The organism is Kribbella steppae, from assembly GCF_004342025.1.
GTDB classification, from domain to species: domain Bacteria; phylum Actinomycetota; class Actinomycetes; order Propionibacteriales; family Kribbellaceae; genus Kribbella; species Kribbella steppae.
In genome coordinates this window covers 503,455-555,880 of the sequence record NZ_SLWN01000007.1, presented here as the reverse complement: position 1 = coordinate 555,880, position 52,426 = coordinate 503,455, and the positions used below count along the sequence as shown (strand labels likewise).

Annotated in this window: 53 protein-coding genes and 1 pseudogene (1 of these 54 cut by a window edge); 32 read left to right on the top strand and 22 right to left on the bottom strand. The window is 68.4% G+C overall.

The window, feature by feature from the left end; all coding sequences use genetic code 11:
- The 5 genes and pseudogenes from EV652_RS23185 to EV652_RS23165 all read left to right on the top strand — a co-directional run.
- Nucleotides 1-363: pseudogene (locus EV652_RS23185) on the top strand (sugar ABC transporter substrate-binding protein); the annotation flags it as partial.
- Nucleotides 360-1,283: a carbohydrate ABC transporter permease gene (locus EV652_RS23180; RefSeq protein ID WP_132211271.1), complete on the top strand. Its 924-nt coding sequence runs from the start codon at nucleotides 360-362 to the stop codon at nucleotides 1,281-1,283. The pseudogene EV652_RS23185 and the gene EV652_RS23180, both read left to right, overlap by 4 nt.
- Complete coding sequence (locus EV652_RS23175) at nucleotides 1,283-2,101, top strand: carbohydrate ABC transporter permease (protein WP_132211270.1); 819 nt, start codon at nucleotides 1,283-1,285, stop codon at nucleotides 2,099-2,101. Before EV652_RS23180 ends, EV652_RS23175 begins: the two co-directional genes overlap by 1 nt.
- 26 nt (nucleotides 2,102-2,127) lie before the next feature.
- Entirely contained in the window at nucleotides 2,128-3,186 is a 1,059-nt protein-coding gene (locus EV652_RS23170) for a glycoside hydrolase family 130 protein (RefSeq protein WP_242001936.1), read from the top strand.
- Nucleotides 3,183-5,108 carry a hypothetical protein gene (locus EV652_RS23165; RefSeq protein WP_132211269.1) on the top strand — a complete coding sequence of 642 codons (1,926 nt, stop codon included), beginning with the start codon at nucleotides 3,183-3,185 and terminating at the stop codon, nucleotides 5,106-5,108. Before EV652_RS23170 ends, EV652_RS23165 begins: the two co-directional genes overlap by 4 nt.
- Nucleotides 5,109-5,116: 8 nt before the next feature.
- Here EV652_RS23165 and EV652_RS23160 read toward each other — a convergent pair whose 3' ends face one another.
- The 6 genes from EV652_RS23160 to EV652_RS23135 all read right to left on the bottom strand — a co-directional run bounded on the left by EV652_RS23160 (nucleotide 5,117) and on the right by EV652_RS23135 (nucleotide 10,959).
- The gene (locus EV652_RS23160) at nucleotides 5,117-6,004 is read right to left on the bottom strand and encodes an aminoglycoside phosphotransferase family protein (protein ID WP_199238338.1); all 888 of its coding nucleotides are present in this window, start codon (nucleotides 6,002-6,004) and stop codon (nucleotides 5,117-5,119) included.
- A gap of 276 nt (nucleotides 6,005-6,280) precedes the next feature.
- Entirely contained in the window at nucleotides 6,281-6,985 is a 705-nt protein-coding gene (locus EV652_RS23155) for a helix-turn-helix domain-containing protein (RefSeq protein ID WP_242001935.1), read from the bottom strand.
- An 870-nt stretch (nucleotides 6,986-7,855) separates the two neighbouring features.
- A complete protein-coding gene (locus EV652_RS46205; protein ID WP_158441226.1) occupies nucleotides 7,856-8,095 on the bottom strand; it encodes a dsRBD fold-containing protein in 240 nt (79 codons plus the stop codon).
- A complete protein-coding gene (locus EV652_RS23145; RefSeq protein ID WP_132211268.1) occupies nucleotides 8,073-8,429 on the bottom strand; it encodes a YciI family protein in 357 nt (118 codons plus the stop codon). Before EV652_RS23145 ends, EV652_RS46205 begins: the two co-directional genes overlap by 23 nt.
- Before the next feature lie 325 nt (nucleotides 8,430-8,754).
- Complete coding sequence (locus EV652_RS46200) at nucleotides 8,755-9,150, bottom strand: Rv3235 family protein (protein WP_158441225.1); 396 nt, start codon at nucleotides 9,148-9,150, stop codon at nucleotides 8,755-8,757.
- Between the two features lie 726 nt (nucleotides 9,151-9,876).
- The gene (locus EV652_RS23135) at nucleotides 9,877-10,959 is read right to left on the bottom strand and encodes a LysM peptidoglycan-binding domain-containing protein (protein WP_158441224.1); all 1,083 of its coding nucleotides are present in this window, start codon (nucleotides 10,957-10,959) and stop codon (nucleotides 9,877-9,879) included.
- Between the two features lie 147 nt (nucleotides 10,960-11,106).
- Here EV652_RS23135 and EV652_RS23130 point away from each other — a divergent pair, with 147 nt between their 5' ends.
- Nucleotides 11,107-11,652 carry a hypothetical protein gene (locus EV652_RS23130; protein ID WP_132211265.1) on the top strand — a complete coding sequence of 182 codons (546 nt, stop codon included), beginning with the start codon at nucleotides 11,107-11,109 and terminating at the stop codon, nucleotides 11,650-11,652.
- Here EV652_RS23130 and EV652_RS23125 read toward each other — a convergent pair.
- Nucleotides 11,649-11,897 (bottom strand): helix-turn-helix domain-containing protein, encoded by a 249-nt coding sequence (locus tag EV652_RS23125; protein WP_132211264.1) that lies wholly within the window; start codon nucleotides 11,895-11,897, stop codon nucleotides 11,649-11,651. The two genes, EV652_RS23130 and EV652_RS23125, sit on opposite strands and share 4 nt — an antisense overlap.
- A 170-nt stretch (nucleotides 11,898-12,067) precedes the next feature.
- Between EV652_RS23125 and EV652_RS23120 the strand changes: the two genes are divergently transcribed.
- The 5 genes from EV652_RS23120 to EV652_RS23100 all read left to right on the top strand — a co-directional run bounded on the left by EV652_RS23120 (nucleotide 12,068) and on the right by EV652_RS23100 (nucleotide 16,999).
- Nucleotides 12,068-12,733: an SAF domain-containing protein gene (locus EV652_RS23120; protein ID WP_132211263.1), complete on the top strand. Its 666-nt coding sequence runs from the start codon at nucleotides 12,068-12,070 to the stop codon at nucleotides 12,731-12,733.
- Entirely contained in the window at nucleotides 12,733-13,998 is a 1,266-nt protein-coding gene (locus tag EV652_RS23115) for a CpaE/TadZ family protein (RefSeq protein ID WP_132211262.1), read from the top strand. Before EV652_RS23120 ends, EV652_RS23115 begins: the two co-directional genes overlap by 1 nt.
- Nucleotides 13,999-14,174: 176 nt before the next feature.
- A complete protein-coding gene (locus tag EV652_RS23110) occupies nucleotides 14,175-14,963 on the top strand; it encodes a DUF4097 family beta strand repeat-containing protein (protein WP_132211261.1) in 789 nt (262 codons plus the stop codon).
- A gap of 138 nt (nucleotides 14,964-15,101) precedes the next feature.
- Complete coding sequence (locus tag EV652_RS23105; protein WP_132211260.1) at nucleotides 15,102-15,773, top strand: HAD family hydrolase; 672 nt, start codon at nucleotides 15,102-15,104, stop codon at nucleotides 15,771-15,773.
- A gap of 5 nt (nucleotides 15,774-15,778) precedes the next feature.
- Nucleotides 15,779-16,999 (top strand): glycosyltransferase 87 family protein, encoded by a 1,221-nt coding sequence (locus EV652_RS23100; protein WP_132211259.1) that lies wholly within the window; start codon nucleotides 15,779-15,781, stop codon nucleotides 16,997-16,999.
- On the opposite strand, the gene EV652_RS23095 is transcribed toward EV652_RS23100, so the two are convergent.
- The 3 genes from EV652_RS23095 to EV652_RS23085 are packed head-to-tail and all read right to left on the bottom strand — an operon-like array spanning nucleotide 16,965 to nucleotide 19,524.
- Nucleotides 16,965-17,702, bottom strand: a complete 738-nt coding sequence (locus EV652_RS23095; RefSeq protein WP_132211258.1) for a nucleotidyltransferase domain-containing protein — start codon at nucleotides 17,700-17,702, stop codon at nucleotides 16,965-16,967. The genes EV652_RS23100 and EV652_RS23095 overlap by 35 nt on opposite strands.
- A complete protein-coding gene (locus EV652_RS23090) occupies nucleotides 17,702-19,030 on the bottom strand; it encodes a hypothetical protein (RefSeq protein WP_132211257.1) in 1,329 nt (442 codons plus the stop codon). Before EV652_RS23090 ends, EV652_RS23095 begins: the two co-directional genes overlap by 1 nt.
- Nucleotides 19,027-19,524, bottom strand: a complete 498-nt coding sequence (locus EV652_RS23085) for a cupredoxin domain-containing protein (RefSeq protein ID WP_132211256.1) — start codon at nucleotides 19,522-19,524, stop codon at nucleotides 19,027-19,029. The genes EV652_RS23090 and EV652_RS23085 overlap by 4 nt, the downstream gene beginning before the upstream one ends.
- Nucleotides 19,525-19,696: 172 nt before the next feature.
- Here EV652_RS23085 and EV652_RS23080 point away from each other — a divergent pair, with 172 nt between their 5' ends.
- From EV652_RS23080 to EV652_RS23065, 4 genes are read left to right on the top strand one after another with little or no spacing between them, the layout of a single operon-like run.
- Nucleotides 19,697-21,163, top strand: coding sequence for a WS/DGAT/MGAT family O-acyltransferase (locus EV652_RS23080; protein ID WP_132211255.1), 1,467 nt, complete (start codon nucleotides 19,697-19,699; stop codon nucleotides 21,161-21,163).
- Nucleotides 21,160-21,690, top strand: coding sequence for a DUF6912 family protein (locus tag EV652_RS23075; protein WP_132211254.1), 531 nt, complete (start codon nucleotides 21,160-21,162; stop codon nucleotides 21,688-21,690). The genes EV652_RS23080 and EV652_RS23075 overlap by 4 nt, the downstream gene beginning before the upstream one ends.
- A gap of 16 nt (nucleotides 21,691-21,706) precedes the next feature.
- The gene (gene ku / locus EV652_RS23070; protein WP_132211253.1) at nucleotides 21,707-22,636 is read left to right on the top strand and encodes a non-homologous end joining protein Ku; all 930 of its coding nucleotides are present in this window, start codon (nucleotides 21,707-21,709) and stop codon (nucleotides 22,634-22,636) included.
- A gap of 22 nt (nucleotides 22,637-22,658) precedes the next feature.
- Complete coding sequence (locus EV652_RS23065) at nucleotides 22,659-23,123, top strand: VOC family protein (RefSeq protein WP_242001934.1); 465 nt, start codon at nucleotides 22,659-22,661, stop codon at nucleotides 23,121-23,123.
- On the opposite strand, the gene EV652_RS23060 is transcribed toward EV652_RS23065, so the two are convergent.
- Nucleotides 23,120-23,989 carry an alpha/beta fold hydrolase gene (locus tag EV652_RS23060; protein WP_132211252.1) on the bottom strand — a complete coding sequence of 290 codons (870 nt, stop codon included), beginning with the start codon at nucleotides 23,987-23,989 and terminating at the stop codon, nucleotides 23,120-23,122. The genes EV652_RS23065 and EV652_RS23060 overlap by 4 nt on opposite strands.
- Nucleotides 23,990-24,014: 25 nt before the next feature.
- Nucleotides 24,015-24,404: a nuclear transport factor 2 family protein gene (locus tag EV652_RS23055; protein ID WP_132211251.1), complete on the bottom strand. Its 390-nt coding sequence runs from the start codon at nucleotides 24,402-24,404 to the stop codon at nucleotides 24,015-24,017.
- Between the two features lie 57 nt (nucleotides 24,405-24,461).
- On the opposite strand from EV652_RS23055, the gene EV652_RS23050 reads away from it, so the two are divergent.
- The 3 genes from EV652_RS23050 (at nucleotide 24,462) to EV652_RS23040 (ending at nucleotide 27,989) form a co-directional block, all read left to right on the top strand.
- Nucleotides 24,462-25,052, top strand: a complete 591-nt coding sequence (locus EV652_RS23050) for a TetR/AcrR family transcriptional regulator (RefSeq protein WP_132211250.1) — start codon at nucleotides 24,462-24,464, stop codon at nucleotides 25,050-25,052.
- A gap of 148 nt (nucleotides 25,053-25,200) precedes the next feature.
- Nucleotides 25,201-26,829 carry an L-glutamate gamma-semialdehyde dehydrogenase gene (gene pruA / locus EV652_RS23045; protein ID WP_132211249.1) on the top strand — a complete coding sequence of 543 codons (1,629 nt, stop codon included), beginning with the start codon at nucleotides 25,201-25,203 and terminating at the stop codon, nucleotides 26,827-26,829.
- Between the two features lie 92 nt (nucleotides 26,830-26,921).
- Nucleotides 26,922-27,989 carry a hypothetical protein gene (locus EV652_RS23040; protein ID WP_132211248.1) on the top strand — a complete coding sequence of 356 codons (1,068 nt, stop codon included), beginning with the start codon at nucleotides 26,922-26,924 and terminating at the stop codon, nucleotides 27,987-27,989.
- A 37-nt stretch (nucleotides 27,990-28,026) separates the two neighbouring features.
- On the opposite strand, the gene EV652_RS23035 is transcribed toward EV652_RS23040, so the two are convergent.
- The gene (locus tag EV652_RS23035; protein ID WP_132211247.1) at nucleotides 28,027-28,671 is read right to left on the bottom strand and encodes a TetR/AcrR family transcriptional regulator; all 645 of its coding nucleotides are present in this window, start codon (nucleotides 28,669-28,671) and stop codon (nucleotides 28,027-28,029) included.
- 174 nt (nucleotides 28,672-28,845) lie between these two features.
- Here EV652_RS23035 and EV652_RS23030 point away from each other — a divergent pair, with 174 nt between their 5' ends.
- Nucleotides 28,846-29,748 carry an alpha/beta fold hydrolase gene (locus EV652_RS23030; protein ID WP_132211246.1) on the top strand — a complete coding sequence of 301 codons (903 nt, stop codon included), beginning with the start codon at nucleotides 28,846-28,848 and terminating at the stop codon, nucleotides 29,746-29,748.
- Between the two features lie 3 nt (nucleotides 29,749-29,751).
- Here the strand turns inward: EV652_RS23030 and EV652_RS23025 are convergent, their stop codons facing one another.
- Complete coding sequence (locus EV652_RS23025; RefSeq protein ID WP_242001933.1) at nucleotides 29,752-29,949, bottom strand: hypothetical protein; 198 nt, start codon at nucleotides 29,947-29,949, stop codon at nucleotides 29,752-29,754.
- 82 nt (nucleotides 29,950-30,031) lie between these two features.
- Nucleotides 30,032-30,520: a DUF2505 domain-containing protein gene (locus tag EV652_RS23020; protein ID WP_132211244.1), complete on the bottom strand. Its 489-nt coding sequence runs from the start codon at nucleotides 30,518-30,520 to the stop codon at nucleotides 30,032-30,034.
- A gap of 206 nt (nucleotides 30,521-30,726) precedes the next feature.
- Between EV652_RS23020 and EV652_RS23015 the strand changes: the two genes are divergently transcribed.
- Nucleotides 30,727-32,526, top strand: coding sequence for a heparinase II/III domain-containing protein (locus tag EV652_RS23015; protein WP_132211243.1), 1,800 nt, complete (start codon nucleotides 30,727-30,729; stop codon nucleotides 32,524-32,526).
- Entirely contained in the window at nucleotides 32,523-34,394 is a 1,872-nt protein-coding gene (locus tag EV652_RS23010) for a DUF2264 domain-containing protein (protein WP_132211242.1), read from the top strand. The genes EV652_RS23015 and EV652_RS23010 overlap by 4 nt, the downstream gene beginning before the upstream one ends.
- A 30-nt stretch (nucleotides 34,395-34,424) precedes the next feature.
- Here EV652_RS23010 and EV652_RS23005 read toward each other — a convergent pair whose 3' ends face one another.
- Entirely contained in the window at nucleotides 34,425-35,537 is a 1,113-nt protein-coding gene (locus EV652_RS23005) for a substrate-binding domain-containing protein (RefSeq protein ID WP_199238337.1), read from the bottom strand.
- 96 nt (nucleotides 35,538-35,633) lie between these two features.
- Here EV652_RS23005 and EV652_RS23000 point away from each other — a divergent pair, with 96 nt between their 5' ends.
- Genes EV652_RS23000 through EV652_RS22980 form a run of 5 tightly spaced genes read left to right on the top strand, consistent with a single transcriptional unit; the run spans nucleotide 35,634 to nucleotide 40,402 of the window.
- The gene (locus tag EV652_RS23000) at nucleotides 35,634-36,650 is read left to right on the top strand and encodes a hydroxyacid dehydrogenase (RefSeq protein WP_132211241.1); all 1,017 of its coding nucleotides are present in this window, start codon (nucleotides 35,634-35,636) and stop codon (nucleotides 36,648-36,650) included.
- Between the two features lie 29 nt (nucleotides 36,651-36,679).
- The gene (locus EV652_RS22995) at nucleotides 36,680-37,948 is read left to right on the top strand and encodes an ABC transporter substrate-binding protein (RefSeq protein WP_132211240.1); all 1,269 of its coding nucleotides are present in this window, start codon (nucleotides 36,680-36,682) and stop codon (nucleotides 37,946-37,948) included.
- Nucleotides 37,949-37,953: 5 nt separating this feature from the next.
- A complete protein-coding gene (locus tag EV652_RS22990; RefSeq protein ID WP_132211239.1) occupies nucleotides 37,954-38,880 on the top strand; it encodes a carbohydrate ABC transporter permease in 927 nt (308 codons plus the stop codon).
- Nucleotides 38,877-39,767: a carbohydrate ABC transporter permease gene (locus tag EV652_RS22985; RefSeq protein WP_132211238.1), complete on the top strand. Its 891-nt coding sequence runs from the start codon at nucleotides 38,877-38,879 to the stop codon at nucleotides 39,765-39,767. Before EV652_RS22990 ends, EV652_RS22985 begins: the two co-directional genes overlap by 4 nt.
- The gene (locus tag EV652_RS22980; protein WP_132211237.1) at nucleotides 39,767-40,402 is read left to right on the top strand and encodes a hypothetical protein; all 636 of its coding nucleotides are present in this window, start codon (nucleotides 39,767-39,769) and stop codon (nucleotides 40,400-40,402) included. The genes EV652_RS22985 and EV652_RS22980 overlap by 1 nt, the downstream gene beginning before the upstream one ends.
- Here the strand turns inward: EV652_RS22980 and EV652_RS22975 are convergent.
- The 4 genes from EV652_RS22975 to EV652_RS22960 form a co-directional block, all read right to left on the bottom strand.
- A complete protein-coding gene (locus EV652_RS22975) occupies nucleotides 40,365-41,072 on the bottom strand; it encodes a DedA family protein (RefSeq protein WP_132211236.1) in 708 nt (235 codons plus the stop codon). The genes EV652_RS22980 and EV652_RS22975 overlap by 38 nt on opposite strands.
- 4 nt (nucleotides 41,073-41,076) lie before the next feature.
- A complete protein-coding gene (locus tag EV652_RS45390) occupies nucleotides 41,077-42,111 on the bottom strand; it encodes an ArsR/SmtB family transcription factor (RefSeq protein ID WP_132211235.1) in 1,035 nt (344 codons plus the stop codon).
- 69 nt (nucleotides 42,112-42,180) lie between these two features.
- Entirely contained in the window at nucleotides 42,181-43,572 is a 1,392-nt protein-coding gene (locus tag EV652_RS22965; protein ID WP_242001932.1) for a glycoside hydrolase family 76 protein, read from the bottom strand.
- A gap of 154 nt (nucleotides 43,573-43,726) precedes the next feature.
- On the bottom strand, nucleotides 43,727-44,176 hold the full coding sequence (locus EV652_RS22960) for a hypothetical protein (RefSeq protein ID WP_132211233.1): 450 nt from the start codon (nucleotides 44,174-44,176) through the stop codon (nucleotides 43,727-43,729).
- A gap of 82 nt (nucleotides 44,177-44,258) precedes the next feature.
- Here EV652_RS22960 and EV652_RS22955 point away from each other — a divergent pair, with 82 nt between their 5' ends.
- From EV652_RS22955 to EV652_RS22940, 4 genes are all read left to right on the top strand, one after another.
- Entirely contained in the window at nucleotides 44,259-45,080 is an 822-nt protein-coding gene (locus EV652_RS22955; protein WP_132211232.1) for a tryptophan 2,3-dioxygenase, read from the top strand.
- Nucleotides 45,081-45,305: 225 nt separating this feature from the next.
- Nucleotides 45,306-45,911 (top strand): hypothetical protein, encoded by a 606-nt coding sequence (locus EV652_RS22950; RefSeq protein WP_132211231.1) that lies wholly within the window; start codon nucleotides 45,306-45,308, stop codon nucleotides 45,909-45,911.
- 24 nt (nucleotides 45,912-45,935) lie between these two features.
- On the top strand, nucleotides 45,936-46,616 hold the full coding sequence (locus tag EV652_RS22945; RefSeq protein WP_132211230.1) for a response regulator transcription factor: 681 nt from the start codon (nucleotides 45,936-45,938) through the stop codon (nucleotides 46,614-46,616).
- Between the two features lie 2 nt (nucleotides 46,617-46,618).
- A complete protein-coding gene (locus EV652_RS22940; RefSeq protein ID WP_132211229.1) occupies nucleotides 46,619-47,923 on the top strand; it encodes a sensor histidine kinase in 1,305 nt (434 codons plus the stop codon).
- A 40-nt stretch (nucleotides 47,924-47,963) separates the two neighbouring features.
- Here EV652_RS22940 and EV652_RS22935 read toward each other — a convergent pair whose 3' ends face one another.
- On the bottom strand, nucleotides 47,964-48,542 hold the full coding sequence (locus EV652_RS22935; RefSeq protein ID WP_132211228.1) for a hypothetical protein: 579 nt from the start codon (nucleotides 48,540-48,542) through the stop codon (nucleotides 47,964-47,966).
- Between the two features lie 371 nt (nucleotides 48,543-48,913).
- On the opposite strand from EV652_RS22935, the gene EV652_RS22930 reads away from it, so the two are divergent.
- Together EV652_RS22930 and EV652_RS22925 are read left to right on the top strand one after the other, a co-directional pair.
- On the top strand, nucleotides 48,914-49,510 hold the full coding sequence (locus EV652_RS22930; protein ID WP_132211227.1) for an RNA polymerase sigma factor: 597 nt from the start codon (nucleotides 48,914-48,916) through the stop codon (nucleotides 49,508-49,510).
- A complete protein-coding gene (locus EV652_RS22925) occupies nucleotides 49,507-49,989 on the top strand; it encodes a hypothetical protein (RefSeq protein WP_132211226.1) in 483 nt (160 codons plus the stop codon). The genes EV652_RS22930 and EV652_RS22925 overlap by 4 nt, the downstream gene beginning before the upstream one ends.
- Before the next feature lie 5 nt (nucleotides 49,990-49,994).
- On the opposite strand, the gene EV652_RS22920 is transcribed toward EV652_RS22925, so the two are convergent.
- Nucleotides 49,995-52,426: the 3' portion of a CHAT domain-containing protein gene (locus EV652_RS22920; protein ID WP_132211225.1), read on the bottom strand. It continues 190 nt past the right edge of the window; the window shows 2,432 of its 2,622 coding nt (coding positions 191-2,622); its start codon lies beyond the right edge, outside the window — the gene reads right to left on this strand; the stop codon is at nucleotides 49,995-49,997.

The following is a 52,426-nucleotide window of genomic DNA, read 5'->3' as shown; positions in this document are numbered from 1 at the left end:
TCGGATGCGAAGAACGTCGCGATGTACTCGGCCTGCAAGAACCGCGGTACCGCGTGGGAGGTGCTGAAGTTCGCCACCAGCAAGGAGCAGGACGGGAAGTTGCTGGACACGACCGGACAGATGCCGCTGCGTAAGGACGTGGCGACGACGTACGCCGACTACTTCGCCAAGAACCCGGCGTACAAGACGTTCGCGGACCAGGCGGCGCGGACGGTCGAGGTGCCGAACGTGGCGAACTCGATCACCATCTGGCAGACCTTCCGGGATGCGTACTCCAAGTCCGTCATCTTCGGCCAAGAGGATCCCGGTGCGGCCCTCGACGGCGCCGCGCAGAAGGTCGATCAGCTCGCCGCACAGTCATGAGCCGATTGGCCTCGTCCGGCACCGCGGGACGGCGTGGCATTCTGGCGAAGGTGCTGGGTGACCAGCCGATCGGTTCCGCCTTCGTCACGCCGTACCTGGTCTTCCTGGCGGCGGTGTTCGCCTACCCGCTCGGGTTCGCCGTCTACATGTCGTTCCACGACTACTTCTTCACCGCGCCCGGCGCGATCGTGGATCGGCCGTTCGTGGGATTCGAGAACTACGCCACCGTGTTGTCGGATCCCGCGGTACGGCGGGCCTTCGGGAACGTGCTCGTGTTCCTGGTGATCAACGTGCCGCTGACGGTGGTGCTGTCGCTCGGTCTAGCGAACGCGCTGAACGCGGCGATCCGCTGGCGGACGTTCTTCCGGGTCAGCTACTACGTGCCATACGTGACCGCGAGCGTCGCGGTGGTCGGGGTCTGGCTGTTCCTGTTCAACTCGAACGGGCTGGTCAACTCCATCCTCGGCCCGCTCGCCCCCGACCCGTCCTGGCTGGTGAACTCGAAGCTGGCGATGCCGACGATCGCGATCTACGTGACCTGGAAACAGCTCGGGTTCTTCATCCTGCTGTATCTGGCCGCGCTGCAGAACGTCTCGAAGGATCTGTACGAAGCGGCCTCGATGGACGGTGCCGGCCGCTGGAAGTCGTTCCTGAACGTGACCGTGCCCGGCGTCCGGCCGGTGACGGCGCTCGTCGTCCTGCTCGCGACGGTGACCGGGGCGAACCTGTTCACCGAGCCTTATCTGCTGACCGGTGGTGGCGGTCCGGACGGAGCGTCGGCGTCGCCGGTGCTGGTGATGTACCAGAAAGCCATCGAGCAGGGGAACCCGGACATCGGATCCGCGATCGGAGTGCTGCTGGTGATCGGCGTACTGCTTCTCACGCTGATCGAACGACGCTTCGTGGGGAGGGATGAGTGATGTGGCGTCGATTCGTCGTCTTGCTGCTGGGCGCTTTCGTGTTCCTGTTCCCCTTCTACTACATGCTGATCGGGAGCTTGCAGACCGAGCCGGATCCGTCGGTGCGTGGTGCGTTCCCGGAGCCCGGGAACCTGACGCTGCACAACTACGGCGAGATCAACGCGGCGATCAGCCTCGGCCGGTCGCTGGTCAACTCGGGGATCTTCACCGGCGGTGTCATCCTCGGGACGCTGGTGTTCGGCGTCCTCGCGGGCTATGCCTTGGCCCGGCTGCAGTTCCGCGGTCGCGGGGCCGTGTTCAACCTGATGCTGCTGGTCCAGGTGATCCCGTTCCAGCTGCTGACCATTCCGTTGTACGTGATGATCGTGCGCAGTTACGGACTGGCCGACTCGTATCTCGGGATGATCCTGCCGTTCGCGATCAACTCGACCGCGGTCTTCGTGTTCCGGCAGTACTTCCTGCAGCTACCGCAGGAGCTGTTCGACGCGGCCCGGATCGACGGTGCGTCGGAGCTGAGCATCCTGTGGCGGGTCGCGGTCCCGTTGGTGCGGCCTGCGTTGCTGACCGGCGTACTGCTGACGTTCATCGGGCCGTGGAACGAGTTCCTCTGGCCGTTCCTGATCACCAAGCAGCAGGATCTGCAGCCGCTCGCGGTGTCGCTGTCGAACTACCTGACCACCGTGTCGGCCCGGGCGGCGAACCCGTTCGGCGCCGTCCTCGCCGGGGCGTGTGTGCTGGCCGCGCCCGCCGTGACGTTGTTCCTGATCTTCCAGCGCCGCTTCATCGCCTCGAACCTCGAATCCGGGGTCAAGGGCTAATTCGTCTTTCTGGAAAGGCTTTCGTTGTGACTGTTCCTTATGCGCTCACCCGTGTCGGCGTGATGATGACGCCCGAGCCGGGCAACGAACTCGAGGCCGAGGGGGTCCTGAACCCGGCCACCGGGCACACGCCGGACGGTCAGCTCTACCTGCTCCCGCGACTGGTTGCTACGGGCAACGTATCGCGCGTCGGTCTGGCCGCGGTGGAGTTGAAGGACGGTGTGCCGGTCGGCGTACGACGGGAGGGCGTCGTACTGGCGCCGGACGAGGGCTGGGAGCGCGGGCTGAACAACGCCGGCGTCGAGGACCCGCGGGTGACCTGGATTCCGTCGCTGAACACGCACGTGATGACGTACGTCGCCTACGGCCCGCTCGGCCCGAAGCCCGCGCTCGCCGTGTCGCACGATCTGCGGAACTGGGAGCGGCTGGGACCGCTGCACTTCGAGTACCAGGCGGCGTTGGACACCGATCTGAACCTGTTCCCGAACAAGGACACGGTGTTCTTCCCCGAGCCGGTGACCGATCCGGACGGCGAGCCGTCGTACGCGATGCTGCACCGGCCGATGTGGGATCTCGGCTGGTTCCGCGAGGGGGAGGGCGTGCACCTGCCGGCGGGCGTGACCGACGATCGGCCGGGGATCTGGGTGTCGTTCGTGCCGGTCGCCGACGTCGAACGTGATGTGCGGAATCTGGTGCACCTGCGCAACCACCGGCTGGTGGCGATGTCGGAGTACCCCTTCGAAGAACTGAAGATCGGGGCCGGTCCGGCGCCACTGCGGGTGCCAGAGGGCTGGCTGGTGATCCACCACGGGGTGACGGGTGAGCAGCCGCAGGGCTTCGACCCGACGACACAGAAGGTCAGCTATGCGGCGGGGGCGCTGCTGCTGGACGCGTCCGATGTGACCCGGGTTCTCGCCCGGTCGACGGAACCGCTTCTCGTGCCGGAGACGGAGGAGGAGCGGGTCGGAACGGTCGGGAACGTGGTGTTCCCGACTGCCATCGAGGTGGTCGAAGGGGTGCGGTACGTCTTCTACGGAATGGCCGACGCCGCCATCGGTGTCGCCAGATTGGACCGGCTGACATGACTGTCACCCGCCGAACCGTCCTCGGTGGAGCTGTAGCTCTGGGCGCCGCTTCTGCTGTCACTTTGCCGGCTTCTGCTTCTGGTCGTCTGAGCAACCTCGCCCATCTCGACTACCTGCGTACGTCGGTCACACCACCCACGGCCGCCGGCCACAGCACCTACGGCTCCGGACCTCTGGGTGTGCTCTGGACGTACGCCGACCGGCAGGCCGACGGCTCCTACAAGCGCATCGGCGGCGGGACGTACGACCCGGTCACCGACACCTACGGCCAGGGCGCCTACAACGCGGACGACATCTCCCGCGCTGCCGTGGTCTACCTACGGCATTGGGGCCAGTTTCGTGACCGCTCCTCGCTGACAGCAGCCTTTGAACTCCTGCGTGGGTTGACGTTCCTCCAGTCGCCCAACGGCAACGTGGTCCTGTGGATGCAGCCAGACGGCACGCTCAACCCCAGCGCCGATCCAGTGGAGCTTCCCGACCCGTCCGACTCCGGGCCGTCGTACTGGCTGGCCCGGACGGTGTGGGCGCTGGGGGAGGGCTACGACGCCTTCCGCCTGGTGGACAGTCGCTTTGCCGACTTCTTGAAGGCTCGGCTCGAGTTGGCTCTCGCTGCGCTGGAGCGCCAGGTGCTGGTCCGCTACGGCCAGTGGAACATCGTCGACGGCCGCCGCGTACCCGCTTGGCTCATCGTGAACGGCGCCGACGCGACATCCGAGGCAGTACTCGGCCTGGCGGCGTACGCCCGTGCCGGCGGGTCCACGCGGGCTCGACGCGCACTGACCCAGTTCGCCGACGGCATCTCTCACATGAGTGCCGGGTCGACTCGGCAATGGCCGTTCCGCGCCCTGCTGCCGTGGGGCGAGTCGATCTCGGTCTGGCACGCGTGGGGCGCGCAGATGCCGTCCGCACTCGCTGCTGCTGCGTCGGTAGTGCGTACTCCACTCGGACCTGCCATTGGAGACACGGCCGGCTTCACACCACTGCTCATGACCGCCGGCGGACCCGACAATGGCTGGCTGCCGGCACCGATCGACCGTACTCAGATCGCGTACGGCGTCGACGCCCGGCTGCAGGGTCTACTGGCAGTCGGACTGCCCGGGCTGAAGCAGGTCGCCGCCTTCGTCGCCGCCTGGTACTTCGGCGCGAACCGGGCCGGCTCACCCATGTACGACCCGTCCACCGGCCGCACGTACGACGGCATCTCCGGCGACGGCGTCATCAACCGCAACTCCGGCGCCGAATCCACCATCCACGGCCAACTCTCCATGCTCGCGCTGGACGCCGACCCGGGCCTTGCCAGGCTGAGTGGGGGTCCATTGACGCACTCCGGCTTGCAGGTGGTTGAAGGTGAGGCTGCGGTAGGCGGCCAAGTCGTGACCCCGCCGTCCGCCTGGACCGGCGAATCCCAATGGAGCAACGGTTCCTACGTCTCGTTGGCTAATGGCGGCAGCGCGGCGTGGACTCTGCCCTCCGCATCTTTGCCGCGCCTGGTCCTGCCGGTCGTCAATCTCGTGAGCCCCGGCCGTTCCAGGTGGACCACGGGCTCTCTGTCACTCGGATCCATTGACCACGATGCGCTTGGCCCTCAAGGCATCTCTGCGGCCCCGGGCGCCCTCCAGCCAATCACGCTGCCCACACCGCTACCGCCGTACGCCACAACCCTCAAAGCGACAGCCGTATCCGGCCAGGACCTCCAAGTCGACGCACTCCTCCTGCTCCCCACCATCAGCACCCTCCGCCTGGGCCCAGCCGTTCTGTTGGCCAGCGTCGACCCACATCCCCGAACCCACAGCCTCAAGACCACCCCAGGCACCACCGCCTACACGTACACCGCCTCGGGCGTTCTCCACTCCCGCCGTCGTCTGACCGGGACAACCTCCCAGGCCCTGATTCAGCCAGGCGGCTTCACCGTGGTCCTGTAGCGAAGGCCTTATCGCCGGGGCGATTCGAGCGCCTGCTTGCACCAGTTGGCGACGAAGGTGAGGGCTTGGCCGCGTTGGTGGAAGAGGTGGTGGCTGTCGGCTTGCTGGTGATAGGCGTTGTGGGAGGTGTCGGACGCGCGGCCGAGTAGGCCGGGGAGGAGCCAGGCGTACTTGACGCCGGACGCCATCACGGCGAGTCGTACGTCGTCGGGACTGCCTCGCCAGCCGGCTTCGCGCAGGCCGTCGAGGTAGTTGTCGATGCACGTCTCGGCGAGCCCGGGCAACCGCTCGGCCGGCCAGAAGAGATCGAACACGGCGTCGGGGATGTGGTTGCCGAGGTCCTCACCGAGCGCACCGTCGCCGGTGAACGCCCAGTCGAGCAGCGCGAGTTCGCCGGTCGGCCGCTGGATCACGTTCGACACCCACAGATCGAGATGGCACCGAGCCCGCGGCAGCCGCGCCACCAGGTCGAGCAGCTCGTTGCGATGGGCAACCAATTGACGCCACGCTTGTCGCAACCCGGCCGGCCAGTTCTCAGCCACCAGCGGCTGCCGCCAGGCTGCATCGTCGTCAACCAGCTGCCACGGCACGTCCCGAGACGTCGAGTAGTCGCGCAGGAACCCGATCGACGTCCACGGACGATCGCCCGCCGGCCGCGCCTGCCACCGACCGCACGCCCGAGCAAACGCCGCATGCTCAGCCAGCGAGAACTCGGTCCCGTGCGTGCCCTCGATATCCTCCATCATCAGTACGGCGCCGTCCGTGTGCTCCGCGACGTCGGCCTCCGGCAGCACCAGCCCCGCAACGGCCAGCTGCTTGCGAAGCTCGTCGTCGTGATAGACCTCGACCTCGCGGCGCCAGTAGTTCCAATGCCGCGGATCCTCGGAGCGGCCCACGGCCCGGTCGAGGTCGCCGGCTTCCGCAGCGCTTTCCGGATCAGCGTGCGACCGTCGGCGTACGTCACTCGCTCGACGGTCGCAGTCACCGCGTTGAGCGGGTTGTGCCGCAATATCGCCGTACCGATCTCAGCACTCACAAACAGCAATGGTGGCACGCGCACCGGTCGGTCTCAGCCGGTTTCCAGATTGCTGATCAGCCGTGCGGTCACCTCGACTCGCGCTCAACCCCGCCGAGTGCGCGACCATCACCGCGATGCACGAGTGCACGTGGCGCTAGCTCAGGAGGATTCGGGGTGGGAGGCCGGTGAGGGCTTTGACGTCTCGGGTTAGGTGCGCTTGGTCGGCGTACCCGGTCAGGACAGCGACGTCGGCCAGCGCGACGCCGGTGCGGGCGTGGTCGAGGGCGACGTTCATCCGCAGGACGCGGTCGAGCATCTTCGGCCCGTAGCCGAACGCGTTCAGGCACCTTCTGTGCAACTGCCGCTCACTCAACCCGACGCTCCCCGCCAGCGACAGCACACCTGCACCACCCCGAAGCATTCCACTCCGAACAGCACGCAGCACGTGGGTGATCAGCCGGTCAGGCGGCTCCTCAGCCAACCCCGCTACCACCTGCTCCAATGCCAACGCCGGCACGGGCGCCGACCGCACCTGATCGGCCAGTCGCCGGCTCCGCGCGGGCGACCAGAGATCGCTCAGCGAGACGCGTTCGTTCAGCAGTTCCCGCGCCGGTACGCCGAGGAACCGTGGCGCCGTCCCCGGTGCGAATCGGATTCCGGCGTACTTCGTCCCCGCCTCAGCCGACCCGACCCACGCACGGCTGTCCGGCCCGGCGATGATCAATTCGTCGTCCATCAGCAGCAGGTCCATGCAGCCGTCCGGGAGGATCCGGTACTCCCCGCCCTCTGCGGTTCGCGTCCAGAGCGCGGCACCGGGCACCCGGGCGGGGCGCTCGCGATACGGCTCGAACTCACTCACCCCACCAGTCTGCAACGCCCCACCGACAATTCCAGTCGAGCGCTCCCGCAGCACCAGGCTCCGCAACCCCACCCGCCAAGGCACTCCACCCACCCGCCCGGCACGGCGCTCCACGGCGCGCCCACAACCGCACGCACGCCGCTCGCCCCGGCAATCTCCTGCGCGGAGCCAGCCTCAAGGCGTCCGCCTACCTGCCCGGCGGCGTTCTCCACGGAGTCCACTTCCGCAACCGCATCCACAGCGCTCGCCCCGGGCGCCGGACTGTTCCAGCCATCTCCCGTACGGCGCCAGCCTGAAGGCCTCCGCCTACCTGCCCGGCGGCGCGCTCCACGGAGCTCGCATCTGTGGCCGGTCGTCCGGCACTCGACCCTGCGGCCACGTGCCGAGGATGCTGATCCACAGCCTGATGCACAGTGCTCCACTCAGCGAAGGCTGGCTCATCCGCGTCCGCCCATAGGTCGCGCGCTCCCACCGTTGGTTGGGTATCGCTTGCCTTGGGCATCGTTTCTGTGCTGTGTCTTGCCGGTGGCTGTGCAGGTGGCGGAGTCAGCGGGTGCGTGGTGGTGTGTGCTGCGGCTCGTTGGCCGGCGGCGGCTAGCTCTGCTGCTGCCTGCTGGGCGATCGTCTGGCCGACTGAACGGCGTACATCCATCACCCGAAGTCGTGCCGGCGAGACAGGATTCAGGCGGTGCAGAGCCGGCTGATCCGGCGCCACCCCAGTGGACGCCGGCCAGCCGGTTGTCATGGGCGTGGTGATTGAGCGGGCCGAGTTCACCGCATTGCTGAGCGTGCTGTCAGGCATTCGTTCCCCCGAACGACGAAGACCGATCCATCGACCGATCCGGCTACCGTACGCCGACCCTGCCGCAGCTACATGACAACAACCACACGATCCGATTGCGCTCCCCAACACGGCCCCACCACTGTCAGGAGCGTTAGACCGAAAGCCCAGCCAGCTGGCAAGAGGCCGCGGCTCTGCGTGGCCGGGGCCTCGCCTGATCCCGGGCCGGACGGTCGACCACCTCGGAACAGGCGATGGGCCAGCTCTGACAGTGCCCGCGCGGCGGCGAGTTCGTCGCCGCTCGACTCAGTCGGCTGTCGCTTCGGCAATCGACCTGGGCGGCTGCACCTTGGTGAACTGGAGGTTGCCCGCAGGCATCATCCACGTCATGACGTTGACCGCCAATCGGCCGGCCCGCACCGCCGGATCGGCTTCGGCATGCTGACGGGCGGTCTCCGCGTCGACCGACCAGATGGAGAACCCGCGGAAGCGCTCGTCGTCCTGCTCCGTCAACGGTCCGCGAGCCAGGACCAGCCCGCGATCCTGCATATCGGCACCGTGCGCTAGATGCCGGTCCTGAAGCTCTGCGGCCTCATCGTCCGTCATCGCGGGCGCATCCGATCGCAACGTCAACAAAATCACGGTGTACCGGTCGAACTGCATACCCCGAAACTACTCCCGCTGCCACGGCTCCTCCGATACCTCGAGGCGCCACACACAACCGAGTCCCACCACACCACGGCCCTTGTCGCCACAGCACACAGACCACATCCGCGATGGCTGGCACGTCGCCGCCGCAGAGCGGGCTGCCTCGGTTGTCCACGGCACCTCGGCTGACCAGCTCGTCACGGCAGGGCATGGCGCGATGACGGATACGCCGCCGCGGCAGATCAGCGTGCTCGGCTGATCGGCTTGTGCGCCGTCGCGGGTGGTCGAAGGTGGGGCGCGGGGATGCGTGGGGTCGGGTGGAGTGGGGGACGTATGGGGGTCAGCCGAGTTCGAGGGCGGTGCAGATCCAGCGGTTGCGGCGGATCTCCAGGCGGAGGGCGATGGCGCGGGAACGGTCGCCGTGGCGGACGTGGGCGGCGATTTCTGCGATCTCCTCTGCCGGGGTGCAGATGCGGACCGAACACACGGAGCTGCGTTCCTTGGCGCCGCGAGCGGTGGCGGTTGTGGTCAGGCCAAGGAGCCGGACCCGGCGGTTGAGGTCGGCGAATACCGCCTCGTCCGTGAAGCGCACCAACTGCGAGATCGGCCGGTCGCCTGCCAGGACCTCGGACACTGCCTGCGCCAATCGCCCACCCCAAGCGCGAGCATCCGGCAAGCCAGGCCCCGCAGCAGTAACTCGCTTCGGGGCATCCGTCGACTCGGTGGCGGTCGCCACGCCGTCAGCATGCCCTGGGACCACGGCAAGCGCTCGACGCGAACCTGCAGTCCGCTCGCGAACCGCGCTCTGATCGGACCCGAGCCCCGGAGCCGACGCAGGTATACCTGGGGACGCGGCCGGTGCTGATGCAGAAGTAGCTGAAGGCTCGGTCCCGGCAGTTGTAGAAACAACAGCGTGCTCGGCCGAGGCTGCTGCAGGAGCAGCCGAGTCGGCCGGAGCAGACCCAGGAGCAACTGAGCGTTCGGTCGGGGCAGCGCCAGCCGGGCGTTCGCTTGGCATAGGCGTGGCCAGGGACGCGGCTGGGACAGCTGCAAGAGCGGCGGAGGGCTCGCTCACGGCTACTGCGGGAGTGGTCGAGGGCTCGGGTTGGCAGGGGGTGATGCCTAGGTGGGGTAGGGCTTGGTGGCGGAGGGCTAGGGCCGCGGTGGGCATGGTGCCGGCGTGGCGGACGGTGGCGGGGATCGTGTGGTGGGTCGGGTGGGGGTTGGCTGCGCGGAGGCGGGGTGCGGCTACTGCGGTCAGGTCGGGCTGGGTGTGTGCCAGGTCGCGCATGGCGGTTGGGGTGTTGGGGAGTGGTGGGACCGGGGCCAGGGTGCGGCTCGGGGTGGGGTGCTGGGACGGGACCGCGGGCAGGTTCTGGCTCATGTCACTTCTCCTGTTGGGTGGGCGGCACGGGGTTGCCGGTCGCGGATGCCGGGATTCGCAGCACCTGGCCGGGAAGAATCAGGTCGGGCCGGGCCCGATCAGTTGGCGGTTGGCGGCGTACCAGGCCGGCCAGCGGGCGGCGATGTCCTCGGCGGTCGCGTTCGGGCCGAGGTCTTTCGCGGCGATGCTCCAGAGGGTGTCGCCGGGCTTGACGACGACACGTGCAGGAACCCGCACCGGCTGACCCGACCGCACGTCTGTGTACCGGGTGGCCGCACCCGCGGTCGGCCGGTCCGGCACACCAACCCGCACCCGAGCCCCACCAGGCACCTCACCCCGCGTCGCGGAGTCTGTTGGCACGCCAGGCTGCGTACGAGCCTCGGAGGGCACACCACGCCGTGTACGGGCGTCAGCCGGCACGTCAGTCCGAGCACTGTCGGCGGATCGCTCAGCTGGTTGGCCGGATCGCGTGCCGGCGGTGCCGCGCTGCGAGGTCGTCCGCTGCTGCGCTGTCGGTACGGCGTCCTGCGGGCGAGTGCCCTCACGCAGAACATCCTGCGGGCGGCTGGCGCTGGTGTCCGTGGCTGGCGTGGGACCGGTGAGGCGGACGGTTGACGGGGGCTCGGTGGTGGGCCGGTTCGTGGAGGCCGGCGTACCGGAGGAAACGGTGCCACCAAAGGGGCGCGCGTACGGCGCGGGGCCGGACAGCTGGACGGTTGACGGCGGCTCCGTCGTACGCCACGGGGTGCTGGTGGGTTGGACGGTGGAGCGGGGCTCTAGCTGGGTCCATGGGCGGGCGATCGTGCCGTCGCCTGGGGTGGCTTGGGCTACGCCGACGGTCAGGGGAGTGACGGCGGCCAACCCGAGGGCAGAGCGGAGCAGGGTGCGGGAGGTCTGTGAGGTGATCCGCCCAGTCACCGCGGAGGCGGCCGCGCCGATCACGCCCGGGATCTGCTCCAGGACGGTCGCCAGCACGGCCAGGACGAGCCAGCCGTAGGCCATCCACGCCACAGTCCCGACCGCGAGCACGGCCATCGAGTCGAGGTCGTGGCTGTTCGCCGCGCCGATCGAACCTGCCGTCATCCAGCGCAGACCGACGCCCAGGCCGGCCAGCGCCACCAGCGCGAGGATGCCCTTCAGCCCTCGGATCATCGCGTTCACCCCGCTTCCTGTCTGATCTATGAATTTGCTTTAGTTTGCTTTGGCTTGATCACTATAGACCCGTACTGAGGGCGGTTTGCAAGCGGAATGTCACGCAGCGTCGGCTTGCCGCACGGAAGGTGAGCGCGATCGGGTAGGTTCGCGGCCATGCGGTGGGATGCGTTGTTCGCGGATCTGGAGTCGCAGTTCGACGCGCTCCAGGAGGGGGATCTGTACGGCGAGGTGGCGGACCGGATCCGCACCGAGGTCGGCAAGATCACCGTGCTCGACCGGCTTCGCGGTGCGGTCGACACCGTCGTACGGGTGGAACTGAGGAACGCGGAGCCGGTCCAGGGGCTGCTCACCCGGGTCGGGAAGGACTGCCTGCTGATCGAGGCCGAGCGCTACGAGGAGTGGCTGATCCCGGTCGCCGCGCTGGTCGCCGTCCATCGACTCGGGCCGTGGGCCGAACCGGCCGTCGGGGCGGTGGCGGGGAAGCTGGGTCTTGCTCACCTGCTGCGCGGGATCGCGCGGGATCGTTCACCGGTAACGCTGTTCTGCGGCGGAGTGCCGGTCACTGGGACGATCGATCGGGTCGGGGCGGACTTCCTGGAGATCGCGGAGCATCCGCTGGATGCGCCGCGGCGGCGGACCGAGGTCTACAACGTGCGCCTGGTGCCGACCCAGGCACTGTGCGCCCTACGCCGCCGTTAGTTGTGCACGTCCTCCGACTGCTCGGCCTCCTCGCCGAACGGGTGGGCGTCGATGAAGTCCCGGGTCTCGGTGTAGAGACGCTCGATGTACTTCTCCAGCTCGGTGGCCTCGACCCGCCACTGGCCGCGGCCGCCGATCTTGACCGCGGGGATGTCACCGCGGCGGACCAGGGCATACACCTGGTTCGCGGAGATGTTGAGCACCTCGGCGACGTCGGCGAGCTGGAGGAATCGCGGAGCCGGCATCCGTTCTGCTCCTTCACGTAGTGGCTGGTTCCTTCAGTTTGCCACGGTTGGCGATCGGACGATCCCGTTTGTCCCCAGGCTGACAGCCTGTGGATAGCCGTTCACGCGGAGGTGCCTCGACACGGCAGAATGTCGGCTTCGAGAGCGATCGATTGACTGGGGAGTTCGACGTGGTCGACACAGCAGTACGCGGTACCGCGTTCGGGGCACCGTCCGTCCCGGCGCAGCGCAACCGGCGAGCCCGGTGGAAAGACGGCCGCTTGGTGCTCGGCGTACTACTCGTCGCCGTCACCGCGCTGGCCGGCGCCAAGTTGCTCTCGACTGCCGACGACACCACCACGATCTGGGCGGCCAAACACGACCTGCGCGCCGGGACCAAGCTGACCGGCGACGACCTCACCACCGCGCGGGTGCGCTTCACCAACAGCGAGGACGCGGGGCGGTACGTCGCTGCCGACTCGGACCTCAACGGGCTCGTCGTCACCCGGGCTGTCGACGCGGGTGAGTTCGTACCGCAGGACGCTGCCGTCCCCGAGTCGGACAACGACCGCACCGAGTTGCCGCTGTCGATCGCCACCGGACGCCTGCCGTCGGACACCGCGGCGGGGGACCAGGTCGACATCTGGGTGGTGCCGAAGGACGCGGACCAGCCGGCGATGAAGTTCTGGATGGGGGTTCGGGTGCTCCAGATCGACGCGGTGAAAGGGGTTGCGGGTGGGTCGGCCCGTCGACAGGTCCTGGTCGGGTTGGAGCGGCAGTCAGACCTGCAACGACTCCAGTCCGCGTTGTCCGCGTTGAGTACGGGCGAGCCGGTTCTCGTCAGGCGAGGCAGCTGATGTCGATACCAGTCCTCCTGGCGGTGACCGGGGCTCCGTGGGAGGCGGACGTCGTACGGCGGGCCGAGCGCGCGCCCGGAATCCGGGTGGTACGGCGTTGCGTCGACATCGCCGATGTGATGGCTGCGGCCGCGAGCGGGCAGGCACGGGCGGTGCTACTCGCCGACGATCTGCCCAGGCTCACCTCCGACGCGGTGGCCGCGCTGCACGCCCGCGGGATCGCAGTGGTCGCGCTGGTCGACCCCTCCGAGAGCGGCGAACCGTTCGGCACCGAGGACCGGCTCAGCCGGATGGGGATCGAGCGGATCCTGCCGGCCGACGTCAGTCCGGAGGATCTCGGCCGGGCCGTCACCGACGCGGTCGAGGCCGGTCCGCCGATGTCGGTCTCCCACTTCGCCGGCGGATTCGTACCGATGACGCCCGATACGACCGGTCAGCCGCCGCCGGTCTACAACCAGGGCAGCGGGCGGATGGTCGCGGTCTGGGGTCCGACAGGTGCGCCGGGGCGTACGACGGTCGCGGTCGGGCTGGCGTGCGAGCTCGCGGTGAAAGGCGTGCCGACCCTGTTGGCCGATGCTGATGTGTACGGCGGGACGGTCGCGCAGCAACTCGGCATGCTCGACGAGACGTCGGGGTTGGCGGCCGCGGCGCGGTCGGCGGGGAGCGGCTCGCTCGACATGGCGATGCTCGCCAAGCACGCGCGGCAGGTCGAGCCGCATCTACTCGTGCTGACTGGGCTCAGCCGGGCAGACCGGTGGACTGAGCTGCGGCCCGCGGCGATCGAGTCGATCTGGTCGACGGCGCGGATGCTCGCGCCGTTGACGGTGGTCGATGTCGGGTTCTGCATCGAGACCGACGAGGAGATCTCGTTCGACTCGCTGGCGCCGCGGCGCAACGGTGCGACCCTGGCGACGCTCGAGGAGGCCGACGAGGTGATCGTCGTCGGGACGGCGGACCCGGTTGGCCTAACCCGGCTGATCCGTGCGATCCACGAGCTCCGGGCGGTGGTGCCGTCGGTCAGCACCAGGGTGGTGGTGAACCGGATCCGCTCGGGGTCGCTAGGGAGCTCTCCCGCTGACGCGATCGCGGAGGCGCTCGGGCGGTACGCCGGGGTCGAGGCCGCTGCGCTGCTCCCGTTCGACCAGAGCGCGGTCGACGCCGCCATGTCGCACGGGCGGAGCCTCGCCGAGTCCGCCAAGTCCAGCAAGCTCCGCAAATCCCTCCAGCAGTTCGCCACCACAATCACCAAAGACCTCGCCACCTGAGTCTCTTGACCCCCTGGAGGTCGGTGGACGGCGGGGGTTGGGGTGCGGTGGGTGGTTCAGGGGTTCGCCTCGTGAGGTCAGGGTTGGGTCGGTGGGGATACGGGGGAAAACCCCACCGACAGGGGGCCGGGGATGTGCCAGGGTTGACAGGTAGTCACCGCACCCCAGGGGGAAGCATGTCCGAGGTTCAGAGCCGGCCGGCGAGCACGATGAGCACGGAGCGGCGGTACGGCATCGCCATCTCCGTCGCGCTCATCCTCGGCGGGGTGTACTGGGCGCTGACCGGGCTGACCGAGGACACCAAGGTCAGTCAGGACACCTACCCGGTGGAGGGGCAGGCGCTGACGATCGAGGCTCGCTCGGCGGATGTCGAAGTACGGTCCGGGGACGGGTCGGAGGTCAAGATCGAGCGGCAGTTCGAGCGCAACGTGTTCGGCTCCGACCCGAAGGAGAAGTACGAGGACGGGACGCTGAAGCTGCGCGACACCGGCTGCGGCTTCCTGTCGTTCGGGTGCGACACGAACTACATCCTGACCGTGCCCGAGGGCGTGAAGGTGACGCTCGAGAGCAGCAGCGGGGATCTGAAGGTGTCGGGGCTGCAGGCCGGCGCGGATCTGAAGTCGAGCTCGGGCAGCATCGAGGCCCACAACATCGCCGGGGCGCTGCAGATGGAGTCCAGCTCGGGTGATCTCGAGGCCCAGGATCTGAGAGCGACGACGGTGAGCACGCAGAGCAGTTCGGGCAGCGTCGACCTCGACTTCTCCGTCGAACCGCAGCTGGTTGACTCCGAGTCGAGTTCGGGGGACGTGACGATCCGGATCCCGACCGGGACCAAGCCGTACAAGGTCGACACCGAGACGTCGTCGGGTGACGACACCACCAGCATCCTGCACGATCCGACGGCCGGCCGCAGCATCACCGCCAAGACCTCGTCCGGCGACGTCACCATCGAATACGACCGCTGATCAGTCCTCCCCTGGGGAGGAGATGTACACGCGGTCGGGGTATGGGAGCAGCCCCAGGAGGTTGCCGGGGCGCTTACGGGGAGTTAGGGGGAGGACCGCCACGGTTAGGGTGGTTTTGTTCTGAGTAGGCTTGCGCGCATGTCTCTGGAGTCGGGTGTTCCGCGTGGGTTGCTGGTCGACTGGGGCGGTGTGCTGACTTCCGGGCTCGAGGACGCGCTGCGGCGGTGGGCCGAGCTGGACGGGTTCGACTTCGATTCGTACGTGAAGGCCGTGATGGCCTGGCTGCCGGCCGAGACGCCCGCCGATGCGGCTGCGGAGGCCGAGCTGAACCCGATCCACGCCCTCGAACGCGGCCAGATCGCCGTACCCGACTTCGAGCGCAAGCTCGCCTCGATCCTGCTCCGCCGCGACGGTACGCCGGTGCCCGCGGAAGGGCTGATCGAGCGGATGTTCGCGCATTTCGAGCACCAGCCGGCGATGGGCGCGCTGGTCCGCCGGGCCCGCTCGCACGGGATCAGGACCGCACTGCTGTCGAACTCGTGGGGCAACACCTACCCGCGGGACACCTGGGAGGGGATGTTCGACGACATCGTGATCTCCGGTGAGGTCGGGCTGCGCAAACCCGAGCCGGAGATCTTCCTGCTGGCCGCCCGCCGGCTGGAGCTGAAGGCCGAGGAGTGTGTCTTCATCGACGATCTCGCGTTGAACGTCGAGGGCGCGAACGCGCTCGGCATGACCGGCATCCTGCACACCTCGTACGACGAGACCCGGCGCGCGCTGGAAACCCTGTTCGGAGTCGACCTGACGTGACCGTGATGACCACCACCTCCCCTGCCTCCCGCCCCGTCGTCAACCGCCGGCTCCTCATCGGGATCGTCGCCTGCGCGGCGCTGGTCGCTCTCGGCGCATGGGCCTACGGACTGTTCGCCGGGATGATCGATCTGCGCGTCTACCGGATGGGCGGCTCCGTGCTGCTCGACGGCGGTTCGCTGTACGACGCCAAGCTGCCGGGATCCGATCTGCCGTTCACCTATCCGCCGTTCGCCGCGATCGCGATGGTGCCGCTGGCCGCCGTACCGTGGGGTGTCGCGCTGGTCGTCTGGACGACGATCTCGGTGCTCAGCGTCGCGGCGATCTGGCGGACGAGCCTGCCGGAGACCGCCTGGTCGTACTTCAGCCAGCGCAAGCGCACCGTCCTGCTGGTCGCCCTCACCGTGCTGTCGCTGCTGCTCGAGCCGGTCTGGCAGACGATCCAGTTCGGCCAGATCAACCTGTTGCTGACGGCAATGATTCTGCTGGATCTGGTCCGGCCGCAGAACGCGCGGCTGCGCGGCTTCTGGCTCGGTGTGACGATCGGCGTCAAGCTGACTCCGCTGCCGTTCCTGGCGCTGCTCGTGGTCACCAAGCAGTGGCGGGCGCTGCGCAACGCCGTACTGGGTCTGCTGACGACGATGGCGGTCGGGTTCGCGATCGTGCCGAACCAGTCCTGGCGGTACTGGACCGAGGTCATCCTCGACGCCAACCGCGTCGGCGGGCTCGCCTACACCGGCAACCAGTCGTTCAACGGTTTCCTGCACCGGCTCGGCAACGAAGCGGGCTGGGTGCAGCCGACCTGGTTCGTGCTCTCGGCCGTCTTCGGCCTCCTGGTGCTGTGGATTGCTCGGCGGTACTGGCTGGCGGACGAGCGGGTTACCGCGATCTCGGTGATGGCATTGGCCGTCCTGTACGCGTCGCCGGTGACGTGGAGCCACCACTGGGTGTGGATCATCCCGCTCGGTGTGAGCCTGATCCGCGCGGTCAACCGCGTGTGGGGCCTCAATCCGGCGGTGGCGACAGGTGTGCTCTTCTACGGCCTCTTCGTACTGCGCTCGATCTGGTGGGTGCCCTTCCGCGACGACCGTGAGCTGGACTGGACCTTCTGGCAGTCCATTCCCGGCAACTCGCACCTGATCCTCGGCATGATCGCCTTCATCATCCTGGCGGTCACCAGCCGCAGCCTGCCTAAACCAGCTCCCGCAACGGCCGATCAAGCCTGACAGCCAGCTCAGCGTCGACGTGCGCGATCTCCGTCAGCAGTACGTCGACACTGGCGCGGAACGCCCGTTGTAGCTCAGCGGGCTCCAGTGACCGCACCAGCGTCGCCTCCACGGGGGCTGTGGTGGCCTCAGGCAACAGGTGGAGGCCGCGACCCTGCGAGTGCGGGACACCATGCCGCAAGCAGGCCAGCATCAGTACGTGATCACGCACTCCGCTGATCATGTACTCGGCCTGCCACACCTTGCCCCGCGCGATGCTGGACCGCGCATGCAACGCATACAGCCACCCCATGCCGACCAAGCTCAACGGATCCGCGGCAGCCCAGGCAGGTTGCTCAACAGCCTCGCCGAACAGCAGCCGGAAGGTAGGACCCAGTGCACCGAACTCAGCCGCCGGTGCAAAGGCAATGTCCACCTGCAACGTCGAAGCCAGCAGGAACACCCGGTACACCGTCCCGCGCGACCACACGTCGGTGTGGTGCACAGCGCCGTACCGCCCATACATGGATGCGGTCCAGTCGGCCAGTACGGCGTTCTCATCGGCACCCGGCGCCAGACCGAGGGCCAGATCGACGTCGGACCACTCGTCCTCGGCATCCACTGCGGCCGAGCCAGTCAGTGCAGCACCAGCAACACGTTCGTCCGCCCGGGCCGCGTGCACCAGCGCGTCCCGCAGGCTCTCCCGCTCCGCGACCGTGTACATCACGAAGAGAACAGCAGGAGCAGGCCGCCCATGGTGTAGCCGACCATGACGACCAGCAGCGGCACCTGACCAACCAGAGCCCTCTGCCGCGGGAAGAGCGCGACAGCACGGTCGTGAGCCGAGATGACACCGAGCAAGTGGCCACCGACGACGGCCAGCACCTGGATGACCGCGATCGTCCCGCTGTGGTTGGTGATGCCGGTGTTCACTGCGAGCAGCCCTGTGCCGAAGACGTTGGCACCGTTGCTGAGCGGGTCACTCAGGTAGATGAGTGTCCGCTGCCCCTCGAGAATGAACAGAGTCATGTAGTGCGCAACGACGTACCCAAGGACAATGGGTACGACGGAGTGCGCGAACAACCCGGGCAGCGCCCGACGCGACGTGTGTGAGAGGCGGCCGGCCAGCAGCGTGGCACCCGAGTACGTCACTAGCACGAAAAGGATGAACGCGATCAGTGCACACGTGCCGAGCAGCGTCATCGAGTAGTCGGTGTTCTGCGCCCAGCCGATCCACGCCGACGAGTTCGAGAAGCCGTCGTACGCCGTGGAGCCGAGCAGCGCGGCCACCATGCCGACGAGACCCGGCTGCGCCTTGAGGCCGTCGAGGTTCTCCAGCGGCCGGCGGACCACCAGCGCTCCGTCGGTACGACGGCCCCACGGCGACAGCCGCGCCATCAGTGAGGCGTAGACCTCGAACGGGTCGCCGGTCGAGAACCACCGGTCGCCGAACAGGATCGCTCCGAAGAGCGTGATGACGACGTACAGAGCCATCCAGGCCTGGAGGACCGGGATGGTCGCCCGGTCCGGCGCGACGAGCTCGAGCCAGGTGAAGGCGAAGATGCCCAGCGTCGCGGGCCACAGGCCGAGCCAGGAAGGTAGTTCCAGCAGGCCCTTCGACGGGGGCTGCCGGAGCGCCTTGCAGAGCAGCAGGTGGATGGTCCGCAGCGGGTTCAGCGTCCGCCAGACCGGGCCGAGCGCGATCGAGATCGGCACCAGGCCGACCCAGACCAGGATGTAGATGAAGCCGAAGATCGGGTTGGTCAGCCGGTCCACGCCGAACAGCAGCGAGACCATCGCGTAGAGGAAGGTCGCCAGACCGACCAGCCGGACGATCCAGCGGAACCAGCCGGCGTCGACCGTCCGGGTGATTGCGGCCGGCAACGGCTTTCCGGACGCGTTGCCGCGGTACTTCGGACTCCGCCAGGCCAGGGCGAGGATGACGAACGACAGCGCGATCGCAACCGCGGCACCGCCGACGGCCAGGCTGAACGGGATCGGCAGATCCTGCCGGCCACCGATCCCATGTAACGGAAGCAGGAGCGGCCTCACGAGACGACGAGCTTGGCGACCAGTTTGCCGCTCTCGTGGGTCTCGATCTCGAAGGTGCCCTTCATGTTCGCGGTGAACTTGACCGACGCGGTCTTGCCCGGGGTCAGCGGCAGTTCCTTGTCGTAGCCGTGGATGTGCACCTCGTCCGCCGCATCGCTGACCGCGGTCACCAGGACGGTCTGGCCGGCCTGCACCTTGATGCTCGCGCCGCTCGGGTTGACCTTGCCATTGGCAACGGTGATGTTGATGGTCACGTCGGCCTGCTCACCGGACGGGTCGGCGGTGTTCGACGGGCTGCTGGAGTTCGGCTTGCCCGGCGTCGGCGTCATCGTCGGCACGGCGGTCGGGCTCCCGGTCGGCTGAACGGGGGTCGACGACGGGGTCGTGCTCGGACTCGCGCCGCCGTCGGATTCGCTCCCGCAACCGGCCAGGACCAGCATGGCGAGTGCGGGGAGGAGAGCGGTGGCGGTGCCGCGAGTGAGCGTCGAACGCATGGGTCGAGGGGCCTTTCAAGGGTCTGATGCGGTTCTCGGGGCGTGGAACACACCCTCTTGCCTGACGAACACCAATAGCTCAGTGTTCCCGTACAGCCAGTGTCGCAGCCCACTGTCCGCGCGGGCCGCTAGGGTGACGAGACAAGCTGATCGACTGAGAGGAAGGTGCCCGATGCCGGACCGGTTGACGTCGCTGGACCTCACCTTCCTCAAGGCCGAGTCGCCGGCCACTCCGATGCATGTCGGGACGGTCGACATCTTCGAGCCGCCGGTGCACGGTGACGACGGGTTCGACTACGAGAGCCTGGTGGCTCTGATCCGGGATCGGATCGCCTTCGTGCCGCGGTACCGGCAGCGGGTCCAGCAGGTGCCCGGCCGGTTCGCCGGCCCGGTCTGGGTGGACGACGAAGAGTTCGACATCACCTTCCACGTACGGCGCTCGGCCCTGCCCCGGCCGGGGACGCACGCCCAGTTGCTGGAGCTGGTCGCCCGGATCATGTCCCGGCGGCTGGACCGGGCCCGGCCGCTGTGGGAGATGTATCTGGTCGAGGGCCTGCAGGGCGACCGGTTCGCGATCATCGCCAAGTCCCACCAGGCCCTTGTCGACGGCAACAGTACGGTCGACATCGGCCAGGTCGTGCTGGACGCGACCGCGCACCCGCGGGACACCCCGACCGACACCTGGCAGCCGGACCACCCGCCGTCCGCGCTGGAGCTGCTCGCCGGGGTGTTCGCGGACGCCACCCGCCACCCGACCGCCGTGCTGGAGCTGGCCCGGGCCGAGATGGCCAGCCTGACCGGCTCCACCTCGGTCCGCGAGGTGCTCGGCGGCGTAGTCGGCTCACTGGCCGCGCAGCGGCACGTACAAGAGAGCTCACTGCACGTGAAGACGTCCGGTCAGCGCCGGTTCACCACGGTGCAGACCGAGCTGGAGGACTACCGGACCGTCCGGGCGATGCACGGCGGCACCGTGAACGACGTGATCCTGGCCGTGGTCGCGGGTGCGTTCCGGGCCTGGATGATGACGCGCGGTGAGGGCGTCGGGCCGACCCGTAGCGTGCGGGCGGTGGTCCCGGTCAGCATCCGTGACGACGAGGAGGAGGAGCCGACCTCGCTCGGTTCCAGTGTGATCGCGTCGACCGTGACGCTCCCGGTGGGGGAGAACTCGCCGGTCATGCGCCTGCACCAGATCTCGTACCAGACCAAGGTGCACAAGGACACCGGTCGCGCGGTCAGTGCCCGCTCGCTGGTCGGCATCGCCGGGTTCGCGCCGACCACGCTGCACGCGCTGGCCGCCCGGGTCGCGACCACGACGGTCCGGCCGATCGACGACGTGGTGATCACGAACGTGCCCGGTCCGCAGTTCCCGCTGTACGCCCAGGGTGCGCCGATGCTGGCGTCGTACCCGGTGGTGCCGCTGATGCCGGGACAAGGGTTGTCCGTCGGCGTCACGTCGTACGACGGGAAGGTGTCCTTCGGGCTGAACGCGGACCGCACCGCGATGCCCGACCTGGCTGTTTTCGCCCAATGTGTGACGGATGCGCTGGACGAGTTGCTCGACACCACCAGGGGCAGCCGGAACCGGGCCTCCCGGGGCCGGAAGAATCCCCGCGGTACGACGAAGAAGGCGGACTCATGAGGGTCTACATCCCATCCACGCTGCGGCGGCTCGACGACGCCTGCCGCGTCGGCGAGTTCGGTCCGCCCCCGCTGACGGCGTACGCGGTGACGCCGGCGCTGCGGGAGTGGTACGCCCAGGGCGACGACGAGGAGCTCGAGTACGCCGCGATGGCGCAGGCGGCCCGGGCCTCGGTCGGACTGCTCGCGGCCGATCCGGGGACAGCACGGAGACGCCTGGTCGTCGCCTGCGAGGTGGGCGCGGTGCCGCCCGCGGACGGCACCGTCGAGCTGGGCGACGCGCGGCTCGAGCTGAACGTGGTGGTGCCGTGGTCCACGGTGGCCGCGGTGCACATGGACGCGGCCGAGGCGGTGGCGGTGGTCGGGAAGGCCGCCGACCTCTGGGACGCGGCTCAGAATGGGGATGACGACGCCCTTTTCGCCCTGGATTCGTGCGAGGGTGAAGACCTGATGTGGTACGCGACGCAAGAGATTCCCGATCTGCTGGCGGCGGAGGGGCCGCGCGGCGGGATGAACGGCTTGAGCTGACAGGGAGCTGGTGGCGATGCAGGCGATCTGGAAGGGGGCCATCTCGTTCGGGATGGTCACGATCCCCATCAAGGTGTTCTCGGCGACCGAGGAGAAGGACATCTCGTTCCGCCAGGTGCACGTCGCCGACGGGGGCAGGATCCGGTACAAGCGGATCTGCGCCGAATGCGGCGAGGAAGTCCCGTACTCCGACATCGGTAAGGGCTACGAGATGGCCGACGGCCGGATGATCGTGCTCGAGCCGGACGACTTCGCCGACCTGCCGCTGTCCAGCAAGAAGGTGATCGACGTCCTGGAGTTCGTGCCCGCGGACCAGGTGGACCCCCTGTACCTGGGCAAGTCCTACTACCTGGCGGCCGACGGTGGTCCTGGCGCCAAGCCGTACGTGCTGCTGCGTGACGCCCTCGACGGCTCCGAGCTGTACGCGCTGGTGAAGGTCGCGCTGCGGTCCCGGGAGAGCCTCGGCCTGCTCCGGACGTACGGCGACATCCTGGTGATGCAGGTGATGCTGTGGCCGGACGAAGTACGGGACGCGTCGTTCGCGGCGCCGGCCGAGGACGTGGAGATCCGCTCGCAGGAGAAGGCGATGGCGGCGTCGTACATCGACACCCTGCGTGGTGAGTTCGACCCGGATCAGTACCACGACGAGTACCGGCACGCGCTCGAGCAGGTGGTCGAGGCGAAGGCGGCCGGCGTGCCGATGCCGGAGGCCGAGGAGGAAGAGCAGGAGGGCGCCGAGGTCGTCGACCTGGTCGCCGCGCTGCGGGCCTCGGTCGAAGCCGCCAAGGCTCGCAGGTCCGGCGGCGGTGAGACCGCTCCGGCGAAGAAGGCGGAGGCGAAGACACCTGCCAAGAAGGCCGCGCCGGCCAAGAAGGCAGCCGCGAAGAAGACCGCGAAGACCGCGGCGAAGAAGACGGCTAAGAAGAGCACGAGGAAGTCGGCATGAGCGAGCGTAGCGAGGTAGAGGCGTGACCGAGCGGCCCCCGACCACGACCGAGGTCCCGAAGGATGCTTCGGAGATCCCGGCGGATCCGACCGCACCGCTCGTAAAGCCGGGCGACTTCCTGCTCGAGCTCATCCCGGTGCCGGTGACAGACATCGACCGGGCGAAGCGGTTCTACTCCGTGCAGTGTGGGTTCCATGTCGACGTGGACGTCTCGCCGGCGGACGGCGTCCGCGTGGTGCAGCTGACGCCGCCTGGTTCGTTCTGCTCGATCAGTCTGCTCCAGGGCCTGCCCATGGCGGACATGGAGCCGGGTTCGCTGCGTGCTCTGCACCTGGTCGTGAAGGACATCGAGGCCGCTCGGCAGGAGCTGATCGGCCGCGGTATCGACGTCGGTGAGACTGAGGACCTCGGCGGTGTCTTCTACGCGTGGTTCAAGGACCCGGACGGCAACACCTGGGCGCTGCAGCACATGCCCTGGCGGCCCTAAGGCTGTCCGCCGAGGAACTCGAGCAGTCGCGTATTGAACTGCTCGGGGAACTCGGCGGGCAGGCCGTGCCCAGCCTCCGGCCAGAGCTCGGTCTGGTTGTCGGGCAGGAACGACTGTGCCCGATGCGCCGCTTTGAGCGGATCATGGACGACGCTGCGCCCACCGAGCAGCGCCAGCGTCGGCACCTGAACGCTCCGCAGTGCGTCATCGGTCCCGTACGACGGCATCGGCAGCTTCATCCGGTAGTCGCGCAACCCCGCCATCACCAGGCGCCCGGCCGGCTGCTGGATCGGCACGCCTCCGGCGACCCACTGCAGATACCGCGCGCCGACGCCATCCGGCAGACCGGGCACCAGTGCGAACCCGCCGAGCAGGAACCGCCAGTCGAACCGCGCGAACACATTCGCCGGCTCGACCAGGGCGAGTGACGCGATCCGCTCGGGTGCATGCAACGCCAGGTTGAACGCGAGCCAGGCACCGCCGGAGACCCCGGAGACATGTGCCTTCGCCAGGCCGAGCTCGGCCAGCGTCTCGTTCAGCCACACCGCCTGCTCTTCGGATGACCGGATCGGCAGTGTCTGCACGCTGCGCCCTGGTTCCCCGAGTACGTCGATCGCATAGACCGGGTGCTTTTCGGCGAGCCCCGGGATGTTCTGCTCCCACATCACCGACGTCCCGGCCCGACCGTGCAGCAACACGATCGGCACCCCGTCGTCGGCGCCGTACCGATACACCCGCACCTGCCCGTACGTCGTACTGACGTCGACCGACTCGCGTTGCCCCGGGATGCCCATCAGCGTCACGTCGTACAGCCGCAGGTACACCGCCTGCGCCTCAGCGCTCACGAAATGCCCGACACCAGCCATGCCCGCGAACCTACCGTCCCGCGAACTACCTGCCGAGTGGGCGCCGCCTGGCGAGCACCGTTCGGCGGTGGATGCGCCAGCCGTCGTCTGTTCGCACGATCAGGTCGTTGTAGGTGACGCTGCCGCACGCGCCGTCGGACATGACGCCGAGGCCCTTGGAGCGGGCGGTGACCTCGTCCGGGCCGGCCTCCGTCAGGACGATGTTGGTGACGTGGTGGCCGACCGGGTTGTTGTCGCCGAGGGCCTCGGCTGCCTCCTGCAGCGCGGCCGGGCCGACGATCACGCCGCCGCCGAGGTCGGTGACGTCGTACTCGATGTCGGGAGTGAAGAGGGTGTCGGTGGGTTCGCCGGCGTCGACGAGGTGGCCGTGCAGCGAGATGAGGTCGGTGATCGCGATCCGGTCGGCGGGATCCATGGCCGAGCTCCTAACTGGGGGAATCCCCGGTTGTCCAGGAGAGTAGTGTAACCAGGGATGTCCCCAGTTAAGTTGCGTGCTGACGCCAGGCGGAACCGCGAGCAGTTGATCGAGGCTGCGCGGGAGGTGTTCGCCGAGTTCGGAACGCAGGCGCCGCTCGACGAGATCGCCCGGCGTGCGCGGATCGGCAACGCGACGCTGTACCGGCACTTCCCGACGCGCGACGACCTGCTCGTCGCCGTGTACGCCGAGGAGGTGCAGGCACTGTGCGCGGCAGGTCTGGACGCGGCCGGGCTGGACACGGTCGGCCGGGCAAGGGGTGGCGCGGTCGCGGCGGGTGAGGCCGAAGCCCTCGTCGACCGGCTCTTCGAGTGGCTGGCCGCCTTCGTGCGCCACGTCGCGGAGAAGGGTGATCTCGCCCGGAGTCTGGAGCCGTCAACGCGACGGTCGCAGCTGCACGAGGAGTGGCATGCGGCGATGGTGGCGGCGGTCAGCGGGCTGGTCGAACGGGCGCAGGAAGCCGGCGCGCTGCGGGCCGATGTCGACCCGGTCGACCTGCTCGTCCTGGCGGCTGGAATGGCCACTGCGGAGCCTGTCCGAGTGAAACGTATGCTACAAATGGTCCGGCGTGGGGTGGTCAGTTCCTGACCGGACCAGTCGGCCTCGTGGTCACTTTCTGGTCAGGTTCGTTTCCGGTGGTGAGTCATGGCAACATGCTCGTATCACCAGCGAGTCGCGCCGCCACCCGCACCGGCGTACCAGCACGATCCACACCACGATCGAGGAGCACCGCACGATGGATGCCGTCACCGCCGTACCCACGCCCGCCAACGAACCCGTCAAGGGATACGCGCCCGGATCGTCGGAGCGGGCGAGCCTGGAGGCGAAGCTCAAGGAGTTCACCGCGGCCGGTGCGATCGATCTGACCTGCACCATCGGTGGTGAGCAGCGGCTCGGTGGCGGTGCTCCGATCCAGGTGGTCCAGCCACACAAGCACGCGCACGTACTCGGCACCCTCGGCAATGCGACCGAGGCGGACGGCCGGGAGGCTGTGATCGCCGCGCTCGGTGCCGCCAAGTCCTGGCGTTCGCTGTCCTTCGACGACCGCGCGGCCATCTTCCTGAAGGCGGCCGACCTGCTCGCCGGCCCGTGGCGCGACACCCTGAACGCGGCGACCATGCTCGGCCAGTCGAAGACGGTGCAGCAGGCCGAGATCGACGCCGCCTGTGAGCTGATCGACTTCCTCCGGTTCAACGTGGCGTTCGCACGGCAGATCGTCAGCGACCAGCCGATCTCGTCCCCCGGCGTCTGGAACCGGGTCGACTACCGGCCGCTGGAAGGGTTCGTCTACGCGATCACGCCGTTCAACTTCACCGCGATCGCCGGCAACCTGCCGACCGCGCCGGCGCTGATGGGCAACACGGTGGTCTGGAAGCCGTCGCCGACGCAGCAGTTCGCGGCGCACTGGACGATGCGGCTGCTCGAGGCCGCGGGCCTGCCGGCCGGCGTGATCAACCTGGTCACCGGCGACGGCCTCGAGGTGAGCAAAGCCGCGCTGACCCACCCGGACCTGGCCGGCATCCACTTCACCGGCTCCACCAAGACGTTCCAGTCGCTGTGGTCGACGGTCGGCACGAACATCGCGTCGTACAAGACCTACCCGCGGCTCGTCGGTGAAACCGGCGGCAAGGACTTCATCCTCGCGCACCCGTCCGCCGACCCGGCCGTGCTGAAGACCGCGATGGTGCGCGGCGCGTTCGAGTACCAGGGCCAGAAGTGCTCCGCGGCCAGCCGTGCGTACGTCGCTCGTTCGGTGTGGGAGCGGATGCGCGACGACCTGGTCGCCGAGACCGAGTCGCTCACCATGGGCGACGTCACCGACCTGTCGAACTTCATCGGCGCGGTGATCGACGACCGGGCGTTCGCCAAGCACAAGGCGGCGCTGGACCGGGCCCGGCAGACCGACGCGCTCGAGGTCGTTGCCGGTGGCACCTATGACGACAGCGAGGGGTACTTCGTCCGGCCGACGCTGGTGGTCTCCGACGACCCGACCGACGAGATCTTCACCACCGAGTACTTCGGACCGATCCTCGGCGTGCACGTGTACGACGACGCCGACTACGACACCGTGCTGCGGCAGATGGAGAGCGCCGCGCCGTACGGTCTGACCGGTGCGATCATCGCGCAGGACCGCCACGCGGTCGCCGCGGCAGCCGCCGATCTGCGCTTCGCCGCCGGCAACTTCTACATCAACGACAAGCCCACCGGCGCGGTCGTCGGGCAGCAGCCGTTCGGCGGTGCGCGCGCCTCCGGCACCAACGACAAGGCCGGCTCGATGTGGAACCTGATCCGCTGGGCCAGCCCTCGCTCGATGAAGGAAACCTTCGCCCCGCCGACTGACTACCGCTACCCCCACCAGGGCTGACGGTCCCTCAGCCGTAATCAGGGGTGGTCGGGGTTTACCCGGGAATCGGTGGGATCGGGAGTAGATCGAGCCCGCTGCGTCGTTTCCCGGGTATGCATGAGACCGATCTGCACCTGGAGCCCAACGAAGCCTCCGACCTGTGCCGCGTGTTCGGGCCGGATGTCCTCAGCCGCCACGGCTGGGACCGGGCCTTCGTCACGGTGCTCGACGAGGCCACCGCCGAGGACTCGCTGGCTCTACTCGTCCACACCGCCGGTGCGCCACTCGACGACGAGTGGGCGGCGCTGCGGGTGTTCGCGGACGCCGGCCTGAACGCAGGCAAGACTGAGGACGCCGAGGCCTGCGCGTCCCGGGACGGCTACGTCTACCTCGTCGGTTCGCAGTTCGGGAAGAAGGCCGGCCCACTCGCGGCCAAGCGGTCCTGGATCGCCCGCGTCAGCGAGCAGTCGATCGCGGACGCCATCGAGAGCGGTGGCCGAGCGACCCTCGAGATCGTGCGGCTGCGCTTCGGCCTGCATCGGGCGATCAACGACGCCCTGGCCGGCGTCGAACTGCTGCCCATGGGTGCGCTGCTGCAGCAGGCGTACGTCGACGCCACCATCGCGGCCGGCCGGCAGAAGGCCAAGCGCTGGGACGGTACCGTCCATCCGGCGGATCACCCGATCAACATCGAGGCCGCCGAGTTCCGTGCGAACGGCAACCTGCTGCTCGGCATCCGGTACCCGGTGACCGCCGACGGGCATCCGCTGCTGGTCGAGCTCGAGAACGTGTCGGAGCTGTTCGACGACCCGAACGCCGTACCGCGGTGTGGCAACGTCTGGGTGCTCGGCGACGTCGGCGGTGTCGAGGCGCCGGCCGGACTGCGTGGCCTGGATACCAGAGGCGGCGACCGGTTCGATGCCGTCATCGGTGACCTCGACGCCTCCGGCAAATCGGCGACGGTACTCGCGGACCACCCGGAAGGCGCACGCGCGGCGTCCGAACACGTCCGCTTCGAACTCCCGTCAGACACCGACGGCGGTGTCGTCTCCGCCAAGGTCGTGCACCACTTCGGCGATATCCGCCGCGTCGAAGGTGTCGCCGTCGACCACGAGGGCCACGCCCACTACGTCATCGACGAGGAAGGCCACGTAGCCCTCAGAACCCTCGTCTTCGACTGAAGCTGAAGCTGAAGCTGACGCTGACGCTGACGCAAGGTCAGGTCAGGAGGCCTCGTCGGACGACGATGTAGTAGGTCGTCATGTCGTCGATCAGGGTCTCGATCTGGTCCGGTTTCGTCGGATCGGCGTCCAGGAACCAGTCGGAGATGAGGTCGAAGAGGCCGCCGACCAGGCCGATGGCCACGCTGTGCCGCACCGCCCGCTGGTCTGCGGCATCCCGGCCGCGGGGCGGTCCGTCGTACCGGTCCCAGAGCTGCTCGAGGAATCCCGCCGCCCAGCGGCGGTTGGTCCGGCGCTGCCGCTCGACCAGGGGTGAGATGCCGGCCGCCATCCCGAAGGTGACCCTGGCGACCCGCGGGTCGTCGAGCAGGGCGTGGGCGAACACCTGGATCAGCTTCGGCGCCACCTCGCGCTCGTTCCCGACCGCCTGCGCCGCCAGTCCCGCGACCTGCTCCTGCAGGCGTTCCGAGGTCCGCTGCAGCAGCGCGACGTAGCAGTCCTCCCGGTTCGTGAAGACTTCGTAGAAACTCTTCGTGCCGATGTACGCCGTACTGCAGATCTGCTCGATCGACGTGTTGATGTACCCGTTCGCGGCGAAGAGTTTGAGCGCGGCGTCGAGCAACTGCTCACGGCGCTCGGCCCGGCGTTGTTCGGCGTCGAGCCCTCGGATGGTCCGTCCCATGCGCTGCACGTTACCCCGGGTGGCGGAACTGTAACCAAGTGATCTGGTTCTGAACACGAACTCTTGTTCATAACCCGACTTCATGCTGCACTGTCGGTGATCTGCTCGTCACCGAGAAGATACAGCAAGAGAACATCGCCTGCGCCGGCGGCTGTTCTGAAGAGGGGTACTGCCATGCCACACCTGATCCGCCGCGCCGCCGTCGCCCTGGTCGCCGCCGCGCTGCTCACCACCACCGCGACCGCCGCGACCGCCGCAACCGCCGCGACCGCCGCGACCGCCGCAACCACTGCGACCGCGGCCCCGTCCTCCGGTTTCGACAACTGGTCCTGCAAACCGTCGGCCGCGCACCCGAACCCGCTCGTCCTCCTACACGGCCTGGGCGGCAACGGACCGGGCAACTACTCGTACCTCGGCCCGTTCCTCGCCTCGAAGGGCTACTGCGCCTTCTCCATCACGTACGGCCAGGCAGCGCCGACGATCCCGGTCGGCGGCACCGTCTCCATCACCCAGTCGTCGGCCGAGATCGCGGCGTTCGTGCAGCAGGTCCGGCAGGCGACCGGCGCTGCGAAGGTGGATATCGTCGGGCACTCCGAGGGCGCCTTCCAGAGCATCTACGGCCCGAAGATCCGCGGGTACGCCGGTCAGGTCGGCAAGGTGGTCGCGCTGGCACCCCCGACTCACGGTACGACGTTCGGCGGGCTGGTGAGCGTGGGCGACTACCTCGGTCTGCGACCGTTGGTGGATCAGGTACTACGGGAGTTCGGCTGCCCGGCCTGTGACGAGCTGATCGTCGGCGGCTCGGCCGTGGACCAGTTGACCGCCGGCCCGATCGCGCAGCCAGGGGTCAACTACACGGTGATCGAGTCCCGGTTCGACGCGCTGGTGACGCCGCACGAGACGTCGTTCATCCGCGAGCCCGGCGTCACGAACAAGTTCGTCCAGGACGTCTGCCCGCTCGATCCGGTCGGCCATGTCGGTCTGGCCTTCGACCCGACGGTCGCGCAGTTGGTCTCCAACGCGCTCGACCCCGCGCACGCCAAGTCAGTGGTCTGCGGCTTCGGCCCACCACTGTAGAGATCAGGCGGTGCGGTTGAGCTGCTGCAGGGGCGGATCGACGAGAAGTGCGGAACCGCACTTGACGCAGATCCACTCGTCCGGCTCGTCGACCAGGTGATCGGCGGCCTCGATCCGTTCGAACGGCATCACGGTGGCGCAGAAGACGCAGTACTGCGAATCCTCGCCGGCCTGCTCGGCCCGTCGGCCCTTCTTTCGCACGACTGGCTCACCTCCGGGTGGCAACTCGTCAGCTTTCAGGTTGCCACCGGAGGTGAGCCGGTCACCGTAACGACACTCGGGCTCAGTGGGTCCAATCCCGGCCGAGTTCGTGTTCCTTCTGCAGGCCGGAGCGGATCGCGTCGACCACGAACGGCTCGATCTTCCTGCCGATCAGCGGGACCGCGACCTTCACGTCGAGCTCGATCGCCTGGACCGTGCTCGCCCCGGTGGCGGTGATCTCGGCGGTGCCCTTCAGAGTGACCGGGGTGTTGCTGATCTCGCCGCGCACGTCGGCCTCGCGCGACCCGTCCGCCTTGGCCGGGTGCCAGGTCTCGGTCTGGACGATGGTCAGCGTCTGGCCGACGAACTTCCGGGCGATATCTGGTACGTCGTCCGACGGCATCTCGCGCTGGACCTTGACGATGGTGTCACCGCCGGACTCGGTCACCTCGACGGAGTACGACAGCGCCTTGGTCTTCTGACACGCCTGCTCGCGGAAGGTGGCGTCCGTGACGATCGCGAACACTTCCTCGGGTGTGGCGTCGTACGACGCCGACAGCTTCAGCTCCATGGCGGACATCATGGCATTACCGCTCGGTCACAACACCAGGTCACCGCGAGTGCGGTGTCAGGACGAGGCTGACGGTACGGTCGTGTGCCGCCGTACGGAACGGAGCGACCCGCTGCTCGGCCTCGCGGCTCACGTCGTACTCCGAACGTCCCGCGCTGAGCTGACCTGGCGTGGGTTGGGAAGCGCTTGCCCGTAGGGTGGATGGGGTGAGGCTCAAGGAGCGGTGGGCGGCGGTTGAGGGGCGCGAGCAGGCGATCAAGGCGGCTCGCGGGCGGGTGAGTGTTCCGGATCTGACCCGGCGAGACGTCTGGGGTCGTCGCGATCCCGATGCGGTTCGGGCGATCCTCGCCGAGGCGGAGGCGGATCGCGCTCAGCCGTGGCCGCGGACGCTGTTGTCCGACTACGCCCGCTACTGGCGTGACGGAGTCCGCACGGCGTACGAGGGCCCGGCCGGTGAACTGCGGCGTCGTACCTCGACTGCTGTTCTCGCGGCCGCGCTGACAGCTGATCAGGCGTACGTCGATGAGGCTGCCGACGGACTGATGTTGTTGTGCGAGCAGACCACGTGGTGCTGGGCGGCGCATGAGTCGTTCGTGACCGCTCGGGGTGAGGTGGCCGGCGATCCCGACGAGCCCTATCTGGACCTCGGTGCGGCGGAGACGGCGGAGATCCTCGCCTGGGCGGACCTCGTCCTCGGGCCCGTGTTCGACGAGCGGGTGCCGGGGCTGCGGCGGCGGATGCGGCGCGAGGTCAGCCAGCGGGTCATCCAGCCGTTCCGCACCGATCGCCGCTGGCACTGGCTGGGGCTCGACGGCCACCTGCACAACTGGAACCCGTGGATCCACGGTCACGTGCTCGCTGCCGCGCTGTTCCTCGAGGACGACCCGCAGGTTCAGCTGGAGGTCACCGACCTCGTGGTCGACGGCCTCAGCCGCTACCTCGACGCACTGCCCGACGACGGCGGCTGCGACGAGGGCTACGCGTACTGGTGGAACGGTCCGGCCCGGCTGGCCCTGGCACTCGACGTACTCGACCGCGTCACCGCCGGCGCCTTCGCACCTTGGTCTTGTACGCCGCTCGCCGAGTTGGCCCGTTATCCGCAGCGGGTCGCGCTCGGCGACGGCTGGTACGTGAACGTCGCCGACGGTTCTGCCCGCCCGGACGCGAACCAGCCGTGGCACGTCCTGCACCGCTGGGGCCGCAGTCATCACGATCCCGAGGTGATGGCTCAAGCCGCCGCCCACCGGGACCTGCCGATCGCCCCGGCCGCCGGCCTCGGACGCGCGGCGCTGGGCCTGACCGACGACGCCTGGTGGGACGCGGCCAAGGCCGACCTCCCACTTCCGAAGTCGACTTGGTTGCCGGACGTCCAGCTGTTCGTCGCCCGTGACGATCAACTGGCGCTTGCGATCAAGGGTGGTCACAACGACGAGAACCACAATCACAACGATGTCGGCTCGTTCATCGCTGCGCTCGATTCCACCCCGGTGCTCATCGACCTCGGGCAGCCGACGTACACCGCCCTGTCCTTCTCCGATCGCCGCTACACGCAGTGGGTGGTCCAGAGCGCCTGGCACAACGTCCCGATGATCAACGGCCACGAGCAGCAGCACGGCCCGCAGTACAAAGCGACCGACCTCGTCGTCCAGGACAACTCGCTGGCTCTCGAGCTGTCGCAGGCGTATCCCGATGCGCCCCGCTATCGGCGGGTGGCGACGCTCGAGGACAACGCGATCACGATCGCCGACGAGTGGGAAGGTGCGGCAACCCAGCACTTCATCATCGCCGGTACGCCGACCAGCCAAGGACCGCACGAGGTCGTGGTCGAGACCCTGGCTGGCGCGCACGCGCACCTCAGCTGGGACGCGGGTATCGGACGACTGGAGGAACGAACCGTCGACGACGCCCTGCTGGAAGGTGTCTGGGGCCCGACCGTGCATCGGCTCGTCATCCAGTGCACCGGCAACTCTTTCCGCCTGACCGTCCGCAGAGGAGAGCGACCGTGACTGACGCGCCGTACACCGGCCTGAACCGGGAAACCTGGGCGGCGACCGCTGACGGGCTGTTGCTGTCGCTGCGCCCGTGGGCGTCGCCGGACCACGCCCGTATCGACCTGCCCGGTCTGCCGAGCGCGTACGGTCCGGACAGCGACTCGCTGGAGGCGTTCGCGCGCTCCTTCCTGCTGGCCGGGATCCGGTTGCACGGTGACGATGGCAACGATCCGCACGGCCTGGCCGAGTGGTACGCCGACGGCCTCCGCGCCGGCACGGATCCGGCCTCCCCGCACGCCTGGCCGCGCCCTGATCAGCTTGGCCAGGCGAAGGTGGAAGCCTGCTCGATCGCCCTCGGCCTGCACCTCAGCCGTCGTTGGCTCTGGGATCGTCTCGACGACGCCGACCGCGAGCGGATCGTCGCGTGGCTGGCGACTGTGGTCGGTGAGGAGTACCCGCCGATCAACTGGGTGTGGTTCCAGATCGTCGTCGAGACGTTCCTCAAATCGGTCGGCGGTCTGTGGTCGTCGGCCGACCTCGAGAGCGGCCTGGCCGTGCATGAGTCGCTCTACCGCGACCACGGCTGGTACGCCGACGGGCCTGAGCGCGCGTTCGACCACTACAACGGCTGGGCGCTGCACGTGTACCCGTTGCTGTGGGCAACCATGGATCCTGAGCTGGTCGATCCCAAGCTGGTGATGGCCTGGCGTGAACGGCTCTCGCAGTACCTCCGGACCGCCGTCCACCTGATCGGCGGAAACGGCTCGCCGCTGGTCCAGGGTCGCAGTCTCACCTATCGATTCGCCGCCGCCGCACCACTGTGGATGGGCGCTCTCACCGGTGCGACCGACGTACCGCCAGGCCTACTCCGGCGCGGTGCGTCCGGCATGCTCGCGCACTTCCTCGACCACGACGTGCCCGACGACCGCGGTCTGCTGAACCTCGGCTGGTACGGCGAATGGCCGCGGATCGCGCAGTCGTACTCCGGTCCCGGATCGCCGTACTGGGCGGTGAAAGGCATGCTCGGCCTGATGCTGCCGGCCGATCATCCGGTGTGGACCGCGACGGAGGAACCGCTGCCGGTGGAGACCGGGGACTTCACGCTGGAGGTGCCTGAGCCGGGCTGGATCGTCAGCGGTACCAAGGCCGACGGCGTCGTCCGGATCGTCAACCACGGCACGGATCACTCGGTGCCGGGCGACAAGCGGGCCGACTCGCCGCTGTACGCGCGGCTCGGATACTCGACGCACACCATGCCGCCGCTCGATCAGACCGCGTGGTCAGAGGCGATCGAGAACAGTGTGGCGATCGTGCATCCGGAGTACGGCCCGAGTCATCGCAACGGGTTTGAGGTTGTGCGCGCTGGCGTCTCGGTGACATCGGCTCACTGGGTGCGGACTGATGAGGACAAGGGTGCCGAGCACGGGTCCGGTCGTGGTGGGAGTGTCCTCGAGGGTCCGCGCCTGGTCGTGGGCTCGGTGCTGCATGGCAGTCACGAGGTGCGGGCCGTGGTGATCGAGGGTGAGATCGATCCGTCCTGGCAGCTGGAGTTCAGCGGCTGGCCGCTGTCGGCGGCCGAACCGCCGGCGGAGACCGTCGAGGGGTTCAAGTCGAAGGTCGCGGCGAACGGGCTCGTCTCGTTCGTCGCCGGCGGCACCGCTTTCGAGTACGACGTACGCCGTCTGACCGATGCGAGTCCGGTGGGCAACCACACCGCGATCCCCTGTGCCAGAACGCATCCCGAGGCCGGTGAGGTGTACACGGCCATCGTCACGCTGGGCGGTTCGCCCGAGCTGCCGCCGACTGTCTCCGACGAGGGCCGCACGGTCCGGGTCGAGTGGTCGGACGGCCGGGTGGACGACCTACACCTAGACACCGCCTGACGCTTCGGCTTGGACACCGCCTGACGTGCGCTACGGCTGGACGCGTGACGCGAGTGGGATCGACGAGTCGCGGATCATCAGCTCCGGGGTGATCAGGATCCGCTGCGACGGACGCCGCCTGCCCTCGACCAGCCGGGCCACCATCAGCTCGACCGCCGTCCGCCCGACCATCGGTTTCGGCGGCCGGATCGCGGTCATGGCGGGCTCGGCCAGCCGCGCGACTTCGTCGTCGTACGCAACGATTGCGAGATCCTCCGGGATCGCGATCCCGCGTTCGGCGCAGTACTGCGCGACCGACATCGCGTCCGGATCCGAGTGGACGACGAGAGCCGTCGTACGGGTCGCGCGGCAGCGTTCGAGGAGTTGGCCGATCGTCTCGCGGTAGCCGGGTTCCTCCATCCGGACCGACTCGCGCACGACCAGGTCGGGCGAGAGTCCGAGGTCCGCGCAGACCAGTTCCCAGCCGCGTTCGAGGTGCGCTGAGGTCGGGCTGCCCTTGGACAGCACCAGGCCGATGCTGCGATGACCGTGCTGGTGCAGATGCCGGACGGCGATCTCCAGACCGAGAGCGTGGTCGCTGCGAACCCATTCCAGCTGGTTCTTGGTCGGCGTCCAGCGCGGTGGTTGCCGCTCGATCAGGATCACCGGGACGGGGAGGTCGCCGATCCACTGGATCATCTCGGGGACATCGTCGCCGTCCAGGTTCGGTGCGAGCAGCAGACCCTGCACCTGCTGGGCCTCGATCAGCCGGGTGATCTGCCGCTGGTCCTCAGCCCAGTCGTACGTCGACCCGCGCAGCTGGATCTGGACGTCCTGGGCAACGGCCGCCGAGCGGGCACCGCCCACGATCGCCGGCCAGTAGTAGTCCAGCGACGGGACGACCATCCCGATGGTGAACCGTGGCGGCCCGGTGCCACGACGGCGGATGTGTGCGGCCGGGCCGAGGTCGGTGGGCAGGGTCGCGCCGCCGTGGACCTTGGTGAGCAGGTTCTGGGAGGCGAGGGCCGCGATGTCCCGGCGGACGGTGAGTTCGCTGACGCCGAGCAGTGCGGCGAACTCCCGCACCCGAATCGACCCGTGCCGCCTCAACTCGTCCATCAACCGTTCCTGCCGCTGCGGCCCGAACAACCGCTCCTCACTCACCGCTCGTCACCTCCGGGTCTGTACGAGTCTGAATGTTTGCGTGTGTATCTGAACGACCAGTAGATGCAGTGAACGAAAACGACATCTCATGTTCACATGACCGCTACGGTAACCGCTTGCCGCGGGCTTGTCGTGATGAGCGACGAGTCTTTTCGGGCGCACTTCGACCAGGAGCGCCTGGATCGGCTGGCCAGCCTGGTCGGAGACCCGGTCTGGGTGGACGAGCTCGACTCCCCGGCGGTCCGAGAGCGGCTGGCCGATGCCGAGGTGCTGATCACGTCCTGGGGTGTTCCGCGCCTGTCCGCTGAGCGGCTGGCCGCCGCACCCGGGCTGCGGGCGGTCTTCCATGCGGCCGGCAGCGTGCGCGGGTTCGCCGCTGACGAGCTGTGGGACCGCGACATCGTCGTCACCAGTGCGGCCGACGCCAACGCGATCCCGGTCGCCGAGTACACGCTGGCCGCGATCATCTTCGCCGGCAAGAAGGCGCCGTTCCTGGCTGCCGACGCGAGTACGGCGTACCGCGGCTGGGGGCACCTGACCGGCTTCGGCGACCTGTCGAACTTCCGCCGGTCGATCGGCATCGTCGGTTTCTCCCGGACCGGCCGACGGGTGGTCGAGATGCTGCGGACCCTCGACGGTCCGACCGTCCTGGTGGCCGACCCGTACGCCGACCCGGCCGCTGTCGCCGCGGCCGGCGCCACGCTGATCGACCTTGAGGAGTTGCTGCCGCAGGTCGACGTACTGTCGCTGCACGCGCCGGCCCTGCCCAGCACCTACCGGATGATCGGCGCGGCCGAACTCGCCCAACTGCCCGACCACGCGACCGTGGTGAACACGGCCCGGGGGAGCCTGATCGACTCGGCCGCACTGGCCGAGGAATGCCGGTCCGGGCGGCTGTTCGCGATTCTCGATGTCACCGACCCGGAGCCCCTGCCGGCCGATTCGATCCTGCGCTCGGTGCCGAACGTGATGATCACCCCGCATATCGCCGGTTCGCTCGGTTCCGAGATCCACCGGCTCACCGACCACGCCCTGGACGAGCTCACCCGCTGGCTGGCTGGCGAGCCCCTCCTCGGACGGATCACCGCAGAAACCTTTCCCCTCACTGCCTGACAAGGGCAGTCCGCCTGAAGGAGATCGTCGTGAAGCGACGCCTTGTAGCAACAATCGCCGCCACCGCCGCGGCACTGGCCCTGACCGCCTGTGGTGGAGGCTCGTCCGACGAGCCGGCCGCCGGCGGCAGGACGACCGTCAAACTCGCCCTCTGGAACTACGCCACCACACCGGAGTTCAAGGCACTCATCGACGGTTTCGAGAAGGCCAACCCGGACATCGACGTCGAGCCGGTCGACATCCTGTCCGACGACTACAACGAGAAGCTGACCACCATGCTCGCCGGTGGTGACAGCACCGACATCCTGACCATGAAGAACGTCATCGGCTACGCGCAGTACGCCAACCGCGGTCAGCTCCTCCCGCTCACCGACGAGGCGGGCAAGCTGGACGCGGCCAAGCAGTCCGGTCTCGATGCCTACAAGATCGACGACAAGTACTTCGCGCTGCCGTACCGCCAGGACTTCTGGGTCCTCTACTACAACAAGGCCCTGCTGAAGGCGGCCGGCGTACCCGAGTCGAAGCTCGAGAACCTGACCTGGTCCGACTACGCCACCCTCGCCAAGAACCTGAGCAAGGGTGACGGCGGGACCAAGGTGTACGGCGCCTATCAGCACACCTGGCGGTCCGTCGTCCAGGCCACCGCCGCAGCTCAGAGCGGCGGAGACCTGCTCGGTGGCGACTACGGGTTCTTCAAGGACCAGTACGCGATGACGCTCGACCTGCAGCAGGCCGGTGCCCTGTTGCCTTGGGCAACTGCTTCCAGCCAGAAGGTCAGCTACAACTCGATGTTCTCCACCGGCAAGGCCGCCCTGATGCCGATGGGCACCTGGTACGCCGCTCAGTTGCTGGCCGACACCAAGTCCGGCAAGACCAAGATCGACTGGGGTGTCGCCCCGCTGCCGCAGCGCGAGGCCGGCAAGGTGACCACGTTCGGTTCGCCGACCGCGTTCGCGGTGAACAAGAACTCCAAGCACGCCGACGCCGCGAAGAAGTTCGTCACCTGGGCGGCTGGTGAGGAAGGCGCTACCGCGATCGCCAAGGCTGGTGTCACGCCGTCGCTGCAGAGCCAGGCGATTCTCGACACGTACTTCGCGCTGCCCGGCGTACCGCAGGACGCGCTGGCGAAGAAGGCGTTCAAGCCCGACCAGGTGGTGCTGGAGATGCCGGTCAGTGACACGACCGCCGACGTCGACACGATCCTGACCGAGGAGCACGAGCTGATCATGACCGGCGAGAAGTCGCTCGACGCCGGGCTGGCCGAGATGTCCAAGCGCGTCAAGAACGAGGTCGGCTGATCCCTGTGACCAGCACAACCGTCGCCCCGGCGCAGGCCCCGACACAGGGCCCCTCGCAGGCGAGCAGAAGGTGGCGAAGCATCCGGCTCGGCTGGAGCTTCATCCTGCCGAACTTCCTCGGCTTCGCCACCTTGACCCTGGTCCCGGTGCTCGCGTCGCTGGCGCTGTCCTTCCTGGACTGGGATTCCTACAGCACGCCGAAGTGGGTCGGCCTGGCCAACTTCGAGCGGATGATCCACAACGAGACGTTCTGGACCGCCCTGCGCAACACCGCGTACTACGCGATCGGCCACGTGCCGTTGACGTTGTGCGCGGCGCTCGGCTTCGCCGTACTGCTGAACCAGAAACTGCGCGGGGTCCGGTTCTTCCGGACCGCGCTGTTCTTCCCCTACATCACCTCGCTGGTCGCGGTCGCGGTGGTGTGGAACATGCTGCTCAGCCCGGAACTCGGCCCGGTGAACCAGTTGCTGCGGGCGATCGGGATCGACAACCCGCCGGGCTGGACCACGTCGACGACGTGGGCGATGCCGGCGGTGATCCTGGCCAGCGTGTGGCGGGATCTCGGGTACTACATGATCCTCTACCTGGCCGGATTGCAGACGATCCCGGGCGAGCTGTACGAGGCGGCCCAGGTGGACGGTGCGAGCGCGTGGCAGCGGTTCTGGAGTATCACGGTGCCGTCGTTGCGGCCGACCACGTTCTTCGTGTTGATCATGCTGACCATCTCGAGTTTCAAGGTGTTCGACCTGGTCCAGGTGATGACCGAGGGCGGTCCGGGCCGCTCGACGCTGGTGCTGTCCCAGGTGATCTTCCGCGAGGGCATCACCCAGGGCCGGTTCGGCTACTCGTCGGCGGTGTCGATGGTGCTGTTCGTCATCGTGCTGACGATCACGCTGGTGCAGTTCCAGCTGCAGCGAAGGAGTGAGCGATGACCATCACGACGACCCGGCCGACGCTGCCGGAGCTCGAGCCGCCGGCCGCCCCGAAGCCCCGTGGACGTGGGGTTGCGAGCGTACGGCGGGGGTTCGCCTATCTGCTGCTGGTCGTCCTGTCGGTCGCCGTACTGGTGCCGTTCGCCTGGATGGTGTCGTCGTCGCTGAAGCTGGACAACGAGGTGTTCAGCGTGCCGATCCGGTGGATCCCGGCCGAGTTCCACTGGGAGAACTTCACCACCATCTGGTCGCGCATCCCGCTGCTCACCTACCTGCGCAACTCGGTGTTCCTCAGTCTCACCATCACCGTGTTGCAGGTGCTGACCGGGAGCTTCGCGGCGTACGGGTTCGCCAAGGTGCGGTTCCCCGGCCGGGACGCGTTGTTCCTGGCGTACATCGCCACGATCGCAGTGCCGTGGCAGGCGTACATGGTGCCGCAGTACATCATCATGCAGAAGGCTGGACTGGTGAACACGCACCTGTCGCTGATCCTGCTCCAGGCGTTCAGCGCGTTCGGCGTCTTCCTGATGCGCCAGTACTACCTGACCATCCCGGACGAGCTGAGCGAGGCAGCCAGGCTGGACGGCCTGAGCGAGTACGGCATCTGGGCGCGGATCATCCTGCCACTGTCGAAGCCGGCGTTGGCCAGCCTCGCGCTGCTGACCTTCGTGAACACCTGGAACGACTACATGGGGCCGTTCATCTACCTGACCGACAACAAGCTGTGGACGATCCAGCTCGGCCTGCGCTCGTTCATCGGCCTGTACGACGCGGAGTTCGCGATGATCATGACCGGCTCGGTGCTGTCCGTGCTGCCGATCCTGGTGATCTTCCTGCTCGGCCAGAAGTACTTCGTCCGCGGTATCGCCACCAGTGGGCTGAAGTGATGGGCTCGCCACTGGCCCGCGTCAACGTCCGCGCGGACGCCTGGGACCTGATCTGGTCCTTCGCCCACCGGGTGCTCGTGGTGAACGCGGGACTGGCGCTTGGTTGTGCTCCGCTGTTGTTCGCGTCGGCCGTGGTCGCCGATCCCTTGAGCTATCCGCTCTTCTTCGGCGTCCTGGCGCTCTGCCTGGGGCCGGCCCTCTCGGCCTCCTTCTCCTACCTCCAGGCCGACGATCCGTCGCTGCGCAGCTTGTTCCGTTCGTACCGGCGGGTCATCCGCCGCAGCTTGCTGCCCTGGGCGCTCACGCTGGCCGTGCTCGGCATCCTGGTGACCGACATCGTCGCCCTCCATGACGCCACCCCCGGGGCCGCTCTCGTCCCGCTGCTGGCCGTCGTGGGAGTCCTTGCCCTCGGCACCGGTCTCTTGCTCCTGGTGGATCTCTCGGTACCGCTCCGCGCCGCCCTGTACGCGATCGTCCGCACACCACATCTGACTCTGCTGAGCTTCGTCGTACTGGCGGCGGCGGTCCTCATCGTCAACCAGGTCCCACTCGCGGGCATCGCGACCGTGCCGGGCTGCGCGTTGTGGGTCGTCCAGCTCAACTCCCGGCTCCAGTTGGCCGGATCCGGCGCTTGATCAGCGCGACGACCAGGCCGACGCCGATCAGCGACAGGCTCACGACGGAGGCGTACTTGTCGACGAGCAGCACGACGTCCACGGCCCGCTGGCCGCTCCAGTAGCCGAGTCCCGCGATCAGACCGGTCATGATCGCGGCGCCGGCGAGGTCCAGCAGGAGGAAGACGGTCAGCCGCATCCCGGCCCAGCCGGCCATTGCGTACATCACCGCGGTAGGAACACCCGGAAGTACGGCGCAGAGGACGGCGAGCCGGAGAATCCAGGGAGCGAGCTCAGTGGCCCGGCCGGCGAAGCGCAGCACACGCTCGCTGGTGGTGAACATCCTGATGATGCCTTCGCCCCATTGCCGGCCCGTCCACCAGGTGAGCCAGTCGAACTTCACCATGCCGATCGCACCGGCGAGAACGACAAGCCACAGCGGAACATCGCCGATCCGGGCGAACGCCGCCGCGGCGCCGATCGGCACGAGGTCGCCGGTCAGGAATTCCAGGGCCACCGGATGCGACGCGAGCAGGAACGGCTTGACCGGCCGCAACGCCAGCCCTAAGGCGACCACCCCGACGATCGCTCCCAGCAGCGCCAGATCGACGCGGGTGGCGCGGCCTTCCCAGGGCACGAAGCGACGCCAGGCAGGGGCCGCCGGCCGGCGAGCCCCGGCTGGGTCGCTCACCGGCTCACGTCCCCACCAACGAGTCGCCTATCGCCGTACGGCGATAGACCACTCTGTTGCCACGTCGGCTTCGCTCGACAAGCCCTGCCCGCAGGAGCACCTGAAGGTGATACGACACGGTGGGAGCGCTCCAGGGCAGTTGGCTGCTCAGCTCCTTCGTCGACTGGTGTTCGGCGAGCTCGGTCAGCAGCACCGCGCGCGTGTCGCCCAGCAGGTCGGCCAGTGCACGGTTGGGAACCTGGCTGTCGCGCTGCCAGAGGCGTGCGATGCCGTTCGACCGGTACACGACGGCTGGTTGCTCTGGGCACTTCACCGTGAACTGCACCGGCCCGACATGCGTCGACGCCGGGATCAGCAGTACGCCGTCGTCCGCCCAGTCGACGGTGACGTCGTACGGCCGATCCAGGACGAGTCCGCTGCCGTCCCAGACCATTCCGCGGCCGAGGTCGTTCAGCATGGCGACGGCCCCACGGGAGGCGAGGAGATCGCTCTTCCGACGGATATCGTCGTCAAGGACCACTGTGGTCCGGCCCCAGTCCGGTTCGATGGCGAGCTCGAAGAAGAGCTGCAGAGCCTTGGCGGCGGCAACGGCCACGGCTTCCGGACCGTCGGCCATCACTCGCTCGAGCGCCTCGGGCGCCGGACGACGCCACCTCCGGTAGGTCTCCTCGTCGCCGAACAGTGCCACGACATCGTCTCGGACCGGCCGCCCGCGCAGACCGATGTCGAGTTGACGCTCGATGTCGTCGGGGGACGTCCGGGCGATGATCCCCGCCTGGTCCGCGATCGTCGCCACAGAACGCGCCGGCGGCGGAGTCAGGAAGTCCGGGGCGTAGTTGTGATCAGCCGGTACCAGCGCCTCCAGCAGGCCCAGCTCGCCGGCCGGCATCAACGCCTGCGCACGCGCGTACCAAGTCCGTGCATGACGCGCGGGATGGTCGGCGCGGAGGCGAACCGTGCTCACCACTTCCTGTGCGGGCGAGATGGCGAAGCGCGATCGACCGAGCTGGTCCGCGGTCATCGTGATGTGAATCGCCACCACTGCAGTATGCCCAGCGGCGACCGAACAAGAAGCAGATTCGAAGAGGTTCGAATCCCAGCGCTGGAGTCACCCCGGGTCGGGGACGCCATTCAGGAGGTCCAGGGCGGATTGCTGGCGGGCGGCGTCCAGTGTGTCGATCGGGCCGTACCAGCGCAGGCCGTACTGGTCCATCGCCGTACGGTCCGAGGCGAAGGCACGGTCGGCCTGGCGTTGTAGGTAGGTCGTGTAGGGGTGGTCGGAGAGGGCCGCGTTGAGTTTGGCCAGGCCGCGGACGTGGGCGCCCTTGAAGGACGGTCCGTCGCCGCCGCAGTCGCCGGACTCGCACGGTTCGCGGAGGATGCCGTCGGCGGTGTGCAGCGAGCTCGCCGTCGTCGCCGCGTCGGCGAGTTGCCGGGCGGTGGTCAGGTGGGCCGAGTTGTTCGTTGCCGTGGACAACTCGGTGAGTGCGCCGAGCAGCACGCCCTGGTTGTAGGTCCATGCGGTGTCGCCGTTGTTCCTGCAGGTGGACAGGTCGATTCCGTCGTTGACCAGGTACGAGCTGTTGACCATCCCGGTCTGCTGGAACCAGGTCCAGCCGCTCTGCGCTCGTTGCAGATAGGCGGTGTCGCCGGTGATCCGGTTGTGCAGGGCCGCGTTCAGGTGGATGTAGAGCGAGTTCGAGATGGCGTTCTTGTACGTCTTCGCCTCACTCCACCACACCCCGCCGCCGCACGTGTTGTCCCAGTACGCCGCCATGTGGTCGGCGTCGGCCCGAGCGGTCTGCAGGTAGCGGGTCTCGCCGGTCAGGTCGTACGCCGCGATCCAGGCGAGACCCCACCAGCCGGTGTCGTCGATGTAGTCGTTGCGGAACTGGCCTTGTGCGGCGTTGAGGTTGAGGTCGTAGGTCCGGGCGATCGCGTACTGGTAGCTGGCCATTCCGCTGACCCGGATGTTGTCGATCACCGCGTTGAGCGCGTTGGCGGAGTTCCACCAGCCGGTGGTGTCGAACAGTCCGGTCGCGTAGTTGTAGAACTGCATCTGCGCGGTGGCGGCCGCCGTACGACGGTCTCCCGCGTTCCAGGTGGTCCGGGCCCACGCCGTACAGGCGATGTCGGGACGGTCGCCGGCCTTGCCGCAGGCCCGGAGTGCGCCGACACCGTGGTTGTTCCAGTCGTCGACGTTGTACATCTGCGTGCGCCAGCCGCTCTGGCCGGACGGGATCGCGGTGTTGCCGAGGCGGCTGCCGTCGGTCCAGGTCCGGCCGCCGTCCATCGAACGGTCCAGCCAGATCTCGTCGCCGGGGTTGCCGTTCTCGATCGACGCCCAGCCCATCGCGTCGGCGTCGTCGAAGTGCAGGGTGATCGTCCGGCCGAAGAGCGTCGCCGACACCGGGGCCCGGTCGCCGGGGGACAGGGCGGGATCGCGGGCGTCGCAGTACTTGTTACAGATCGTTGCTTGGGTGGCTCTGTCAACTGGCATGGTGACCGCCGGGGTCGAGGGTGCGGGCGGTGGCGCGCCGAGCGGTGATACGAGCAAGCTGAGGCTGGAAACGATTCCAACGAACATCACAGATCTCCCCGGGGCGGTAGGAAGAGAGCGGTTTCACCGAAGGTAGGCGGACCGCTTCACTGCGTCAAGACATCAGCAGCGACGCGAGGATGCCGACCGCGGTGAGAACGGTGATGGTGCTGGCCACCCGGCGACCACGCCTGGTCCGCTGCTGGACGGCCGCCGAGTCGAGATCCCTGGCACACGGGGTGAAGTCAGCCGCGTCGGACGGCGCGAACAGGCCACCCAACCGGCACAACGCCGTACGCCGGGATGCCTGCCGGGCAGCCTCTTGTACGACGCTCCGCCGGATGAACTCGTGTGGGTAGCCCTCTGCCGGCGACAGCACACGCTGTACGACGCCGTGCGCCGCAGCCACCCGTCGTGGCCGGCTGATCGAAGGAGGGAGGATCAGATAGGCCAGGTGGACCAGTGAGGCATAGTCGTCAGGCAGCAACGCCTCGATCTGTGGTTCCTCACGCGTGGGTCCCTGGATGGGACCCGGGACGAGCGGGGTCTGGACCGTGGCGGACATGCAACTCCTTGTATCGGCGTACCTCAGTCCCAACGAGCCAATCGCTGACCGGTCACGGAAGGCGTCGGATACCCTCGGCCTCATGAGTACTGGTGACGGGGTGGCCGGGCGGTGGGACGGGGTCGACATCCACTTCGGTGAGGAGGGCGGTCGGCTCACCTACGGCAGTTACCTGCGGCTGGCCGAGCTGCTCGATCAGCAGCGGCTGGAGTCGGATCCGCCGGCGCATGACGAGCTGCTGTTCATCACGATTCACCAGGTGTACGAGCTGTGGTTCAAGCAGGTCTTGCACGAGCTGACCGCGTCCCGTGACGCGATGCTGTCCGGTGAGCTCTGGCTGGCCGAGCACCTGCTCCGGAGGGTGCACACGATCGAGCGGACGCTCACGCAGCAGGTCGACATCCTGGAGACGATGACACCGCAGGACTTCGGCGAGTTCCGGCATCGGTTGTCACCGGCAAGCGGCTTCCAGTCGGTGCAGTTCCGGGAGATCGAGTTCCTGTCCGGCGCGAAGGATCCGTCGTTCGTGAAGCGGTTCCGCGGCCTGACCGAGACCGAGAAGGCTCGCCTCGGGCAACGGCTGGAGGCCCCGACTCTGTGGGACGCGTTCCTCGTCGTCCTCGGGAAGGCAGGCTTCGCCACCGACACCGAGGACGACGTTCGCGACGCTCTCCGCAAGGTCGCCGGCGACCGCGGCCACTACGGCGCCGTCTGGGAACTCGCCGAAGCCCTGGTCCAGCACGACGAACTGGCCGCTGCCTGGCGCGCCCGCCATGTCGTCATGGTCGAACGCATGATCGGCACCAAGCCGGGCACCGGCGGCTCCTCCGGCGCCGGCTACCTCCGCAGCCGCTTGGACCTCCGCTACTACCCGCTCCTCTGGGACCTGCGCTCGAGCCTCTGACCGTCCACCCGGCCGGCCTTGTGGTTGCTGACAGCAACGAAATGTCGTTGTGTGCAGCCTCGGTGGGAGACCAGCAGACCACACCGGCTGCTCCGGTCAGCAGTAACGTCACCGGCCTGGGGGACAAGAGCATGTTCAGACTACGGCGCGCCGGGGAAGACGTCCCGATGAGAACTGGATGAGAATCCGTTCATCAGCCCGAGCCGCGGTGAAGGAGACAGGTTTGTGAAGCTCTATTCCGACGTGGGGTCGCAGCGGTTCGGGCAGGTGGTCGGCGATCTGATGCTGGTGGGGTGGATCTGGCTGTGTGTGGAGCTCGGGCAGCTGGTCTTTCGGATCACCAATGCCTTGGGAGCTCCGGGGCGAAAGGCCGCCGAGGCAGGGGACGGGTTGGCGGGGGATCTGCGCCGGATGTCGGAACCGATCGGGAAGGTCCCGGTGGTGGGGGATCAGTTGCGGTCGCCCGTAGACGGGGCCGCGGGGGCTGCGGGGAAGCTGGCGGAGGCTGGACGCGACCAGGCGCATGCGGTGGAGCAATTGGCCTACCTGCTGGCCGGGGTGACGATCGGGCTGCCGGTGCTGTTCGCGTTGCTGATCTGGATGCCGCGGCGGATCCGGTTCTCGCGCCGGGCGTCGGCCGCGCGGAAGTTCATCGACAGCGACGCGGACCTGGACCTGTTCGCGCTCCGGGCGATGGCGAACCAGCCGATGCACCGGCTGGCCAAGATCTCCGACGACCCGGTCGCGGCCTGGCGCGAAGGCGACACCGAGATCATCACCAGACTCGCCGACCTGGAGCTGCGGAGCACCGGCCTGAAAGCGCCCTCGTAACGGGCGCACAGCTACCCTCATCGCATGGCGAGGGTGCTGCTGGTCGAGGACGATGACGCGATCCGGACGTCGCTGGGCAAGTCCCTGACGGCGGCCGGCCATGTCGTCACGGCCGTTGCCGCCGGCGCCGACGGGGTCGCCATGGTCGCGCGCGATCGTCCCGACGTACTGCTGCTCGATCTCGGCCTGCCCGATCTGGACGGCCGGGACGTGCTCGCGATGGTTCGTGCCGTCAGCGACGTACCGGTGATCGTGGCAACGGCTCGCGACGACGACGCCAGCGTGGTCAAGCTGCTCGACGCCGGTGCGGACGACTACGTGATCAAGCCGTTCAGCTCGGCCCAGATCGACGCCCGGATCCGCGCCGTACTGCGGCGGCTCGGTCAGGACCAGCAAGGCGAGTCGACGGTCGACCTGGGCGCGTTGCGGATCGACCCACGCAGTCGCGAGGTCACCGTCGACGGTGCGCCGGTCGACCTGACCCGCAAGGAGTTCGATCTCCTGCTCGCGCTGTCCCGTCGCCCCGGCGCCGTGGTCAGCAAGCGTGAGTTGCTCGCCGAGGTGTGGGGCCTGCCCTGGGGTGGCGGTGACCGTACGGTCGACGTCCACCTCTCCTGGTTGCGCCGCAAGCTGGGCGAAACGGCGGCCGAGCCGCGATTCCTGCACTCCGTTCGCGGGGTCGGCGTCAAGCTGTCGGGTGGCTGACCATGCGCCGGAGGATCCTGCTGCTGTCGGTCGGCATGACCACGCTGGTCGTGCTGGCGTTCGCCGTACCGCTGATCATCCTGCTGCGAAGCGCGACCGTGTCGGAGTCGAAGGAGGAGGCGCGGTACCTGGCCGAGTCGGTCGCGTACTACGTCGGCGACAAGGATCACACGGCCGACGACATCACGGCGTACATCGACGGCCTTGCGGACAAGCCCGGGACGATCTCGGTCCGGCTCGCCGACGGTACGACGCTGGGCGACCCGCCGCCGGGTGGTGTTTCGACGCCGAAGCCGCTGCCGAGCGACTACGGCGACGGTGATGACGATGACAAGAAGGGTCCGCCGAAGATCAGTGACGCCGACTACCGCGACGTCGGCGGCGGCATGGCGGTCGAGGTCGGCGTGGGCACCGAGACCGGGCCGGCGTCGGTCTGCCTGTTCCTGACCGCGGACGAGTTGTACGACGGCATCGTCCCGCGCATGCTCTTCCTGGTCGGCGGCAGCCTGCTCGTCCTGCTGCTCAGCATCATCGGCGCCGAACTCGTCTCCCGCCGGCTCGCGCGCCCGCTGGAAGAGACGGCCAGTACGGCGGAACGCCTGGCGCGCGGCGACATGGACGCCCGGGCCCCGACGACCGGCCCGGCCGAGGTCGCCAAGGTCGGTGCTGCCCTCAACGGTCTCGCCGACCGGATCGACGAGGTGATCGCGGTCGAACGCGAAGCCGTCGCCGACCTGTCCCATCGACTCCGTACGCCGCTGACCGCACTCCGGCTGCAGGTCGAGGCGTTGCCGGATCGCGAGCGCGCCGAGGAGCTCAACACCCAGGTGAACAGCCTGGAGCGGACCCTGACCGCGGTCATCAGCGCGGCCAGACGCCCCCAGCGAGAGGGACGCGTAGCGCATTGCGACGCGGTCGAGGTGACACGCAATCGCGCCGCCTTCTGGGAACCGCTCTTCGAGGACCAGGGACGTGTGCTGGCGCTCGACCTGCCGGCCCCGCCGGCGATGGTCCGCTCGTCAGCCGAGGATCTCGGTGCTGCGCTGGATGCGTTGGTCGAGAACGTCGTCGCCCATACGCCCGACGGCACACCGGCCCGGATCACGTTGACGCGCGAGGCGCACGGCGTACGCATCGTTGTCGCCGACAAGGGGCCCGGCATCCCGCTCGGCGCCGGCGAACGCGGCCGGAGCGACCGCGGCTCGACAGGGCTCGGCCTCGACATCGCCCGCCGTTGCGCCGAGGCCGCCGGCGGCCACCTGACCATCGGCAAGAACGAAGTGGTCCTCACCCTCGCAGCGTCTTAGTAACCGCCGTCGTCCACGCCGGCCCGCGCTCAGGGTCGTGTCATTGGGTGGCGGCGGATTGCAGGGAGAGGGTGATGCCGTTGGGTTCTTCGTGGAGGTAGACGTCGAGGCGTGTTCCTTCGTTGATGGCTACGCTGCCGCGGCCGGTGGCCTTCGTGACCTGCTCGGTGCCGGTGTCGTCGTACCACCTGATCACGGCGTCGAGCACGTAGCTGTAGTTCCCGGCCTTCGTCGTGGTGACCCGCTTGCTCACCACGGGCTGCTCGCGGGTGGCGTGCAACCTGGCGACCTGCGCTCCTTCGAGAGAGATCACGATGATCTCCTCCTCCGCGCCCTCGGTGAGCTGGTCCGAGACGGTGAGGTTGATCGGATCGGGCCGTTCGGTCGGCGGGGGTGACGATTTCGGCGGCTCGTGGGGCGTCGTCACCACCTGGATCGGCGGCGGCGTCGGGCCGTCGGCCTGACCCGGGAGTCCTGTTTTCACGAGGACAGGCACCAACGCGGCAACCAGGCCGATCACGGCGGTCAAGGTCTGGCCCATCGTTCCGATGCGGGTCCACCAGTTCTCCCGGCTCACCGGGCCGGAGGGCTCCGGCCGCAGCCCGTTCGATGTGCTCATTGCTCCTCCTCGCGCAATTTCACCTTTCTTCAGGTCGGAGGTCCGGGCGTGGCCGGAAATACCTTTCGGCGCCGGTCAAGAAAGGACGCTTCGCTCAAACGCATGTTCATACCCGGCGGCCGTCGGTATCAGATGCCGATCACCCGCCTCTTGTCGGCATCACGTCGATCGGAAGGAGGTTCGAGATGGCCGTCGCGAACAGTTGTCGCGCACAGCGCCTGCGGACTTCGGGCTGTGGACTGCGTAGTTGTTGTCGGCGAGAATGCCGATGGGGGCGGTGGGCCGACTCCGACACAGCGGTCGAGCACTTTTCGCCGAGGCATCGTCGTGGTCTCGCCCGAAAGGCTGCCGACAGTCCGGAGAGATGCGCGATGGACAAGCAACGGCAGCTCGAGAATCTCGCGCTCGTCGCGAAGATGCGATCCGACGACCCGGCGGCGTGGGCGGCAGTGACGGATCGCTACACGAACCTGCTGTGGTACATCGCCCGAGGCATGCGGCTGAACCAGGAGGACGCGGCCGACGCCATCCAGACCACCTGGCTTCGTCTGGTGGAGCGGATCGATACCGTCCGGCAGCCGGAGAGCATCGGAAGTTGGCTGGCCACGACTATGAGGCGCGAGTGCCTCGCGGCCTTGCGGCGCCGGTCCAAGGTGGTTGTCTCCGAGACCTGGGACGACGTACCGGACGATGCCGACCCGCTGGACGACGCGCTGCTGCGGAGAGAGCAGGACTCGGCCTTGTGGCGGGCGTTCCGCTCCTTGAAGCCGCGCTGTCAAACACTGTTGCGGGTCTTGATGGCAGATCCGCCGCCCAGCTATACAGAGGTCGCGGCAGCGCTGGACATGCGCGTCGGGAGTGTCGGCCCGACCCGGCAGCGTTGTCTGGCGTCACTTCGGGAGACCATGGCGGCCGGCCCGTATCCGTTCGATCCCAGCGCGACGGGACCAGGCGGTGAGGTCAGATGACCTCCGACCGTGACGACGATGCGCTGCTGGAGTGGTTGAGACAAGTCGCCGCAGAAGCTGACCCGCTGCCCGAAGACATCGGCATGGCTGCGCGTGAGGCGATCACGCTGCACGATCTCGACGGCGAGCTGGCCGAGCTGATCGCCGACTCCGCCGGCACCACCCCGGACCTCGAGTACGAAACGGTACGACGGGCAGCGGCCGACACCACCGCGGATCGCCTGCTGTCGTTCGAAGGCGGGGACGTCAGAGTCGAGCTGGAGATCGTGCCCGGTGACGACGGCCTGACCGTTGTCGGCGAACTCGTCGGCGCGTCGCCGGACGGGTGTGAACTCGAGTACGGCGACGGCCGCCGGGAGACTGTGCAACTGGATGAACTCGGGCGCTTCCTGCTCGACCGGAAGCGAGGTGGTCCGGTGCGGATTCGGTGCCGGTCCGTCCATGGGAGCCCGGTCGTCACCGCCTGGGTCAACCTGTGACCTCGTCATCGGCCGAGAGCCACGAACGACAAGGCAGTCGCGACCGCGACCGGGTCGTCGCCGACACCGGTGCGGGCCTCGTGGAGTGCGACGCCGAACGACGCTCGAGCGCGCAAGCGCTGGTGGAAGTCGACCATCAGCGCGGCGGTCGTGGTGTCGTTGACCGGTACGACGGTGGCCAGGAGGGACGCCGTACCGAGTGGGACGAGGGCGGACACCGCGCCGAGGAGCTCGTCCGTACCGATCGGAGCCGCGACGCCGGACTCGCAACTGGACAACACGAGTCGCTGCGGTGCCCGGCGGAGTCTGCCGAGGTCGTAGAGAGTCAGCGGGCCGTCGTCCAGCTCGATCGCCGAGAACAACGGGTTGTCGCGGCGGAACAACCCATGCGCCGCGATGTGCGCGGTCCAGGCGCCGTCCAGTGCGGCCAGGGTGTTGTCGGCGGTCGCCGCACCATCGGTGAGGACGACAGCATCCGGATAGACCCTCCCGATCCGCCTCGTCTCGTCCTTGCCGCCGTCGAGGCCAGGTCCGACGACCAGAGCTACGCGGCGGTGCCGGGGCGCTGGCATGCGGCCGGCCCGCAACCAGATGGACGCCGACGGCGCGACCACGACCGGGACCGATCTCAACGCCGGCAACATCGCCCACGGCACCGCGTGCAACGCCGCGGGCGGCACGATCAGGACCGGCGCATCGTCGAGATCGGCAGCGGCAGGCCCCAGCAGGACCTCTTGCAAACGGAGACCGGCCGCATCCAGTCGCTCGAGAGCCCCGGCGGGTGCTCGGCCGTGCGCCAGTCTGCGCAGCATGAAGAGCGCGAGCTCGAGTTCCCGTACGGCGGCCCCGACCGGGCCGATCGGATACATACGCACCCTGCGCCCGACGACCGTGATCGCGTAGAGCACGTCATCGAGGGCAGTGATCTCGACCAGCCGATGCTCGCCCAGACCGTCGATCACTGTGCTGACGTCATCGCGGCGATGCGGGTCAGCCGCGTCGCCGGAGCCCTGGCTGCCGTGCCGTCTGGTCCGTGCGCGGATGGACGACTCGAGCCGGCTGCGCTCGACCTGCAGCCGATCGGTGTCCCGATCCGCGACCAGCGTCGCGTCCAGGCGTCGTACCACGTTGCGCAGCGCCGCGAGGTCCGCCGCCAGCTCGGGATCGTCCGGCGGCCGGACCGGTGGCAAGGCCAGCGCGCTGGCTCGCCATTGCTCGCTCCAGTGCAACAGCATGCGCGCGTCGTTGCGTCGTACGGCGTGACGCTGGGCCAGCGCGGCGAGCTCGACGCCGTACCCGGCGGCGTGTGCGCGCAACTCCGGCGCGGCCAGCGATCGTTGGTGGTCGGCGGCGGCCTCGAGCCCGCGCCGGCAGGCGATGAGAGTCGCGGCCGTGGCTCCGCGCCCCTCGGCCCGCAGCGCGTGAGCCAGCCAGCCGGCCGCATGACCGAAGGTGGGACCCCGGTGGCGGAAGCGGGCCGCACGGGCGAGATGCCGGTCGGTGGCGTCCTTGCGCCCATCGGCGGCCAAGAGATGGCCGGCGAGGAGATGCGCCGCGGGCGCGTCCGAGGAGTTCAGCTCATCGAGTTGGTCGGCGAGTCGCGCGGCCGTGGTGCTGAGTCGGGCACCACGCCGGCCGGCGTCGTACTGCGCTTGGACCATGACGTACATCGCGCGGGCGAGCCAGCCGTGCCTGCCGTGCCGCCGGAAGAGTTCACCGGCAGCAGCGGCGCGTTCCTCGGCCAAGTCCGACCGGCCCGCGGCCAGGGCGGCCTGCGCTGCGGCGAACAGCAGTTCAGCTGTCTCGGTCCCCTTGCTGCCGCGACGCAGGTGGTCCTGCAGGACCTGCTCGGTCGTCGTGACCGCTTCGGTCGCGAGGCCGGCGGCGAGCAGTACGGCGCAGCGGTCGATCGCCAAACTCGGCCACTCCGTCTGCAGTGCTGCGTAGCGAGCGGCCGCCGCGTCGAGGAAGCCGAGCGCCGCGGGCAGATCGCCGGCCTGGAAGGCGACATCCGCCCGGTTGTGCACGAGCATCGCCGACTCCAGAACCTGCCCGGTGGCTGCCGACAACCGCTCTGCCACCACCAGATCACGGTCGGCATGGGCCGCCTGTCCGAGGGCCGAGTAGACGAGAAATCGGTGGGTGCGGGCGCGAGCCTCCCAGATCTGGTCGTGGCCACGATGCAGCAGCGTGATGGCCTGACGCAGGTCCGCGAGTGCGTCGTCGTACCGTCCAAGCACTCGAAGCAGATAGCCACGTCGGGTCAGGACTCTCCCGGCGGCGACCCCTCTGCTGTTGCCGACCGCCTGATCGAGCGCACTGAGTCCCTCCTTCGGCCGGCCTCCGAGGCCGAGGGTCAGACCGAGGGTGGCCTGGACATCAGCGACGCGCCTCAGCTCCGCGGAGCTCTTGGCGAGCCGCAACGCAAGGCGGAGTT

Excerpts from the sequence above, each read along its gene's own strand:
- EV652_RS23180 (WP_132211271.1), top strand. The coding sequence starts at position 360 with ATGAGCCGATTGGCCTCGTCCGGCACCGCGGGACGGCGTGGCATTCTG.
- EV652_RS23175 (WP_132211270.1), top strand. The coding sequence starts at position 1,283 with ATGTGGCGTCGATTCGTCGTCTTGCTGCTGGGCGCTTTCGTGTTCCTG.
- EV652_RS23165 (WP_132211269.1), top strand. The coding sequence starts at position 3,183 with ATGACTGTCACCCGCCGAACCGTCCTCGGTGGAGCTGTAGCTCTGGGC.
- EV652_RS23145 (WP_132211268.1), bottom strand. The coding sequence starts at position 8,429 with ATGCAGTTCGACCGGTACACCGTGATTTTGTTGACGTTGCGATCGGAT.
- EV652_RS23130 (WP_132211265.1), top strand. The coding sequence starts at position 11,107 with ATGCGGTGGGATGCGTTGTTCGCGGATCTGGAGTCGCAGTTCGACGCG.
- EV652_RS23125 (WP_132211264.1), bottom strand. The coding sequence starts at position 11,897 with ATGCCGGCTCCGCGATTCCTCCAGCTCGCCGACGTCGCCGAGGTGCTC.
- EV652_RS23115 (WP_132211262.1), top strand. The coding sequence starts at position 12,733 with ATGTCGATACCAGTCCTCCTGGCGGTGACCGGGGCTCCGTGGGAGGCG.
- EV652_RS23110 (WP_132211261.1), top strand. The coding sequence starts at position 14,175 with ATGTCCGAGGTTCAGAGCCGGCCGGCGAGCACGATGAGCACGGAGCGG.
- EV652_RS23105 (WP_132211260.1), top strand. The coding sequence starts at position 15,102 with ATGTCTCTGGAGTCGGGTGTTCCGCGTGGGTTGCTGGTCGACTGGGGC.
- EV652_RS23100 (WP_132211259.1), top strand. The coding sequence starts at position 15,779 with ATGACCACCACCTCCCCTGCCTCCCGCCCCGTCGTCAACCGCCGGCTC.
- EV652_RS23095 (WP_132211258.1), bottom strand. The coding sequence starts at position 17,702 with ATGTACACGGTCGCGGAGCGGGAGAGCCTGCGGGACGCGCTGGTGCAC.
- EV652_RS23085 (WP_132211256.1), bottom strand. The coding sequence starts at position 19,524 with ATGCGTTCGACGCTCACTCGCGGCACCGCCACCGCTCTCCTCCCCGCA.
- EV652_RS23080 (WP_132211255.1), top strand. The coding sequence starts at position 19,697 with ATGCCGGACCGGTTGACGTCGCTGGACCTCACCTTCCTCAAGGCCGAG.
- EV652_RS23075 (WP_132211254.1), top strand. The coding sequence starts at position 21,160 with ATGAGGGTCTACATCCCATCCACGCTGCGGCGGCTCGACGACGCCTGC.
- ku (WP_132211253.1), top strand. The coding sequence starts at position 21,707 with ATGCAGGCGATCTGGAAGGGGGCCATCTCGTTCGGGATGGTCACGATC.
- EV652_RS23060 (WP_132211252.1), bottom strand. The coding sequence starts at position 23,989 with ATGGCTGGTGTCGGGCATTTCGTGAGCGCTGAGGCGCAGGCGGTGTAC.
- EV652_RS23055 (WP_132211251.1), bottom strand. The coding sequence starts at position 24,404 with ATGGATCCCGCCGACCGGATCGCGATCACCGACCTCATCTCGCTGCAC.
- EV652_RS23050 (WP_132211250.1), top strand. The coding sequence starts at position 24,462 with ATGTCCCCAGTTAAGTTGCGTGCTGACGCCAGGCGGAACCGCGAGCAG.
- pruA (WP_132211249.1), top strand. The coding sequence starts at position 25,201 with ATGGATGCCGTCACCGCCGTACCCACGCCCGCCAACGAACCCGTCAAG.
- EV652_RS23040 (WP_132211248.1), top strand. The coding sequence starts at position 26,922 with ATGCATGAGACCGATCTGCACCTGGAGCCCAACGAAGCCTCCGACCTG.
- EV652_RS23035 (WP_132211247.1), bottom strand. The coding sequence starts at position 28,671 with ATGGGACGGACCATCCGAGGGCTCGACGCCGAACAACGCCGGGCCGAG.
- EV652_RS23030 (WP_132211246.1), top strand. The coding sequence starts at position 28,846 with ATGCCACACCTGATCCGCCGCGCCGCCGTCGCCCTGGTCGCCGCCGCG.
- EV652_RS23020 (WP_132211244.1), bottom strand. The coding sequence starts at position 30,520 with ATGGAGCTGAAGCTGTCGGCGTCGTACGACGCCACACCCGAGGAAGTG.
- EV652_RS23000 (WP_132211241.1), top strand. The coding sequence starts at position 35,634 with ATGACCGCTACGGTAACCGCTTGCCGCGGGCTTGTCGTGATGAGCGAC.
- EV652_RS22985 (WP_132211238.1), top strand. The coding sequence starts at position 38,877 with ATGACCATCACGACGACCCGGCCGACGCTGCCGGAGCTCGAGCCGCCG.
- EV652_RS22980 (WP_132211237.1), top strand. The coding sequence starts at position 39,767 with ATGGGCTCGCCACTGGCCCGCGTCAACGTCCGCGCGGACGCCTGGGAC.
- EV652_RS22965 (WP_242001932.1), bottom strand. The coding sequence starts at position 43,572 with ATGCCAGTTGACAGAGCCACCCAAGCAACGATCTGTAACAAGTACTGC.
- EV652_RS22960 (WP_132211233.1), bottom strand. The coding sequence starts at position 44,176 with ATGTCCGCCACGGTCCAGACCCCGCTCGTCCCGGGTCCCATCCAGGGA.
- EV652_RS22955 (WP_132211232.1), top strand. The coding sequence starts at position 44,259 with ATGAGTACTGGTGACGGGGTGGCCGGGCGGTGGGACGGGGTCGACATC.
- EV652_RS22945 (WP_132211230.1), top strand. The coding sequence starts at position 45,936 with ATGGCGAGGGTGCTGCTGGTCGAGGACGATGACGCGATCCGGACGTCG.
- EV652_RS22940 (WP_132211229.1), top strand. The coding sequence starts at position 46,619 with ATGCGCCGGAGGATCCTGCTGCTGTCGGTCGGCATGACCACGCTGGTC.
- EV652_RS22935 (WP_132211228.1), bottom strand. The coding sequence starts at position 48,542 with ATGAGCACATCGAACGGGCTGCGGCCGGAGCCCTCCGGCCCGGTGAGC.
- EV652_RS22930 (WP_132211227.1), top strand. The coding sequence starts at position 48,914 with ATGGACAAGCAACGGCAGCTCGAGAATCTCGCGCTCGTCGCGAAGATG.
- EV652_RS22925 (WP_132211226.1), top strand. The coding sequence starts at position 49,507 with ATGACCTCCGACCGTGACGACGATGCGCTGCTGGAGTGGTTGAGACAA.